Origin of the sequence: Mycobacteroides franklinii (genome assembly GCF_002013895.1) — a bacterium.
GTDB lineage: Bacteria > Actinomycetota > Actinomycetes > Mycobacteriales > Mycobacteriaceae > Mycobacterium > Mycobacterium franklinii.
In genome coordinates this window covers 54,747-112,417 of record NZ_MAFQ01000007.1, presented here as the reverse complement: position 1 = coordinate 112,417, position 57,671 = coordinate 54,747, and the positions used below count along the sequence as shown (strand labels likewise).

General features: G+C 64.7%; 52 protein-coding genes and 1 pseudogene (2 of these 53 cut by a window edge). 13 read left to right on the top strand and 40 right to left on the bottom strand.

Features of this window, described 5'->3' with window-relative positions; genetic code table 11:
* Window positions 1-209, bottom strand: partial view of a hypothetical protein gene (locus B4393_RS13275; protein ID WP_070940180.1) — the 5' portion only. It extends 13 nt beyond the left edge of the window; only the first 209 of its 222 coding nucleotides appear in the window; the start codon lies at window positions 207-209; its stop codon lies off the left edge, out of view.
* A 120-nt stretch (window positions 210-329) separates the two neighbouring features.
* Here B4393_RS13275 and B4393_RS13270 point away from each other — a divergent pair, with 120 nt between their 5' ends.
* A complete protein-coding gene (locus B4393_RS13270) occupies window positions 330-692 on the top strand; it encodes a hypothetical protein (protein ID WP_078334552.1) in 363 nt (120 codons plus the stop codon).
* Here B4393_RS13270 and B4393_RS13265 read toward each other — a convergent pair whose 3' ends face one another.
* From B4393_RS13265 to rimP, 10 genes and pseudogenes are all read right to left on the bottom strand, one after another.
* Window positions 693-2,000, bottom strand: coding sequence for an MATE family efflux transporter (locus B4393_RS13265; protein ID WP_413816147.1), 1,308 nt, complete (start codon window positions 1,998-2,000; stop codon window positions 693-695).
* Between the two features lie 19 nt (window positions 2,001-2,019).
* The gene (locus B4393_RS13260; RefSeq protein WP_078334550.1) at window positions 2,020-3,015 is read right to left on the bottom strand and encodes a DHH family phosphoesterase; all 996 of its coding nucleotides are present in this window, start codon (window positions 3,013-3,015) and stop codon (window positions 2,020-2,022) included.
* A complete protein-coding gene (gene rbfA, locus B4393_RS13255; RefSeq protein WP_078334549.1) occupies window positions 2,996-3,472 on the bottom strand; it encodes a 30S ribosome-binding factor RbfA in 477 nt (158 codons plus the stop codon). Before rbfA ends, B4393_RS13260 begins: the two co-directional genes overlap by 20 nt.
* Window positions 3,472-6,234 carry a translation initiation factor IF-2 gene (gene infB, locus B4393_RS13250; protein ID WP_078334548.1) on the bottom strand — a complete coding sequence of 921 codons (2,763 nt, stop codon included), beginning with the start codon at window positions 6,232-6,234 and terminating at the stop codon, window positions 3,472-3,474. Before infB ends, rbfA begins: the two co-directional genes overlap by 1 nt.
* Window positions 6,235-6,424: 190 nt before the next feature.
* A pseudogene (locus B4393_RS28070) lies at window positions 6,425-6,535 on the bottom strand (DUF448 domain-containing protein); the annotation flags it as partial.
* Window positions 6,536-6,713: 178 nt separating this feature from the next.
* Window positions 6,714-7,148: a hypothetical protein gene (locus B4393_RS13240; RefSeq protein WP_078334547.1), complete on the bottom strand. Its 435-nt coding sequence runs from the start codon at window positions 7,146-7,148 to the stop codon at window positions 6,714-6,716.
* A complete protein-coding gene (locus tag B4393_RS13235; protein ID WP_078334546.1) occupies window positions 7,145-8,335 on the bottom strand; it encodes a globin domain-containing protein in 1,191 nt (396 codons plus the stop codon). Before B4393_RS13235 ends, B4393_RS13240 begins: the two co-directional genes overlap by 4 nt.
* A 4-nt stretch (window positions 8,336-8,339) precedes the next feature.
* Window positions 8,340-8,753 carry an RrF2 family transcriptional regulator gene (locus B4393_RS13230; RefSeq protein ID WP_078278181.1) on the bottom strand — a complete coding sequence of 138 codons (414 nt, stop codon included), beginning with the start codon at window positions 8,751-8,753 and terminating at the stop codon, window positions 8,340-8,342.
* A gap of 69 nt (window positions 8,754-8,822) precedes the next feature.
* Window positions 8,823-9,818: a transcription termination factor NusA gene (nusA, locus tag B4393_RS13225; protein WP_070940189.1), complete on the bottom strand. Its 996-nt coding sequence runs from the start codon at window positions 9,816-9,818 to the stop codon at window positions 8,823-8,825.
* On the bottom strand, window positions 9,815-10,342 hold the full coding sequence (gene rimP / locus B4393_RS13220) for a ribosome maturation factor RimP (RefSeq protein WP_078334545.1): 528 nt from the start codon (window positions 10,340-10,342) through the stop codon (window positions 9,815-9,817). Before rimP ends, nusA begins: the two co-directional genes overlap by 4 nt.
* Before the next feature lie 141 nt (window positions 10,343-10,483).
* Here rimP and B4393_RS13215 point away from each other — a divergent pair, with 141 nt between their 5' ends.
* Entirely contained in the window at window positions 10,484-10,957 is a 474-nt protein-coding gene (locus B4393_RS13215; RefSeq protein WP_070940191.1) for a hypothetical protein, read from the top strand.
* On the top strand, window positions 10,954-11,427 hold the full coding sequence (locus tag B4393_RS13210) for a ferritin-like domain-containing protein (RefSeq protein ID WP_078334544.1): 474 nt from the start codon (window positions 10,954-10,956) through the stop codon (window positions 11,425-11,427). Before B4393_RS13215 ends, B4393_RS13210 begins: the two co-directional genes overlap by 4 nt.
* Window positions 11,428-11,509: 82 nt before the next feature.
* Here the strand turns inward: B4393_RS13210 and B4393_RS13205 are convergent, their stop codons facing one another.
* Window positions 11,510-11,998, bottom strand: coding sequence for an SRPBCC family protein (locus tag B4393_RS13205; protein WP_078278185.1), 489 nt, complete (start codon window positions 11,996-11,998; stop codon window positions 11,510-11,512).
* Complete coding sequence (locus B4393_RS13200) at window positions 11,995-13,752, bottom strand: proline--tRNA ligase (protein WP_078334543.1); 1,758 nt, start codon at window positions 13,750-13,752, stop codon at window positions 11,995-11,997. The genes B4393_RS13205 and B4393_RS13200 overlap by 4 nt, the downstream gene beginning before the upstream one ends.
* A gap of 88 nt (window positions 13,753-13,840) precedes the next feature.
* Between B4393_RS13200 and B4393_RS13195 the strand changes: the two genes are divergently transcribed.
* On the top strand, window positions 13,841-14,200 hold the full coding sequence (locus B4393_RS13195) for a hypothetical protein (protein WP_078334542.1): 360 nt from the start codon (window positions 13,841-13,843) through the stop codon (window positions 14,198-14,200).
* On the opposite strand, the gene B4393_RS13190 is transcribed toward B4393_RS13195, so the two are convergent.
* Both B4393_RS13190 and cobA read right to left on the bottom strand, forming a co-directional pair.
* On the bottom strand, window positions 14,197-15,714 hold the full coding sequence (locus B4393_RS13190) for an MFS transporter (protein WP_070940196.1): 1,518 nt from the start codon (window positions 15,712-15,714) through the stop codon (window positions 14,197-14,199). The genes B4393_RS13195 and B4393_RS13190 overlap by 4 nt on opposite strands.
* Before the next feature lie 45 nt (window positions 15,715-15,759).
* On the bottom strand, window positions 15,760-16,968 hold the full coding sequence (gene cobA, locus B4393_RS13185) for a uroporphyrinogen-III C-methyltransferase (protein ID WP_078334541.1): 1,209 nt from the start codon (window positions 16,966-16,968) through the stop codon (window positions 15,760-15,762).
* Between the two features lie 76 nt (window positions 16,969-17,044).
* Between cobA and B4393_RS13180 the strand changes: the two genes are divergently transcribed.
* Together B4393_RS13180 and B4393_RS13175 are read left to right on the top strand one after the other, a co-directional pair.
* Entirely contained in the window at window positions 17,045-19,003 is a 1,959-nt protein-coding gene (locus B4393_RS13180) for an ABC transporter ATP-binding protein (protein ID WP_078334540.1), read from the top strand.
* On the top strand, window positions 19,000-19,776 hold the full coding sequence (locus B4393_RS13175; protein ID WP_078334539.1) for an energy-coupling factor transporter transmembrane component T family protein: 777 nt from the start codon (window positions 19,000-19,002) through the stop codon (window positions 19,774-19,776). The genes B4393_RS13180 and B4393_RS13175 overlap by 4 nt, the downstream gene beginning before the upstream one ends.
* 502 nt (window positions 19,777-20,278) lie before the next feature.
* Here the strand turns inward: B4393_RS13175 and B4393_RS13170 are convergent.
* The 3 genes from B4393_RS13170 to pks2 are packed head-to-tail and all read right to left on the bottom strand — an operon-like array spanning window position 20,279 to window position 28,664.
* Window positions 20,279-20,956, bottom strand: a complete 678-nt coding sequence (locus tag B4393_RS13170; protein ID WP_078334538.1) for a GAP family protein — start codon at window positions 20,954-20,956, stop codon at window positions 20,279-20,281.
* Between the two features lie 2 nt (window positions 20,957-20,958).
* The gene (locus B4393_RS13165) at window positions 20,959-22,374 is read right to left on the bottom strand and encodes a condensation domain-containing protein (protein WP_078334537.1); all 1,416 of its coding nucleotides are present in this window, start codon (window positions 22,372-22,374) and stop codon (window positions 20,959-20,961) included.
* Window positions 22,375-22,385: 11 nt separating this feature from the next.
* Window positions 22,386-28,664: a sulfolipid-1 biosynthesis phthioceranic/hydroxyphthioceranic acid synthase gene (gene pks2, locus B4393_RS13160; RefSeq protein ID WP_078334536.1), complete on the bottom strand. Its 6,279-nt coding sequence runs from the start codon at window positions 28,662-28,664 to the stop codon at window positions 22,386-22,388.
* 831 nt (window positions 28,665-29,495) lie between these two features.
* Here pks2 and B4393_RS13155 point away from each other — a divergent pair.
* Genes B4393_RS13155 through B4393_RS13145 form a run of 3 tightly spaced genes read left to right on the top strand, consistent with a single transcriptional unit; the run spans window position 29,496 to window position 33,372 of the window.
* Window positions 29,496-29,927, top strand: a complete 432-nt coding sequence (locus B4393_RS13155) for an MmpS family transport accessory protein (RefSeq protein WP_070940203.1) — start codon at window positions 29,496-29,498, stop codon at window positions 29,925-29,927.
* Complete coding sequence (locus B4393_RS13150) at window positions 29,924-32,752, top strand: MMPL/RND family transporter (protein ID WP_109558299.1); 2,829 nt, start codon at window positions 29,924-29,926, stop codon at window positions 32,750-32,752. Before B4393_RS13155 ends, B4393_RS13150 begins: the two co-directional genes overlap by 4 nt.
* Window positions 32,749-33,372, top strand: coding sequence for a TetR/AcrR family transcriptional regulator (locus tag B4393_RS13145; RefSeq protein ID WP_078334535.1), 624 nt, complete (start codon window positions 32,749-32,751; stop codon window positions 33,370-33,372). The genes B4393_RS13150 and B4393_RS13145 overlap by 4 nt, the downstream gene beginning before the upstream one ends.
* A gap of 44 nt (window positions 33,373-33,416) precedes the next feature.
* Here B4393_RS13145 and B4393_RS13140 read toward each other — a convergent pair whose 3' ends face one another.
* The 4 genes from B4393_RS13140 to B4393_RS27800 form a co-directional block, all read right to left on the bottom strand.
* On the bottom strand, window positions 33,417-33,683 hold the full coding sequence (locus tag B4393_RS13140; protein WP_078334534.1) for a hypothetical protein: 267 nt from the start codon (window positions 33,681-33,683) through the stop codon (window positions 33,417-33,419).
* Complete coding sequence (locus B4393_RS13135; RefSeq protein WP_078334533.1) at window positions 33,680-33,985, bottom strand: hypothetical protein; 306 nt, start codon at window positions 33,983-33,985, stop codon at window positions 33,680-33,682. Before B4393_RS13135 ends, B4393_RS13140 begins: the two co-directional genes overlap by 4 nt.
* Before the next feature lie 2 nt (window positions 33,986-33,987).
* The gene (locus tag B4393_RS13130) at window positions 33,988-34,626 is read right to left on the bottom strand and encodes an MspA family porin (protein ID WP_078334696.1); all 639 of its coding nucleotides are present in this window, start codon (window positions 34,624-34,626) and stop codon (window positions 33,988-33,990) included.
* 228 nt (window positions 34,627-34,854) lie between these two features.
* Window positions 34,855-35,142, bottom strand: a complete 288-nt coding sequence (locus B4393_RS27800) for a hypothetical protein (protein ID WP_078334695.1) — start codon at window positions 35,140-35,142, stop codon at window positions 34,855-34,857.
* 222 nt (window positions 35,143-35,364) lie between these two features.
* Between B4393_RS27800 and B4393_RS13120 the strand changes: the two genes are divergently transcribed.
* Window positions 35,365-36,684, top strand: a complete 1,320-nt coding sequence (locus tag B4393_RS13120) for an HNH endonuclease signature motif containing protein (RefSeq protein WP_078334532.1) — start codon at window positions 35,365-35,367, stop codon at window positions 36,682-36,684.
* A 34-nt stretch (window positions 36,685-36,718) separates the two neighbouring features.
* On the opposite strand, the gene B4393_RS13115 is transcribed toward B4393_RS13120, so the two are convergent.
* From B4393_RS13115 to mqo, 5 genes are read right to left on the bottom strand one after another with little or no spacing between them, the layout of a single operon-like run.
* Window positions 36,719-38,050, bottom strand: a complete 1,332-nt coding sequence (locus B4393_RS13115) for a cobyrinate a,c-diamide synthase (protein WP_078334531.1) — start codon at window positions 38,048-38,050, stop codon at window positions 36,719-36,721.
* A 45-nt stretch (window positions 38,051-38,095) separates the two neighbouring features.
* A complete protein-coding gene (cobO, locus tag B4393_RS13110; RefSeq protein WP_078334530.1) occupies window positions 38,096-38,710 on the bottom strand; it encodes a cob(I)yrinic acid a,c-diamide adenosyltransferase in 615 nt (204 codons plus the stop codon).
* Window positions 38,711-38,729: 19 nt separating this feature from the next.
* Window positions 38,730-40,616: a VWA domain-containing protein gene (locus tag B4393_RS13105; protein WP_078334529.1), complete on the bottom strand. Its 1,887-nt coding sequence runs from the start codon at window positions 40,614-40,616 to the stop codon at window positions 38,730-38,732.
* Window positions 40,609-41,049 (bottom strand): GNAT family N-acetyltransferase, encoded by a 441-nt coding sequence (locus B4393_RS13100; protein WP_236743167.1) that lies wholly within the window; start codon window positions 41,047-41,049, stop codon window positions 40,609-40,611. Before B4393_RS13100 ends, B4393_RS13105 begins: the two co-directional genes overlap by 8 nt.
* 14 nt (window positions 41,050-41,063) lie before the next feature.
* On the bottom strand, window positions 41,064-42,548 hold the full coding sequence (gene mqo / locus B4393_RS13095) for a malate dehydrogenase (quinone) (RefSeq protein ID WP_078334694.1): 1,485 nt from the start codon (window positions 42,546-42,548) through the stop codon (window positions 41,064-41,066).
* A 107-nt stretch (window positions 42,549-42,655) separates the two neighbouring features.
* Between mqo and B4393_RS13090 the strand changes: the two genes are divergently transcribed.
* Complete coding sequence (locus B4393_RS13090; RefSeq protein WP_078334527.1) at window positions 42,656-43,633, top strand: alpha/beta hydrolase; 978 nt, start codon at window positions 42,656-42,658, stop codon at window positions 43,631-43,633.
* 13 nt (window positions 43,634-43,646) lie between these two features.
* Here B4393_RS13090 and B4393_RS13085 read toward each other — a convergent pair whose 3' ends face one another.
* The 5 genes from B4393_RS13085 to B4393_RS13065 all read right to left on the bottom strand — a co-directional run bounded on the left by B4393_RS13085 (window position 43,647) and on the right by B4393_RS13065 (window position 48,247).
* Window positions 43,647-44,273, bottom strand: coding sequence for an alpha/beta fold hydrolase (locus B4393_RS13085; RefSeq protein WP_078278202.1), 627 nt, complete (start codon window positions 44,271-44,273; stop codon window positions 43,647-43,649).
* Window positions 44,274-44,381: 108 nt separating this feature from the next.
* Window positions 44,382-45,005: a hypothetical protein gene (locus tag B4393_RS13080; protein ID WP_078334526.1), complete on the bottom strand. Its 624-nt coding sequence runs from the start codon at window positions 45,003-45,005 to the stop codon at window positions 44,382-44,384.
* A 54-nt stretch (window positions 45,006-45,059) separates the two neighbouring features.
* A complete protein-coding gene (locus B4393_RS13075) occupies window positions 45,060-46,574 on the bottom strand; it encodes a cobyric acid synthase (RefSeq protein ID WP_078334525.1) in 1,515 nt (504 codons plus the stop codon).
* Window positions 46,571-47,464 (bottom strand): type I methionyl aminopeptidase, encoded by an 894-nt coding sequence (gene map, locus B4393_RS13070; protein ID WP_070940212.1) that lies wholly within the window; start codon window positions 47,462-47,464, stop codon window positions 46,571-46,573. The genes B4393_RS13075 and map overlap by 4 nt, the downstream gene beginning before the upstream one ends.
* A 42-nt stretch (window positions 47,465-47,506) precedes the next feature.
* Window positions 47,507-48,247 carry a L,D-transpeptidase gene (locus tag B4393_RS13065; protein WP_078334524.1) on the bottom strand — a complete coding sequence of 247 codons (741 nt, stop codon included), beginning with the start codon at window positions 48,245-48,247 and terminating at the stop codon, window positions 47,507-47,509.
* Window positions 48,248-48,362: 115 nt separating this feature from the next.
* Between B4393_RS13065 and B4393_RS13060 the strand changes: the two genes are divergently transcribed.
* Window positions 48,363-48,728 carry a VOC family protein gene (locus B4393_RS13060; RefSeq protein ID WP_078334523.1) on the top strand — a complete coding sequence of 122 codons (366 nt, stop codon included), beginning with the start codon at window positions 48,363-48,365 and terminating at the stop codon, window positions 48,726-48,728.
* On the opposite strand, the gene B4393_RS13055 is transcribed toward B4393_RS13060, so the two are convergent.
* From B4393_RS13055 to B4393_RS13025, 7 genes are all read right to left on the bottom strand, one after another.
* Entirely contained in the window at window positions 48,725-50,542 is a 1,818-nt protein-coding gene (locus B4393_RS13055; RefSeq protein WP_078334522.1) for a penicillin-binding transpeptidase domain-containing protein, read from the bottom strand. The two genes, B4393_RS13060 and B4393_RS13055, sit on opposite strands and share 4 nt — an antisense overlap.
* Window positions 50,543-50,617: 75 nt before the next feature.
* Window positions 50,618-51,430, bottom strand: a complete 813-nt coding sequence (locus B4393_RS13050) for a GNAT family N-acetyltransferase (protein WP_078334521.1) — start codon at window positions 51,428-51,430, stop codon at window positions 50,618-50,620.
* 132 nt (window positions 51,431-51,562) lie between these two features.
* Window positions 51,563-52,738 carry a flavodoxin-dependent (E)-4-hydroxy-3-methylbut-2-enyl-diphosphate synthase gene (gene ispG, locus B4393_RS13045; protein ID WP_078334520.1) on the bottom strand — a complete coding sequence of 392 codons (1,176 nt, stop codon included), beginning with the start codon at window positions 52,736-52,738 and terminating at the stop codon, window positions 51,563-51,565.
* A gap of 20 nt (window positions 52,739-52,758) precedes the next feature.
* A complete protein-coding gene (locus B4393_RS13040) occupies window positions 52,759-53,994 on the bottom strand; it encodes a M50 family metallopeptidase (RefSeq protein WP_078334519.1) in 1,236 nt (411 codons plus the stop codon).
* A complete protein-coding gene (gene dxr / locus B4393_RS13035; protein ID WP_078334693.1) occupies window positions 53,994-55,163 on the bottom strand; it encodes a 1-deoxy-D-xylulose-5-phosphate reductoisomerase in 1,170 nt (389 codons plus the stop codon). The genes B4393_RS13040 and dxr overlap by 1 nt, the downstream gene beginning before the upstream one ends.
* A gap of 38 nt (window positions 55,164-55,201) precedes the next feature.
* Window positions 55,202-55,948, bottom strand: coding sequence for a DUF4097 family beta strand repeat-containing protein (locus B4393_RS13030; protein ID WP_109558301.1), 747 nt, complete (start codon window positions 55,946-55,948; stop codon window positions 55,202-55,204).
* 31 nt (window positions 55,949-55,979) lie between these two features.
* A complete protein-coding gene (locus tag B4393_RS13025; RefSeq protein ID WP_078334517.1) occupies window positions 55,980-56,453 on the bottom strand; it encodes a histidine kinase in 474 nt (157 codons plus the stop codon).
* Between the two features lie 156 nt (window positions 56,454-56,609).
* Here B4393_RS13025 and B4393_RS13020 point away from each other — a divergent pair, with 156 nt between their 5' ends.
* A complete protein-coding gene (locus B4393_RS13020) occupies window positions 56,610-56,870 on the top strand; it encodes a DUF2631 domain-containing protein (RefSeq protein WP_070940220.1) in 261 nt (86 codons plus the stop codon).
* A 1-nt stretch (window position 56,871) separates the two neighbouring features.
* Here B4393_RS13020 and rlmN read toward each other — a convergent pair whose 3' ends face one another.
* A protein-coding gene (gene rlmN, locus B4393_RS13015) for a dual-specificity RNA methyltransferase RlmN (RefSeq protein ID WP_078334516.1) crosses the window boundary here: on the bottom strand, window positions 56,872-57,671 show its 3' portion. It continues 331 nt past the right edge of the window; 800 of the gene's 1,131 nt are visible here — the last part of the coding sequence; its start codon lies beyond the right edge, outside the window; its stop codon occupies window positions 56,872-56,874.

Sequence of the window (57,671 nt, the reverse complement as noted above, 5' to 3'; positions counted from 1 at the left end):
GGCGTCTCCTTGTGGATCTTGTGATCGTGATGCACCGTGCCTCCCACCACCGCGAATCCGAGACCCGCGGTGATCAGCAGCGCGATGGCCGCGACCATTCCCCAGCCGTGATGTCCGGCGGCCAGCGCGGCCAGACCCAACGCGGTGATGGTGACCGACACCAACCCAAGGAAGTAGCCGGTCCACACGGCAAATCGATCAAGGTTCATTTCGAAACACCTCCTCGTTCAGCGTCCCCAGAGTACTCCGAAGGTGACCTGGATCACATAGCTGCACGTTGGGTACACGCCGATATCATCGGATGAGCTATCGGAGTAGGGGGAGAAATAGTGTCGTATCCACAGCAATATCCGGCCGCGGCGCCGAGATACTTTCAAATACGGCTGACCAAACACACCGGGATGCTCATCATGTTCAGCACCCGCAGCTACGCGATCACCGGGACGCTCGAGCAATGCGAGGCCGCCTACCGCGACGCACAGACCCACAATCTGGCGGCCGGCTGGTGGAGCTTCCTATCCATCCTCCTCATGAACTGGATCGCCATCTTCGGAAACATGGGACAGATCAAGCAGATTCGGCGTCTAGCCGCACTACCCCCGGCATACCAGGGGTACCCGCACGCGGGATACCCACCGCCGCCGGCCGGGTACCCGCAGCCCCAGTACCCCCAATATCCGCAGACCCACTGATCAGGATCCGGTGCCGGGCACGGCCCAGCGTCCCGACATCGCGCGCCAGCCAACCAGCACCAGCCGCAGGACCAGGAAAAGAGTGAGGCCGGACCAGATTCCGGCGAGCCCCCACCCGAAGGCCAGTGCCAGCCACACCAGTGGCAGGAATCCACACAGCGCGCTGATCATGGTGGCGTTGCGCATGAATCGCGCGTCGGCGGCTCCCAGCAGCACCCCGTCCAGCGCGAAGACAAGACCGGAAATCGGCAACTGGCATACCAGGAACCACCACGGCACCCGCATCTGATGCACCACAGTGGCATCGGAGGTAAAGAGCCCCGGCAACACCGGAGCACCGAGGGCCAGCAGAGCAGCCAGCATCACCGCGAACCCCAGCGAGAAGGTGGCCACCCGCCGGGCCACCGACTTGGCCTCCGACACTCGGCCGGCTCCCAGTGCGGCACCGACGAGGGTTTGAGCCGCTATGGCAAGCGAATCGAGAACCAGCGCAAGGAAACTCCACATCTGCAGAACCACCTGATGTGCCGCCAGCGCCGCGGCCCCGAATCGCGCGGCCACCGCGGCAGCACTGATGAAACAGGCCTGAAAGGCCAGGCTGCGCACCAGCAGGTCGCGCGCCAACAGCAGCTGCGCGCGCAGCACCGCAGCATCCATCCGGAGCCGACCGCGCTCGGCGTGCAGGGCACGCAGGAACAGGATCGCGGCCAGCCACTGCCCCACCAGATTGGCTACCGCCGACCCCGCCACCTCCATCCGGGGCGCACCCAGCAATCCGTAGATCAGCACCGGGCACAGCATCGCCGAAACCGCAAAGCCGGCAAGCACATACCGCAGGGGCCTGACCGTATCCTGCACTCCCCGCATCCACCCATTGCCCGCGAGTGACACCAGGATGGCCGGTGCCGCGAAAATGGCGATACGCACCCACACCAGGCCCTGAGCCGCGACATCGGGTGCCGCGGCGATGGATCGCACCACCGGCCCCGCCACCACATGGACGACGAGCACCAGGGCGACCCCGATGAGCAGTGCCAACCAGGTTGCCTGCACACCCTCGTGCACGGCGCCGCGGCGGTCACCGGATCCGAACAGTCGTGCCGTGCGGGCGGTGGTGCCGTACGACAGGAAGGTCAGCTGTGTTCCTACGAGTGCAAGGACCAGTCCCCCAACGGCCAATCCCGCCAAGGGAACCGCACCTAGTCGGCCCACCATGGCGATATCGAAAAGCAGATACAGCGGTTCGGCCGCCAACACACCCAATGCCGGCACTGCCAGCGCGATGATTCGGCGAGCCAGGCTGGATATTCCCGCCGTGTCGGGGACGTCAGTCAAGGGCGCGAACCAGCGCCGCCACCACTTCGTCGACGGGGCCGTTCGCCGAGAACCCGGCAGCCAGCCGATGTCCGCCTCCACCGAAAGTGGCCGCGACCGCAGAAAGATCCACCGCGGACCGTGCTCGCATCGACACCGACCAATGCCCCGGCTCGATCTCCTTGAACACCACCGCAACCTCAGCCTCGGTCGTGGTACGGACGATATCGACTATCGACTCGACTTCTTCGGTGCGCGCACGGGACCAGACGTCGTGGGTGACAACGGCATACACCATTCCCGCACCCCCAACCGCATCGGGAACGAGCTCTGCGGTGCCCAGTACGCGCGACAAGATCGGCAGCCAGACAAACGGGTGCGAATCCATGAACGTGCGGGTGATGTTCACACCGTCGGCACCCAGGTCCAGCAGCCGAGCCGCCAGCCGGTGCCCCCTCGGAGTGGCCCAGCGGAATGACCCGCTATCGGTGACCAGGCCCGCATACAGGCAATGCGCCATCTCGCGGGTGATCTCCACCCCCCAGGCGTCGAGCAGCTGGGCCACCATCATCGTCGTCGAATCCGCTTCGATATCAACGTAGTTCGCTGTACCGAAGAGCTCATTGGACACGTGATGGTCGATAACCAGAACCGGTACGGACCCTTCGGTCAGCTCGGCAAGTTGACCGAGCCGTCGCATGCTGGGGCTGTCCACCGTCACCACGAGGTCGGGATCTCTACGCAGTTCCTGAGGTCGGACCAATAGTTCCGCGCCCGGCAGTGTGCCCACCGACTCCGGAGCCGACGCCGGCTCGCCGAAGCTCACCTGGACGTCAACGCCCTTGGCCACTAACGCCTGTCCAAGCGCTAGTCCGCTGCCCACCGTGTCGGCATCCGGATGCACATGGCAGATGATCGCCACCCTGCTGGCCTTGGCCAGCAGGGCCACGGCGCCGTCCTCGTCTACGCGTGCCCCTGCGGCACCCGTCTCAATCGGGACGGCGCTCATCGTCCTCATCGTCTGCGGTCTCATCGACAGATGAAACCTTGTAAGGATCGGCGTCACCGGCGTGCACGGCCCCCTGCCGCACCTCGGCGAGCGCGGCATCGGCTGCCCGCGCCCGGTCCAGCAGCTCCTCCATGTGCCGGGACGTGTCGCCGATGGTGTCCAGCACGAAGGTCAGGGTCGGTGTGAAGCGCACACCGGTCCCCGCACCAACTTTCGTCCGAAGCACACCCTTCGCCTTCTCTAGCGCGGCCGCCGCACCGGCATAGTCCGGCTCTTCGGACAGAGTCTGCCCCATCACGGTGTAATACACGGTCGCATCGTGCAGATCGTTGGTCACCCGGGTGTCGGTGACCGTAACCATCGTCAGTCTCGGGTCTTTGATCTCGTACTCGATCACCGAGGCGACGATGGCTCCGATCCGCTTGGCCAGCCTACGTGCGCGGGCGGGATCAGCCATCAGACCCGTTCCTTCTCCCGAAGCTCGTACGCCTCGATGACGTCGCCTTCCTTGATGTCGTTGTACGTCAAGGTAAGACCGCACTCGTAACCGTCGCGGACCTCGGTGACGTCATCCTTCTCCCGCTTGAGCGAAGAGATGCTGACCGTCTCGGCGACCACGATGTTGTCGCGCAGCAGCCGGGCCTTGGCATTGCGCCGGATGATGCCGGAGGTGACGAGGCAACCGGCAATGTTGCCCACCTTGGAGGACCGGAACAGGGCACGGATCTCGGCGCGACCCAGCTCGACCTCTTCGTAGACCGGCTTGAGCATGCCCTTGAGCGCACTCTCGATCTCGTCGATGGCCTGGTAGATCACCGAGTAGTACCGGATGTCGACACCCTCGCGGTTGGCCAGCTCGGTCGCCTTGCCCTCGGCCCGCACGTTGAAGCCGATGATGATGGCATCCGAGGCCGAGGCCAGGTTGACGTTGGTCTCGGTCACACCACCGACACCACGGTCGATGACGCGCAACTGCACCTCGTCGTCGATCGCGATACCCAGCAGCGCCTCTTCCAGAGCCTCGACCGTACCGGCGTTGTCGCCCTTGAGGATCAGATTCAGCTGGCTGGTTTCCTTCAGCGCGGCATCCAGATCGTCCAGGCTGATGCGCTTGCGGCTACGTGCGGCCAAGGCATTGCGCTTGCGCGCGCTGCGCCGGTCGGCGATCTGCCGGGCGATGCGGTCCTCGTCCACGACGAGCAGGTTGTCACCCGCGCCAGGCACGGACGTGAATCCGATGACCTGAACCGGACGTGACGGGAATGCCTCTTCGACATCCTCGCCGTGCTCATCGACCATGCGGCGCACGCGACCGTACGCGTCACCGGCGACAATCGAGTCGCCGACGCGCAGCGTGCCGCGCTGGATGAGCACCGTGGCCACCGGACCGCGGCCGCGGTCCAGATGCGCCTCGATGGCAACACCCTGAGCTTCCATATCGGGGTTGGCCCGCAGATCCAGCGCCGCATCGGCGGTCAGCAGTACTGCCTCCTCCAGCGCTTGGATGTTGGTGCCGTTCTTCGCCGAGATGTCGACGAACATCGTCTCGCCACCGAAGTCCTCGGCCACCAGGTTGTACTCGGTGAGCTGAGCGCGAATCTTCTGCGGGTCGGCGCCTTCCTTATCGATCTTGTTGACCGCGACCACGATCGGCACATCGGCCGCCTGGGCGTGGTTGATGGCTTCCACCGTCTGGGGCATGACGCCGTCGTCGGCAGCGACCACCAGGATCGCGATATCGGTGGCCTTCGCACCACGGGCACGCATGGCGGTGAACGCCTCGTGACCGGGGGTGTCGATGAAGGTGATGAGCCGTTCGGCGCCCTCATGCTCGACGGCGACCTGGTACGCACCGATGTGCTGGGTGATGCCACCGGCCTCGCCCTCGCGGACGTTGGCCTTACGGATGGTGTCCAACAGCCTGGTCTTACCGTGGTCGACGTGACCCATGACGGTCACCACCGGCGGACGTGTCCGCAGATCCTCTTCGCCGCCCTCGTCCTCGCCGTAGGTGAGGTCGAACGACTCCAGCAGCTCGCGGTCCTCGTCCTCGGGGCTGACGACCTGAACGACGTAGTTCATCTCGCCACCCAGCAGCTCCAGGGTCTCGTCACCCACAGACTGGGTGGCCGTGACCATCTCGCCGAGGTTGAACAGCGCCTGCACCAGCGATGCGGGGTTGGCGTCGATCTTCTCCGCGAAGTCACTCAGCGACGCGCCACGTGCGAGGCGGATGACCTCGCCGTTGCCATGTGGCAACCGGACGCCGCCGACGACGGGCGCCTGCATGTTCTCGTACTCGGCGCGTTTCGCCCGCTTCGACTTGCGACCACGCTTCGGGGCGCCGCCGGGACGACCGAATGCACCGGCCGCGCCACCGCGCTGACCGGGACGGCCACCTCCTCCGCCGCCACCGCCGGGACGGCCGCGGAAGCCGCCAGCTGCACCGGCACCGGGAGGACCGCCAGCGGGGGCACCGGCACCAGTACCGCCACCACCGCGGTAGTTGCCGCCGCCGCCACCACCGGGACGACCGGCACCACCGGGACGCGGACCGCCGCCGGGGCGGGGGCCGCCGCCGGGACGCGGCGGGCGCGGACCCATGGATCCGGGCGACGGACGCGGCGGCATGTTGCTCGGGGAGGCGCCACCGGGACGGGGAGCGCCGGGACGCGGTGCCTGCGGACGAGGCGCCGGACGCTCAGTCGGCTGAGCCGAGGAGAACGGGTTGTTGCCCACACGCGGCACTCGGGGAGCTCCCGGCTTGGGGCCGGGTGTCGCGCCCGGACGGGGGGCCGGTGCGGGTGTCGGTGCGGCCGCGGGTGCCTCTGCCGCAGGCTGCGCCGCGGGGGTCGGCTTGGGGGCGGCAGCCGCTGCCGGCGTGGGAGCGGGTGCGGGCGCAGGTGCGGCCGCAGGCTCCGGCGCGGGGGGCGCCTCGACAACCGGTTCCACAACCTTCTTCGGCGCCGGCTTCGGGGCGCCCGGCTTGGGACCGGCCTTCCTGGGAGCAGCTGCCGTCTCTGCGGCCGCGCCATTGGACGCGGCGGGAGCGGACTTGTCGCCGCCAAATGATTCACGTAGACGCCGCGCGACGGGGGCTTCCACCGTCGACGACGCGGACTTAACGAATTCGCCCTGATCGCTCAGTCGGGCGAGAACTTCTTTACTGGTCACACCGAGTTCTTTAGCTAACTCGTGTACCCGGGCCTTGCCTGCCACTGCTCTCCTGTCTGCGAGGCAGCGGCTTCAGGCGCCGTGCCTCGTGTTAGCTGTGATGGACGATCATCATCGACGCTTCACGGTGTGCTCATTGTTTGTCGTTGCCAATCTCTTGGTATTGCTCAACATGTTCGAAGACCGCGGTCGTATCTGGGCTTCCGGTGATCCGGAGCGCTCGCGCAAAAGCTCGCCGCTTTACCGCCAGCTGGTAGCACTGCGCTGACCGATGCAACCAAGCACCTCGGCCGGGCAGTCTGTGTCGAACGTCGACCACTATGTGTCGATCATCCGCAGCAACCACACGAAGCAGATCCGCAGCCAGCTCTCGCCCCCGGCAGCCGACACATGTCCGTACCGGCTTACCGGTTTGGGCAGGTGCAAACGCCGAAGTCTCGCGCTGGATCACGGCTTAGTCTACCGTCCGCGGCACCTAATTTATGAATCGGCCCACAGCGTCGAATAACAAGGCTGTATTCCGGTCATTGAACCCCCGCCGCGACGAGCGTCACCACGACGATCAACGCCAGCGCCTTGACGCACTCGACCGCGACGTACACCAGGTGAATACGGCTACGCCCCGCGTATTCGGCTCCATCGCGGATCGCATTGGTCCGCCTCGCCATGGCAGGTCGCACCGCCAGCAACTGAATCGCGAGACCGGCGGACGCCGCGACACCCGCGGCGATCTCGCCGGCAGACGGACTACCGACTGACATCAGCAGCATCATGGACACCGCAAGGACACACTCCAGCGCGTTCAGCGCGCCGAACACCAGGCGACCTATCGCGAGCCCCACCTGAACCGTCACGCCCGGCGCCCGGAATTTCAGGGGAGCCTCGATGAACGAAATCGCCACCACCAGCCCCAACCAGAACGCGGCCAGCGCCGCCGTCAGGACCTCGACGCGCGTCATGCCACGGCCGACGCCAAGGGCCCGAATAGCTCGTGGTTGATCTGGTGCTGCGGAATACCGAGCGACACCAGGTCCTCGTTGATGGCCGACATGAACGGTCGGGGACCGCAGACGAATACCGTGGACGCGAGGTTGATCGGAAGACGCGTCAGGCTCATGCGCCCGATTCCATCAGCCGGAAGCTCCACATGTGCCCGTTCGTACCACGTGTGCAGACGGCCGGCGGGCAGCCTGCCCACGAGATCTGCCAACTCATGACGGTAGGCATGCGCGGCCGCCGATTGATCCGCGTGCAGGACTACGACCTCACGCGGGGACTGCGTCGCCACAAGTTCTTGCAACATCCCCATGATCGGAGTACAGCCGATACCCGCCGATACCAGAACCAGCGGGTCCTGCGAGTCATCGAGCGTGAACTCACCCGTGGGCAACGACACCCTCAGCTGCTGCCCCTCGAAGACGTTGTCGTAGATGAAGTTCGACACCTCTCCTGCCGGGGTATCGCCGCCGTTCAATCTCTTGACGGCGATGCGCCAGTCACCCTCACGGGATCCGCGCGACAGGCTGTATTGCCGAATCTGCCTGGCCCCGTCCGGCAACGTAACCTGTACCGATATGTACTGCCCTGGAAGGAAACTCGGCAATTCACCCGACACTCCGCGCAACTCAAATCCGGCCACATCCGCCGACTCCAGTTGACGGCGCACCACGGTGACCTGCTGCCACACATCACCCGGGGCCACCCCGGCGGCACCGTATAGCGCCTTCTCGCGGGTGATCAGTTCGTCGGCCATCAGCCAGTAGAACTCGGTCCAGGCCTTCGCAACCTCTTCGGTCACCGCCGCCCCTAACACCTCGGCGATCGCGGCGAACAGGTGCTCGTAGACGATCTGATATTGCTCCGCAACGATTCCCAACGAGACGTGTTTGTGGGCGATTCTGTCGAGCACTGAATCATACTGGGCACCTTTGCCTTCCAGCACCATTCCGGCGAACGATGCGATGGATGCCGCCAGCGCCTTCGGCTGCTCCCCCGCCGCCTGATTGCCACGGTTGAACAGATCGCGGAGCAGCTCCGGACGCGCCGCGAACATCTTGGAGTAGAACAACGGCGTGATCTCGTCGATCGCGCCCGCCACTGCGGGGAGCGTCTGACGGATGACTGCCAGCGACTCTGCTGATAGCACTTGACTACTTCCTTTCCATTGCTGGACGGGCTATTTCGGCCACGGTCCACTGATCGAGGTGGGTGAAGAACGCCTCCTGGGCGGAATGAAGCGCGTCACGAAGGCGGCAGCTCTGACGGAGCGGGCAGGGCGGATCCCCGTCGCAGTCGATGACCTCATCGCCGCGCTCCAATTTCCGTGCCAGCGATCCCACCCGACGATCGAGTCCGTCTCGGGTGATGCACACTCCCCCGTGTCGTCCACGCGCGGATTCGATCGCGCCGATTTCCGATAGCCGCGCAACGACTTTCGTAGCGTGCGTATAGGACACACACAGCTGGGCGGCAAGGTCACCGGTGTGCAGCTGAGCGTTCGGCCCCTCTACGGCCAGGCGCATGACGATGCGCAGACCCAGATCGGTGAATCGCGTTAGTTGCACATAACTTGTATATGAGATGCAAGTTATGTGCCGATAGGGACTTTGGTCAGTACCTGCCGCTACTCGGTGCTAGTTTTCGGGGTCTGCGTCACTCCTGATATCGATGCGCCATCCGGTGAGTCGCGCGGCAAGCCGGGCGTTCTGCCCTTCCTTGCCGATCGCCAGGGACAGTTGGAAATCCGGGACGATGACTCGGGCGGCCTTGCCTGCCTCGTCGATTACCGAAACCGAGACCACCTTGGCAGGCGAGAGCGCATTCGCGACGAATCGGGCCGGATCCGGGTCGTAATCGATGATGTCGATCTTCTCACCGGACAGCTCGCTCATCACATTGCGCACACGCTGCCCCATCGGCCCAATGCAGGCCCCCTTGGCGTTGAGGCCGGAAACCTTCGATGCCACCGCAATCTTGGACCGGTGCCCCGCCTCGCGAGCCACCGCGATGATCTCCACCGAGCCGTCGTTGATCTCCGGAACCTCCAGTGAGAACAATCTGCGCACCAGGTTCGGATGGGTGCGCGACAAGGTGATCAACGGCTCGCGCGCACCGCGGGACACGCCAACGACATAGCAGCGCAACCGGTCTCCGTGGTGGTACTCCTCGCCCGGTACCTGCTCGGCCGACGGGATGACCCCTTCGGATCCCTTGGTCTCACTGCCCATGCGAACCACGACCAGCCCACGCGCATTGGCCCGGGCGTCGCGCTGAATCACACCGCCGACGACCTCACCCTCACGGGTGGAGAACTCGCCGAACTTGTGTTCATTCTCGGCGTCGCGCACGCCCTGCTGGAACACCTGCCGCGCAGTGGTGGCCGCGATACGGCCGAATCCCTCAGGCGTGGCATCCCATTCGGTGATGAGGTTGCCGTCCTCGTCGGTCTCGCGGGCCATCACACGAACCACGCCCGTCTTGCGATCGATTTCGATACGCGCGTTGGGCTCATGTCCGTCGGTGTGCCGGTAAGCCGTCAACAATGCCGACTTGATGATGTCAATGGCCTCGTCGACCGTGATGCCTTTATCGGCAGCCATCAGGTTTACCGCTGCGGGATCGATATTCATGCGCCACCTCCAGTTTCGGCTGCCCCAGCCAGATTGAGTTCCTGCGGATTGGGCGTGGTGAACTCCACCTGCACGACCGCGCTCTCGATATCGGAGAACGCAAGATCGCGGACGGTCCAGCCGGTTCCCTTGATGGGTTTACGCAGTACCACCTGCACCCCGTCGTCGTTCGCGACGCCGATCCGGCCGAGCAGATCTTCGCCATCGGCCAGGCGAATCTGCGCCAGCCGCAGGTGTGCACGGCGGAAATGCGCCGGCGTGGTCAGCGGTCTGTCGACACCCGGTGTCGTCACCTCCAGCTCGTAAACCTCCGAGCCGGTGTCCATCTCGTCCAACAATGTCGATGCGGTGCGGCTCAGTGCGGCGACTGCGTCCAAATCCACCGGAGAATCCGAGTCGACCACCACCGTGATGCGGGCGGGAACGGTTTCTTCATTGACGGAGACACTTTCGATCTCGACGCCGGACCGGGTGAACTCGGCCGCAAGCAGCTCGATCACCTGGTCGTCTGATGGCAGCCCCATGGCGTTTTGTGGCTCCTCATCTTGAGTTGTCGGGCGGTTCAGCTTGCACACACTAGCCGGACTCTCGTCTTGACCAGCACTCCACCTTACGCCCGGCGAGGGCTGTCATGCGCCAACCGCGCGCACTGGCAGGATGGGCGAATGCCCAGAAGCCTGTCGCGCCGCGACCTGTTGATCGGCGGCGCCGTCCTCGGTGTCACCGTCGTGGCCGCCGCGTGCCAGCAGGTGCCGGACACCAAACCCGAGGTGGACGACCTGCAGGCGCAGATCGACTTGGCGGTCCGGGATGCTGCCTCCGCGACCGCGGCGGCCAGCGCCAACACTCAGCTGGCACCCACGTTGAACGCGATCGCCGGTATTCGCAGCGCTCATGTCGCGGCACTGACCAAGGAGCTGAAACGCATCCCCGGGGCCGATGCGACTGTCCGTTCCACTACCAGCACCACAACCACCGCGCCCGCGGCACCTCCACCGGTCGACCAAGTCAAAAACCAGCTCAAAGACTCCGCACACGCGGCGATGGACCTGGCAACCAAACAGAGCGGATATCGTGCCGGCTTGCTGGCCTCAATCAGCGCCGCATGCGCCTCAGCTGCAGAGGTGGACCTGCCGTGACAACGACCGAGCCGACCCCACAACAGGCCTCCTCGCCCGACGACACCGCCTTGGCGAGCGCCCTGGCGAACGAGCACGCGGCCATCTACGCGTACGGCCTGGTGTCGGCGCACTCGGTGCCCGATAACAACTGGCTGGTGACCGAATGCCTCATCGAACACCGGCAGTGCCGTGAAGAGAGCATTGCCAAGCTGCGTGGCCGGTCGGTCACGGCACCGGTGGCCGCCGCCGGCTACACAATCCCGTTCCCGGTGAGCACGCCTGCCGATGCCATCAAGCTCGCATTGCAGGTCGAGACCGATACCGCGGCATGCTGGCGCGCCGTCGCCGAACAGGCCGACAGCAGTGACGACCGTGGTTTCGCGGTGCGCATGCTGACCGAAAGCGCAATTCGCGCGGCGCGATGGCGAGCAGTCGGAGACATCACGCCCGCGAGCGTCCCCTTCCCCGGCGGGCCCGAGAAGGCCTAGCCCTCTCGCCTCGACACGCCGCGTTCTGTGCGCGCTACTCGCGAACCGGGACAGAAAACGGCGTGTCGGCGTCGGGTACGCGCTAGGCGAAGTGTTTCTGGGTGTCAGTCATCAGACCCGACAGCCCGCGACGGATCACCGGCTTGAGGTACTGCGTGAACCCGAGCGACGGATCGATGAAGAAGCTCCAGGTGAACAGCGACCCTGTGGCGGTACCCACCACCTCGTAATACTCACCGAACCGCTTGGTACCCGGGAAGGTGGCCGTCTCGACGGTGAACGCGTTGCGGTATCGCTCCGGACTCTCCTCCCAGAGGATGAACCGCTCGTACAGCGTCGTACCGGGAACTACCAGCTGAGCCGTGCGGGTGGAGCCCACGCCACGCGGCTCCGGCGACGTCCAGCTGATCTTCTTGATGGCCTTGCACCAATGCAGCGGGCTCTCTCCGTTGAGTTCGGCCCACACCGTGGCCGCGTCCTTGGCCAGCGGAGCGGAGAAGGTATACACGAAATCGCTTGTGCTGAAATCACTTTCAACCAGTGGTTCAAGCTTAAAAGACGCCATGGCTATACCTTATCGCCTGCCGAAATCGCCTGTGTGACGGACGCCACGGCGTCGGCCACCGCAATAGGCTGCGCCTCTCCGGTGAACCGGTTCCGCAGCTCAACGGTCCCGTCGGCCCAACCGCGGCCGACAACCACAATCCAGGGCACACCGAGCAGTTCAGCGTCCTTGAACTTCACCCCCGGCGAAGCGGTCCGATCGTCGAGCAGCACCTCGTGTCCCCGCCGATCCAGGTCGGCGGCAAGCTCCTCGGCACCCGCGCGTGCGGCATCGTCCTTGTTCGCGATGACCACGTGCACGTCGAACGGAGACACCGCCGACGGCCACCGCAGTCCCAGCTCGTCGTGCTGCTGTTCGGCGACAACGGCCACCAGCCGGGAGACGCCGACACCGTAGGAACCCTGGGTCAGCCGTACCGGCTTGCCGTTCTCGCCGAGCACATCGACGGTGAACGCGTCGGTGTACTTGCGGCCCAACTGGAAGATGTGGCCAATCTCGATGCCACGCGCCGACACCAACGGTCCCGCGCCATCGGGCGACGGGTCGCCATCGCGCACCTCGGCGGCCTCGATGGTTCCATCGGGGGTGAAGTCGCGACCGGCGACGAGGTTGACCACGTGCTTACCGGGTTCATCGGCGCCGGTGATCCAGCTGGTGCCCTCCACGACCCGGGGATCGACCAGGTAGCGAACGCCGTTGGCGATCAATCCCTTCGGTCCGATATAGCCGCGCACCAGGAACGGATACTTGGCGAAGTCCGCGTCACCGAGCAGCTCGTACTCGGCGGGTTCCAGCGCGGCACCGAGGCGCTTGTCGTCAACCTCGCGATCACCGGGCACCCCGACGGCGAGCAGTTCCCACTCACCACCGGGCTGGCGCACCTTCAGCAGAATGTTCTTGAGGGTGTCGGCCGCCGTCACGGACCTGCCGAGATCGGCGGAGTTCGCCCAGTCCACCAGTGTCGCGATGGTCGGAGTGTCACCCGTCTCATGCACCACGGCTTCGGCAAGTCCCTCGACGGACCGCGCCGGCGGTGCCGGTGTGACGACCGCCTCGACGTTGGCGGCATATCCAGATTCCACGCATCGCACGAAAGTGTCTTCCCCGGTGGGGCTTTCGGCGAGGAACTCCTCGGATGCGCTACCGCCCATGGCTCCGGAGGTGGCGGCCACAATCACATAGTCCAGGCCCAGTCGGCCGAAGATCCGTTGGTATGCCTCGCGGTGTGCGCGATAGGCCGTCTTGAGTCCGTCATCGGAGGTGTCGAAGGAGTACGAGTCCTTCATGACGAATTCGCGCCCACGCAGAATGCCCGCGCGCGGACGCGCCTCGTCCCGGTACTTAGTCTGAACCTGGTAGAGGATGACCGGGAAATCCTTGTAGGAGCTGTACTCCCCCTTCACGGTGAGCGCGAAGAGCTCCTCATGGGTGGGGCCGAGCATCATGTCGTTATCGCGCCGATCCTTGAGCCGGAACAGCGAATCGCCGTACTCGGTCCATCGGTTCGTGGTCTCATACGGTGCGCGCGGAAGCAGAGCGGGCAGCAGGATCTCCTGGCCGCCAATGGCATTCATCTCTTCGCGGACGATGTTCTCGATCTTGCGGAGTACCCGAAGGCCGAGCGGCAGCCAGCTGTAGATACCGGGCGCGATGGGTCGCACATACCCCGCGCGGATCAGCAGCTTGTGGCTGGGAACCTCAGCATCGGCCGGGTCGTCGCGCAGTGTGCGTACGAAAAGCTCGGAGAGCCGGGTGATCATTTTCGTTGAGCCTCTCGGGCGAAGACCGTTAGTTACGGTTGCACAGCATATCGGCGTGCCGTCGGGGCCTCCGGCTAGCATCAACCGCATGCGTGCGTGGGCGGTCATTCCGGCGGTGGCGGTAGTTGGTCTGGGATTCGCGGTACCGGCCGACGCGGCCCCGGCCACCGTCAAATACTCGCTGTCGGCCATCGGAATCGGTAATGCCGACTTCACCGTCCAGTATCAGGATGGCGGTCAGCTCCGCGAGGAATCCGGGCACACCTTCGCCGGGTACTACTGGGAGCGCACCGTGAAGCTCGACGGCGCGCGGCCCGTCCTGCGAGTCACCGCGGTCGGTCCCCCCAGCGTCTTCCGGATGTCCTGCCACATCACCGTCAACGACGGCATTCCCATCACCAACGGGCTGCTGTTTCGCGCCGGAGACGACACCCCGCAGGACTGCTAGGCCGGCTGCTCTTCGTCCAGGCCCTGGTCGTGCGCGGCCTGCGCCTTCTGTGCGTGCGCCACATCGGCCGCGCTGTAGGTGATGAACAGAGCTGCCACGCCTACCAGCACGGCCGTTCCGGCAATCCAGAGCATGCCGTAGGTGTAGCCGTGGTCGAGGGCGTGGAGCTGCGCCTGGTTCATGTTCTGCACGGGGCCCTTGGCCCCGCCCAAGTACAACGTCCGCGAGGTGATGATCGCCTGGATGATCACCAGAACGATTGGCCCGCCCAGGTTTTGCAACATGAGGGAGATGGCGGACAGCGGCCCGATGCGGTCGGCATCTACTCCGGTGATGGCCGACAAGATCACCGGCACCACGATGGTGCCGATGCCCAGTCCGCCGACGAAGATGGCCGTCGAGAAATCCGGGAAGTACGCGATGGTGCGGTCGATCGTCGAGCCGTAAAGCATCGCCCCGAACACGACCACCCCACCGCACAGGATCAGCACCCGCGGCGCCATGCGCGTGACAAGTTGGGAGGACAGCGCCAAGCCGATTCCCATGCCGACGACGAACGGAATGGCTGAGATTCCGGTCCGCAGCGGGCTGTATTTCATGAGGTCCTGCATGTACAGGCCGATGGTGATGGTGAGGGTGAACAGCACCCCGCCGGCCATGAAGATCGCCGCAAATGTCGCGACCCGATTGCGGTCCGTGAACAGACTGAATGGCAGCACCGGGTTCTCCGCGGTGCGTTCCACGTAGAGGAACGCGATCAGCAGCACGGCGGCCGCGATCAGCGACACAATCGTGTACGGGGAGTCCCAACCGCGGTCAGGACCCTGCGTGAATCCGAACACCGCCGCCGTACAGCCCAGCGTGGCAAGCACGGAACCCGCCACATCCAGCTTCATGGGTTCACGTTCCGTCTCGGTCAGCGACCGCACAGCCAGGTAGATCATCAGCGCGCCCGCCGGCACGTTGATCAGGAAGGCCAGCCGCCACGACACCTCGGCCAGCGCGCCGCCGACGATGAGTCCGGCGATGGAGCCCACCCCCGTCATGGCGCCGAACACCCCGACAGCGGCGGTACGCAGTGGCCCCTTGGGGAAGGTGGTCGCGATCAGTGCCAGCGCGGTGGGCGACGCGACGGCCGCACCCACACCCTGGATGAGACGGAAAATGGCCAGTCCGATGTCTTCCTGCGCAAGGCCCACGCCGATGGACGCGAGGGTGAACAAGGCGATGCCGCCGATGAACACTCGCTTGCGGCCGAAGGTGTCACCGAGGCGTCCACCAAGCAGCATGAGCCCGCCGAAGGACAGCATGTAGGCAGTGATCACCCAGCTTCGGGTGGCATCGTTGAGGTGCAACTCGGCTTGAATCTTGGGCAGCGTGACCACCGCGATGGTGCCGTCCATGGTGGCCAGGAACTGCATACCGGCGATTGCGATGACGGCGTACAGATAGTGCCGCGAAGGCAGGAATTCTCGCGCCTTTTGAGTGAGCTGCTCGACGCTGAGGGCAGGCATGGAGGACACCTTACCGTCCTCTTAACGTGCCCTTAGGTCACAAACTCACGCCAGAGGGACTCCGTAGGCAGCAACGGGGCCTATAACGATGATCGCGGGCGGCCTAATGCCCTGCGAACGAATACGCTCTGGCGCGGTCGTGAGGTCCGCCCGCAGCACGCGTTGCTCATCGGTAGTGCCGTGTTGCACCACCAGTACCGGGGTATCCGCAGGTCGGCCACCATCGATAAGAACCTTCGCAAACTGCTCGATGCGCTCGACCGCCATCAACAGCACGAGGGTTCCCTTCAAGGCAGCAAGTGCATCCCAATTGACTAACGATTCCGGATGCCCTGGTGCGACGTGCCCGCTGACGACGACGAATTCATGGTTGACCGCGCGATGGGTGACGGGCACCCCGGCCGCCGCCGGAACAGAGATTGCGCTGGTCACGCCGGGTACGACGGTCACCTGAACGCCAGCCTCGGCACAGGCCAGCACTTCCTCGTAGCCACGGGCGAAGACAAACGGGTCCCCGCCCTTCAGGCGCACGACGAACTTGCCCTCTTGCGCCCGTTCGACGAGCACTCGGTTGATCTCCTGCTGCGCCATCGCGCGCCCGTAGGGGATCTTCGCGGCGTCGATCACCTCGACATGAGGCCCCAGATCGGCGAGTAGCTCGGCGGGAGCGAGCCGGTCGGCGACGACCACATCCGCCTGCGCCAGAAGCCTGCGGCCGCGGACGGTAATGAGATCAGGATCACCCGGTCCCCCACCGACGAGCGCGACACCGTGCGGCTTGACGCGATCCTCACCCCTGTCGTCGATGAGCCCGCGTTGCAGTGCCTCATGGATTGCCGACCGCAGCGCCGCCGATCGCTTGTGCTGGCCGCCAGTCAGAACACCGACTGCGATGCCGTCGTGATTGAAGGAGGCCGGCGTGACGGCCGTACCGTCCCTGGCGGAATCTGCGCGCACGCAGAAGATGCGGCGCCGCTCGGCTTCGTCCACCACGGCGGCGTTGACAGCCGGATCATCGGTGCAGGCGATGGCGTACCAGGCGTTTTCGAGGTCTCCGTCCTGGTACGGCCGCAGATTGAGAGTGATCGAGGCCATGCCTTCGACGGCCGGGGTCGCGTCGGGGGCGATCACGTGGACATCAGCTCCGCTGGCGATCAACAGGCCGAGGCGCCGCTGCGCGACGGATCCGGCGCCGACGACTACAACTTTGCGTCCGGCAAGGCGGAGGCCGACGAGGTAGGCGTCATGAGTCACCGCGCGAGTTTACGTGGACGCGAATCACGGGGCCGGGTTAGCCATGCTCTAATCGGTCCCAGTGCAATCCCATCGCATGCAACCAGCGGAGTTGGCCCAGGCCGCGATGACGGCTGCCCTCATGGGCGCCATCGCCGTCGTCTCCATCGTGCTACCCGGCGCGGTGGTGTTCGCTTGGCTGGGGGCAGTGCCGATGGGAGTGCTGTGTTACCGCCACCGCATCCGGGTGGCGCTGGCCGCGTGTGTGGCCGCGGGCCTCATCAGCTTTCTGATCGCCGGATTCGGCGGCCTGGTGTCGGCGTTGACATGCGCGTACATGGGCGCGATTTCCGGTCAGGTGAGACGCCGGAATCGTGGTGCCGCAACAATGTTCGTGGTCGCAGCGCTGTGGGGTGTGCTGGTCTCGGCCTTCTGCGTCGGGGTGTTCGCGGCCCTGCGGGGTCTTCGCGAGGTTGTTCTCGGCGCGGTGGCCGCCAATGTCGGCGGATTCGCCACGCTGTTGCACGGAGTGCCGCTTCTCGGACAGGCCGCGGCCGGGCTGGACCACGCCGTTGCGGGCTGGCTTGCACACTGGCCGTGGTTCTTTGGCGTGTCGGTGTGGCTCATCGTCATCTTCGGAACATCGTTCGGGTGGCGGGTGATGACGCCGGTACTGCGCAGGCTCGCGGAAGTGACCGACCTGGCCTCGGTAGGCATGTTGCCCCCGCCACACGAAAGCACCCCACCCGGGCCGCTGCCCACTGTGCTCACCGAGGTCGGCTATCGATACGCCGGGGCAGATCGAGATGCACTGGCACCGGTGACGATGCGGGTCGACATCGGTGAACACATCGCGGTAACCGGCGCCAACGGCACCGGCAAGTCCACCCTCATGCGCATCCTCGCGGGCGTCCCTCCCACCACCGGAACCATCGAACGTCCCGCCGGGGTGGGACTGGGCCAGGTGGGCGGGACCGCGTTGGTCTTACAGCACCCGGAGAGTCAGGTGCTCGGACTGCGCGTGGGCGACGACATCGTGTGGGGACTGCCGTATGACCGCACCGTCGACATCGAGAGCCTGCTCGCCGAAGTGGGATTGAGCGGGATGAGTGATCGGGACACCGCCGGACTCTCCGGCGGTGAGCTGCAGCGGCTCGCCGTCGCCTCGGCACTGGCCCGCGAACCCGCTCTCTTGATCGCCGATGAGGTCACCACCATGGTCGACCACGACGGGCGCCAAACGCTCATCAACGTGCTCGACGGACTCACGGCCCACCACCGCCTTGGACTGGTACATATCACCCACTACCCGCAGGAGGCAGACGCTGCCGACCGCGTGGTGGCGCTCGGCGGGATCGAGGTACGGGACGGAACGGAACGCCCCTCCCCCATCGAATCCGATTCCGGCGAAACGATTCTGGATGTGCGAGGAGTCTCGTTCGACTACGCGGCCGGGACGCCATGGTCACAGCCGGTGCTGCGAAATGTCTCGTTCCAGGTTCACGCCGGCGACGGGATACTGCTGTGCGGCGGCAACGGTTCAGGCAAGTCCACCCTGGCATGGATCATGGCGGGCCTGCTGGAACCGTCAGCGGGCCAGTGTCTACTCGATGGCCGCCCCGCCGCGGAACAGGTCGGCGCGGTTGCGCTGTGCTTCCAGGCGGCACGATTGCAACTGCTGCGCGGCCACGCCGGTGCGGCGGTGGCGGCGCTCGCCGGGTATTCGGCCTCCGATACCGACAGCATCGATCGGGCGTTGGCCTCGGTCAGCCTGGACCCGAAGATCGGTGGGGTGCTCATCGATCGGCTCAGCGGCGGGCAGTTACGGCGAGTCGCATTGGCCGGCCTGCTGGCCCGCTCGCCGCGCCTGCTGATTCTCGACGAACCACTTGCCGGCTTGGATGTCGATGCCCAAGCCGACCTCATCGATCTGTTGGTACGCATCCGCAGTAGCGGGCAGGCCGTCATCGTGATCTCGCACGACACCGACAGTCTGTCGCCATTGTGTCCCCGCACCATTCGCCTGGAGCAGGGCGAGTTGGTGAGTGCCCCATGAACCGACGACGCCCGTTGATGCTGATGCGGCCGGTCCCCGGGCCCTCACCCATTCATGCGCTATGGGCCGGCACCAAACTCATCGCCGCACTCGCGATATCGGTACTGCTGACCGTCATGCCGTCGTGGATCGCGATCGGGCTTGTCGCGCTGCTCATCCTGTTTACCGCGGCACTCGCCGGGATTTCGCCCCGGTGCATCCCCTCCATTCCGCGCGGGGTCTGGCTTCTTGTGGTGGCCGGCAGTCTGTTCACCATCGTCAACGGAGGCGCCCCCGAACTCAGGCTGGGCCCAGCCACCCTCGGCGTGGGTGGATTCCTGGACTTCCTGCGCGTCACATCGCTGGGACTCGTCTTGATCGGCCTCGGAGCCGTGATCTCATGGACCACACAGGTCGCGGAAATCGCTCCCGCGGTGGCCCTTTTGTTCCGACCGCTTCGCATCCTGAGGGTGCCCATCGACGATTGGGCCGTCACCATTTCCCTGGCGTTCCGCATGTTCCCCATGCTGTCCGAAGAGTTCCGACTGTTGGCGGCCGCCCGCAGACTCCAGCCGCCGCAGCCGGAGAAGCCCTCGCGGCGTGCGGAAGTCGTCGATCTGTGTACCGCCGCCATGGTCGTCTCGTTGCGCCGCGCGACCGAGATGGGAGATGCCATCACGGCACGGGGAGGTGCGGGCCGCATCTCCGCGCACCCGATCTATCCGGGCTGGCGCGACGCCCTTGCCGCCGCGGTGCTCGCCGCCGTCGTGACACTTGCGTTCCTGCTGGGCTGAGGCCTCCCAGCCATTCATCAGAAACCGGGAAGCAATCCACAGCAATTCCGAAGAGATCCCGTGGGGAACCTTGATTTTCGCATCTTAGTCTCCTGTTGTCGAAACCCGACCAGTGACAGGAGACAGCGTGATGTCCCTTCGAACCTCGGTACGTAGCGGAATAATCGTGGCCGCTATCAGCTCTTCATTGTTTGGTGCACTTGCGATCCCGGCCGTCGCGTCGGCCGCGCCCGCCACGGAGTACACGACCGACCATGTCGACTGGCGAGGCGGTCATCGCTACTGGGATCACCCGGAATGGGGCCGCGGCTGGAATCGCGGGTATCCCGCGCCGGGCTGGGTCCCTCCCCGCGGCTGGTATCCACCCGCCGATTGGGCCCCTCCCAGTGGCTGGTATCCGCCCGCAGGCTGGGCGCCTCCGGGTGATTGGGTAGGTCCTTGCAGCGGACCGCTATTCGATCTGTTCCACCCCGTGCGCTGCTTCCGGATATAACTCACCGGGTCAGGCCCGCAGCAGGCCGATCGTGCCCAGCGCCAGCATGAGCAGGCCTAGCACAGCGACCATCACCGCGACATCGATCCTGCGGCGGGACTGCACCCAACCGTGTAATGCCGTCAGCACCGCATAGGTCTTTCCAGGCATCGCCGCATAGCTCAGCAGCGGCAGGCCCACCATAGAGAAGGCCACCACATTGAAGAAGAGCAACGCCATGGACTGAACGGGTTGTGTGGCCCCCGAGGCATGGATGAGTGCGATCACCGCGAGAAAGTCCGCCGACGGCAAGGCAATTCCCAATCCGCTCACGCCCGCGACCCACAACGAGTTGTTCTGCAGGAAGCCCCGCACCCGCGTCGCCAGCTTGCCCGCGGTACCTGTGCGCGGCGGTGCGGGAGACCGGCGGACCGACGCGGTAACGGCCAGCACCGCTGCCACGGACAAGGCGAGCACGCCGAGACCGACTTGGATATACGGCCCGGAGATGTCCGCCTTGCCCATCGGCGAAACCCGCAACACGAACAGCAATGTCAGGCCCAGGCTGAGCCCCATGGCGAAGGCCCCGCACAGAAACACGAACAGCTGCAACAACGGTCGGGGCCGGTTCAGCATCAGGACCGTCAGGCCCAATCGAGTGGGTTCAACACTCACACCGAGGGCCATCAGTAGAACGATGGTCCACATGACTACCGCGCGCGCACAACGTCATTCTGCTCGCAGACCCGCGTGAACGTGGACTTCACGAGGTCTACGTAGCGGGTGATCGATTCCCGCGCAATGGGATTGTCGGGGTACGCGATCATCAGCGTCGTCTCGGTCGGGAATCGCGAGATGAAGATCGTCAGCTGGTACACCGACTTACTCTCCGCATACAGACCGATGGGATTGCTCACCAGGAGCGGGTTGGTGAACAACTGCGAAAGCGGCGGAGCGCCACCATCGAAGAAGTTGATCATCGGGTGGTACGGCCGCGGCCAGCTCAGCTCCGGAACCAATTCCAGCACCCGGTAGAACGGAACGTTCACCAACTGCCTGCCCCGGTCGAAGGATTCCTGCGCCGCGACCGCTGCCGCACCAAAGGTCCCGTCGACGGGGGCACTTATCGGCACAAGTCCCGTGAACCATCCCGTCGTGAACATGTCCGCTTCCTCGCGGGCATCGCTCGGCGTGATCCCGTAATAGGTATCCGTGCCGGTCAATTCACGCTCGGCGAACCCGAGCGCGGCCATCACACCGCCGACGAACCGCGCACCCGCATCCACGCAGCGGGTCTCGAACTTCAGCGCCTGCTGCTCATCCAGCAATTGCTCGGTGACGATTGCTGTTCCGCACTGCACCCCGTGATCGCCCAGTGGCAGTGGGAAATCCGGGAGACTACCGCGATTGTTCTCGGCGAACTGCGTCCATTCACGCACCGGCGCCGAATCGGGAGTCAGCCCCGACAGGAACTCGTGCTGGCGAATGCAGTAGTCGCCATAGCTGCCCGCGGGCGGAAGCTCGATGGGGGCTCCGCCCTGAACCAGCGCCTTGTACCCCATGAGGATTTCCATGATCAGCAGGCGCGCGAACGTCGCATCCAGGTGCAGGTGGTCAACGCTGAAGTAAAACGTGAAATGCCCTGAGCTCTGGACGATTCCGAAACGGAAGCAGTCCCAGCGGAACGGGTCCGGAGTCTCCGACACCACCAGCTCACGCACCTCGTCGGACGTCATCTCCCCCAGCTTGACCTGGACGAATTCCACGTCGGCCGGATCGGCGATCGTGCGACGGACAATGTTCTGCTCGTCGTCGAGCGAGAACCAGCTGCGGTAGGTGTCGTGCCGCCGCAGGTGGGCGTTGATCACGTGGCCCATGGCCCGCTTGTCGCACCGGCCCGGCATGTCCAAGGTGAAGACGAGTACCCGCGAGAAATCCAGGCCCTTGGCCGCCTGCCGCAGATAGGTTCGCAGATGCTGCACCTGCATGAAGCTCGGCGGGATCTCGCTGACCGGTGCTTCAAGGGCCTTCGCGTACGACGCCGGCGAAGGCTGCCAGGTAATCACCGATCCCGCAGACGGCTCCCACTTGTCGGTCAACGACACCGTTACTGGTCCACCACGCATTTCAGATCCCCTTAAGACGACGCGACTTCGGATTCCTGGTCGGCCAACTTGTCGTACAGGTGCGACGCCAATGAACGCACTGTCGACACATCGGCCGGACCAATACGGACGCCGGTGTCCGCCTGGATACGGGTACGAATTTCGAGATTGCCCAACGAGTCCAGCCCGTAGTCCGGCAGGGACCGGTCAGGATCGATGGAGCGCCGCAGCACCAGCCCAACCTGTTCGGCAACCAGTTTCCGGAGCCGGGTCGGCCACTCCTCACGAGGCAGCGCGTTGAGCTCATCGAGGAACTTGTTTGTCTCCGTTTGAGTTTGGCCCGCATCCCGGAATGCCTGTGCAAACGGACTGCGCTCGACGAAGTCGGACAGCCACGAGATCCCCGCCATCGGCGCATAGGCGGTGTAAGCGCGGTTGTGCCGAAGTACCGTGTCGAAGGCGTAGGCACCCTCATCCGGGAGGATGGCCGCGTCCGCGTTCGCCGCCAGGTGCGTGCCCTGGCCGATCTCCGACCAGGCACCCCAGGCGATCACGGTGGCAGGCAAGCCCTGTGCCCGCCGCCAGTGTGTGAATCCGTCCAGCCAGCTGTTGGCCGCCGCATACGCGCCTTGCCCCGGTGAGCCCACCAGTGCCGCGATCGACGAGAACGAGCAGAACCAGTCCAGTGGCTGATCCGCGGTGGCCTCGTGCAGGTTCCAGGCACCATGCACCTTGGGTCGCCAGTCACCGCGATCGATCAGCTCGTCGGTGATGTTGGCCAGCGTGGCGTCGTGAACCAGCGCCGCCGCGTGCAGCACCCCGCGCACCGGTTTCCCGGTCTCCATGGCCGTCTCGACCAGTCGCTGTGCCGTCTCCGGCTCGGCGATATCGCCCAGCACCACGTCGATCTCGGTGCCCGCCTGGCGGATCTGCTCGATGACGGCCAGCGCCTCCGGCTTCGGAGCACTGCGGCCGTTGAGGATGATCCGCCCGACTCCGGCCGCTGCCAGCTTTCGTGCCAGGAACAATCCCAGCCCACCGAGGCCGCCGGTGATGACGTACGCCCCTTCCCGGCGGAAGGCCGGCGCGTGCGACGGCGGGATCACCGCGTCGACCTCTCCGGCCTTGGGCAGGTCCAGGACCAGCTTGCCGGTATGTCCGGCGGCACCCATCACCCGGATCGACTCCGCGGCCTCCTGCAACGGCGACGGCGAGATCTCCGGCAACGGCAGCACGCCGTCGGCCATCTGCCGATACAGCGCGGTCAGGGTCCGGTAGATCGCTTGCGGTCGTGTCTTCGACACCAGGACGAGGTCGACGGCATGGAACGACAGGTTGCGGCGGAACGGGAACAGGCCCAACCGGGTGTCGCCGTAGATGTCACGCTTGCCGATCTCGATGAAGCGGCCACCGAAGCTCAGCAGTTCCACACCGGCCCGCTGTGCCGCACCGGTGAGCGAATTGAGCACGATATCAACACCGTAGCCGTCGGTATCGCGACGAATCAGATCAGCGAAGTCAGTGCTGCGCGAGTCATATACATGCTTGATTCCCCAGCTGCGCAACAGATCTCGGCGCTCTTGGCTGCCCGCGGTGGCGAAGATCTCCGCCCCGGCGGCACGCGCGATGGCAATGGCCGCCTGCCCCACTCCACCGGTACCGGAGTGGATCAGCACCTTGTCGTCCGCGGAGATCCTGGCGAGTTCATGCAGCCCGTACCACGCCGTGACGTGGGCGCCCGGGACCGCTGCGGCCTCCCTATCGGGTACCTCTGCCGGGAGAGTCGCGGCAAGGTTGGCGTCGACCACCACGAAGCTTCTCCAGGCACCGGTGGGTGTCATACCGCCCACCCGATCACCGACCTGATGCTGGGTCACTCCTTCGCCCACGGCCGTCACCACGCCCGCGAAATCCACACCGAGCTCTTGTCGGCCTTCGAAACTCGAGTATCGGCCGTACACGTTCAGCACATCGGCGAAGTTGATGCTGGTGGCGGTGACCGAGACTTCGATCTGTCCCGGCCCCGGGGCCACTCGATCGAACGCGACGAATCCCAGCGACTGCAGGTCGCCCGGCGTCCGCACCTCGAACCGGACACCTTCGTTGTCGGGTGTCGCCACGGTACTGCGCCAATCGTCGGGACCGAGCGGACCCAGGTTCAGGCGCGCCCGGTACCAGTGGTCGTCACGCCATGCCGTCTCGTCCTCTTCTGAACCCGAGACCAGCTCTCCCGCCACATTCTGTGCGGCGGTGTGGGTGTCGACGTCAACATGCGTGACTCGCAGGTGCGGGTACTCGGCTCCGATGACGCGCACCAAACCCCGGAGCCCTGCCTGCTCCAGGTTGGTCACGTCGCCGTCCACGACCGTCTGTGCGTTGCGAGTCAGCACATACAGTCGCGGCGGCTCGCCGGGCAGATCCACCAATTCCCGGGTGATCCGCACCAGGTGCCGAACCTGGTCGGCACCTTGCAGGGCCACCCGATCGGCGCCGCCTTCGGCTCCCGGCGCCGTGACGACGAGTACTCCGTCGAAGGCGCCGCCCTCCAGCTGGTCATACAGAAGCTTCAGCGCCGCCACACGACCGGTATCCGGGCGCCACTGGATCAGTGCCACCTCGCTGTCGCGCAACTTGAGTGAATCGATCAGTTCCGTTGCCCACGGGTCCACGCTCTCGCCGGTGCTGACCAACAGCCACCGGCGCGGACCGCCCGATACCGCCTCCGGTAACCGCTGCTGCTGCCATTCGATGGCCAGTAGACGATTGTTGAGCAGCTGATCACGCTGCTCGTCGTCGGAGGCCCCGGTACCGAACCGGAAGCCCCGCACGGCAAGCACAATGCCGCCGTTCTCGTCCAGCAGGTCGATATCGGCTTCGACCTCGTTCCCGATCACCTTGGTCACCCTGGTGTAGCAGTACTGGGTGGAACGTGCGGACTGGTAAGCGTGCAGGCTGCGCACCCCCTTGGGAAGCGGTAGCGCATTCTTACTGGCCGCCTGAACATCCGGGAGCGCGATGACGGATTGGAAGCAGGCGTCCAGCAGCGCGGGGTGCACGATGTAGCTGCCCTGCTGCGCCCGAACCTCGCGGGGCAGCGACACCTCGGCCAGCACCGACCTGACGGACTCGTCGCCGTGGTACGCCGCGGCCAGCCCCTGGAAGGCCGGGCCGTATTGAACGCCCCTCTCGTCGAAGGACTCTCGCAGGTCATCGCCCTCCGCGCGGTGCGGGTGCTCCGCACGCAAGGCGGCCAGGTCGTATGCGACAGGAGTGTCGACCTCGACACCAAGACCCAGGACCGCCGCGGCGCGTTTGGAGGCGTCGCCGTCATCGTGGGTCTCCACCACGAACTCGAGCGCACCCGGTGACTTCACCGTCGCCGTAGCCGATATCGGTGTCGTCTCCCCCAAGGTCAGCAGCTGTTCGAACGAGATGTCCTGCACCACAGAACCTTCCCCGAACACTGCGGCCGATGCCGACAATGCCATCTCGCAATACGCGGCACCCGGGTACACGGCCACATGGCGAACCTGATGATCGGCGATCCAGGGCTGTGCCACCGTGCCGACATCCGCCTGCCAGATGTAGCGCTCCGGTTCCTCGGTCAACCGCACATGTGCGCCGAGCAGAGGGTGCACCGAGACCGTGTGACCAGCCTGGCCCTGTTGCGTCTGCGCGGAGAGATCCAACAGATACGACCGACGGGTCCAGGTGGGCAGCGGTACATCCACCAGTTCTCCCGACGGGTAGAGCACCGAGAAGTCCACCGCGCCGCCGGCCTTGTACAGATCTCCGATGAAGTCGCGCAGGCCGTGCGGCAGCTCCTGCTCGCGACGCATACCGGCCAGGGCCACCATCGGAATGTCCAGGCTCCGTGCGGTCTGTTCTGCCGGATACACCAACAGCGGGTGCGGTGCCAGCTCACCGAATACGCGATACCCATCGTCCAGCGCGGCTTGCACCGCCGCCGCGAAGCGCACCGTGTGCCGCAGGTTGTCCACCCAGTAGTCGGCGTCCATGACGGGCTTTTCGCGCGGGTCAAACGACACCGAAGAGTACAGCGGGACAACGGGTGTCCGTGGCATCAGATCTTCGAGAGCGTCGGCGAGGTCATCGAGAATCGGGTCGACCTGTGGCGAATGCGACGCGACGTCCACCGCCACCTCGCGGGCCATCAGCCCGCGATCCGACCATTCGGCGATCAGCTGACGCACGGTCTCCGTCGCGCCGCCGACGACGGTGGACTGCGGTGAGGCGACCACCGCCAGGACCACATCGTGAATCTCGCGGTCGGCAAGCTCGGACACCACCTGTTGAGCCGGCAGGTCGACGGAAGCCATCGCGCCGGCACCCGAGATACGCAACATCAATTGGGAACGACGGCAGATCACCTTGACACCGTCTTCCAAGGACAACGCCTCGGAGACAACGGCGGCCGCGACCTCGCCCATCGAGTGTCCGATGACCGCACCGGGCCTCACCCCGTACGAGGCCGCGGTAGCCGCCAACGAGACCTGCATCGCGAACAGCGTTGGCTGGACCCGATCGATACCCGTGACCGTCTCCGGCGCCGAGATCGCCTCGGTGACCGAGAACCCGGACTCCGCCTCGATCAGTGGCTCAAGGCGCGCGATGGTCGCGGCGAATACTGGTTCCTTGCTGAGTAGTTCGGCGCCCATACCCGCCCATTGCGAGCCCTGACCGGAGAAGAGCCAGACCGGGCCGCGGTCATCCTCCGCAACTGCCGCCTGGTAGGGAACCTCATCGTCGGCCACCTCGCGCAGCCCGGCAACCAGTTCGTCGGCGTTGGTGGCCACCACGGTGGTGCGCACCGGTCGGTGCGCCCGTCGACGCGCCAGGGTGTACCCCACGTCACCGATCGACACGTCGTCGCGCTCGGACAGCCAGTCGGCCAATCTGCCCGCAGTTCGGCGCAACTCGTCGGCGGACGTCGACGACACCGGGAAGACGAGCTGCGACCCCAGGGGCGATTCCACGAGAGTTCCCGAAGATACGGCCGGCGGAGCTTGTTCCACCACCGCGTGAACGTTGGAACCCGACATTCCGTAGGCCGATACCCCGGCCCGCCGCGGCCCCTCGATCTTCCCGGGCCATGGGATAACCGATTGCGGCACAAAAAGGTTCGTTGTGACGCCGGCGAGCTTGTCGGGTATCCCGGTGAAATGCAGATTCGGCGGAACGACCCCATGCTCCACCGCGAGAATGATCTTCATCAGCCCCAGCGCACCGGCCGCCGACATGGTGTGTCCAAAATTGGTCTTCACCGACCCCACCGCACAGGGCCCGTCGACTCCGTAAACCTGCGCCAGGCCGGTGTACTCGATGGGATCACCCACGGGCGTGCCGGTGCCGTGCGCCTCGATCAGCCCGACGGTGTTGGCGTCCACACCCGCGGCCGCCAGCGCGGTGCGGCACGCCGCCGCCTGCGCGTCCGAGGACGGAGTCGACTGGTTCACCGTGCGCCCATCCTGATTCGACGCCGTGCCCCGCACGACCGCCAAAATCCGGTCCCCGTCTCGCACCGCATCGTCCAACCGCTTCAACAGAATCATGACGCAGCCCTCAGACATCACGAAACCGTCGGCCTCGCCGGTGAATGTGTGGCAGCGTCCGGTCGGAGAGAGCATGCGCTGCTGCGAGGCACCGACATACCTGCGCGGTTCCAACACCAGGTTGACGCCGCCGGCCAGCACGAGATCACTTTCGCCCGCCGCCAGACTCTGGCACCCCATATGCACAGTCGCCAACCCCGCGGCGCACCCGGCATCGACCGTCAGCGATGGTCCATGCACACCCAGGGCGTACGAGATACGCCCCGATGCCATGCAGAAGTTCGTGCCCGCGAATCCGTAGGGACCGCCGAGATCCGCCGCGTCCGCGGCCACCAACTGGTAGTCGTTGTGCGTCACCCCGACAAACACCCCGGTCTGGGAACCCGCAAGGGCCCGCGGGTTGATACCCGCGTGTTCGACTGCCTGCCAGGATGTTTCGAGCAGCACGCGGTGTTGGGGGTCGATCGAGACGGCCTCGCGCTCATTGATGCTGAAGAAATCCGCGTCGAATCCACCGACGTCATCCAGGAAGGCACCCCACTTGGAGGGAGACTTGCCCGGCACACCCGACTCAGGGTCGTAGTACTCCCCCAGATCCCAGCGCGCGGGAGGCACCTCGGTGATGAAGTCCTCACCCTGTAGCAAAGCCTGCCAGAACTGCTCGGGTGACTCGATCCCACCCGGTAGCCGGCACCCCAGTCCGATAACTGCAACAGGGGTTACAGACGCGTTTTTCATCTTGCTACGTCCTCCTCGCACACCAAATACGCCTGGTAGTAGAACTGAAGGTAACTAGCAGTAGAGCCCGACAGACCTAAACATAGGGTGCGCGAAAGGAATTCGCGACTCGGGAGATCAGGATCACAGTGCCTCACCGTCGACCGTCTTGCGACATCGCGAAATGGCCGTTTCCATACGCCGAAACCGCCCCGCATTAACAGCCCATTGATAACCAGGAAACACGGAATTCATAAATTATCCAGAGCAACTATACGTTAGCCGTCATACGGTTTACCGCGCCCAATGTCTCACAGTAACCCGTCCCAACACCCCTGTTCAAGCCCTATCTACAAGCGCATTTCGTCGACTCGAAGAAAATCTCACAGTTCACTCACAGCTATTCATATGGTTTGCGGTATGCGCATATGTCCAAAACATCGAACCCGTAATTGCCTATGAAATATTTATGCGATTTACTCACCGTGATTGGAAACTCACGAGGCCACAGATGTGGGCCTAGATCCGGCACGACTTGAGATTTCCTTTTCGGCAAGATCCACCATTGAGACCGTGTCGACAGCCCGCTGCGACGCCGCCGCGGTGCGGCCCCCGCCTGCCCGCGGCCTGCCCTGGCGCCCGACCGCGGCACTCCGCCCACTGATGATGCTCTTAGACATCCAATAGTTAGCTCGCCCGTGTCGCGTGCGGAACGGAAATGAAGTACCGTCCCCAGCATCAGACGGAACTCAAGTTCCGTTGGGCAACGGCGCCCCACTCGACCAGCCGTGACAGTTCCCGCGCGTGACCCGCGCGCATATGCCAACACCATTGAACACAAAGGGGTTTGGGATGTTTCGTACTATCCGAAGGATCTGGATGCCGCTCCTGATCGCAGCGGTGGTGGCGATCGGCGGATTCGCGGTCTTCCGGGTTCGTGGGATTTTCGGATCGGAGTCCTTCGGCTCCTCGGCAGATAACAACGCCAAGGACGCTGTCCCCTACAACCCAAAGACTCTCGTATACGAGATATTTGGCCAGCCCGGCGCAATGGCGGATGTGAACTACTTCAACGAGGATGCGCAGCCGACCCGGGTGGACAGCGTGCAACTGCCCTGGGCGTTCAAGATAGTCTCCACGCTGCCGTCATTGAGCGGAAACATTGTCGCGCAGGGCAATGGCGACCAGATCGGATGCCGGATCACCGTCAACGGTGAGGTCAAGATGGAACGAGTTTCCAACGAACACAACGCGTACATCTACTGCCTGGTGAAGTCCGCATGAGGCACGGCAACGGGGACCACGCCGCGCGCCCCCCACGGCTCGCACGGATGATCCGGACCTTGTCGATTCCGATCATCCTCTTCTGGCTGGGCATCGCAATCGTCCTGAACATCGTCACTCCCTCTCTTGACGAGGTAGGCAAGGCGCATTCAGTGTCGATGTCTCCCAAGGATGCCCCGTCGATGATCGCAATGATGCACGCGGGGAAGGTATTCGGCGAGTTCGACTCGGACAGTTCGGTCATGATCGTGCTGGAGGGGCAGCAGGAACTGGCCGACGAAGCGCACCGCTTCTACGACGAGATCATCAAGAAGCTCAAGGCCGATCCAACCCACATTCAGCACATCTCCGACTACTGGGGCGACCCGCTGACCGCCTCCGGCGCGCAGAGCGCGGATGGGAAATCCGCCTACGTACAGGTGAATCTCGCCGGCGACCAGGGCACCACCTTGGCGAATGAGTCCGTCGATGCCGTCCGCAAGATCATTGCCGAAACCCCCGGCCCCGCAGGCGTACAGGCCTATGTGACCGGCGGGACCGCCGCAAGCGCCGATACCGGCACGGCGGGCAACAAGAGCATGCAGAAGACGACACTGATCGCGGTCGGTGTTGTCCTGCTCATGCTGCTGCTCGTCTATCGATCGGTGATCACTACCGTCGTGGCGCTGGTGATCGTGGGGCTGGAGCTCACGGCGGGTCAGGGGGTGGTCGCGACACTGGGCAATCTCAATGTGATCGGGTTGTCCACCTACGCCGTCAGCATGGTCACCATGCTGGGCATCGCCGCCGGCACCGACTACGTGATCTTCCTCCTTGGGCGCTATCACGAGGCACGGCATCGAGGGGAAGACCGCGAAAAAGCTTTCTACACGGCATATTCGGGTGTTTCACACGTCATCCTGGGATCCGGGCTCACGATCGTCGGCGCGACGCTATGCCTCAGCTTGACCCGCCTGCCGCTTTTCCGGTCGATGGGCGTGCCATGCGCTCTGGTCATTCTGGTGATTGTCGCGGCCGCCCTGACACTGGCCCCCGCGGTGCTGGCATTGGGCAGCCGTTTCGGGTTGTTCGAGCCCAAACGTAAATACGACGAAGGAGGCTGGCGGCGCATTGGCGCGGCCGTGGTGCGCTGGCCCGGGCCAATTCTCGTCGTCACCTGCGGAATCGCCTTGGTGGGTCTACTCACCTTGCCGGGGTACACCCCGGGCTACGACGATCGGCAGTACATGCCCGACGACGTCCCCTCGAAGGTCGGATATGCGGCGGCGGAACGGCATTTCTCACCGGCCCGGATGAATCCCGAGATGCTCATGATCGAAGCCGATCATGATCTGCGTAACCCGTCAGACATGCTGGTCATCGACAGGATCGCCAAGACCGCATTCCATGCCCGTGGGGTGGGCCGGGTGCAGGCGATCACCCGTCCGCTGGGAACACCCATCGAGCACAGCTCGATACCGTTCCAGATAGGTCTGCAGGGGGCCGGTCAGATTCAGAACATGAAGTACATGAAGGACCGCATGGCCGACATGCTGACCATGGCGGACCAAATGGGAACCTTGATCGGCACCATGGAGCGTGTGTACGACATGATGCGCGAACTCACCGACATCATGCACGACATGACCGGCCAGATGAAGGTCATGCAAGGCAAGATGCACGACATGCGCGACCTGATGGCCACTTTCGACGACTTCTTCAGGCCGATTCGCAACTACTTCTACTGGGAGAAGCACTGCGCCGATATCCCGATCTGTTGGGCGTCCCGAACCGTCTTCGATGCCCTCGACGGTGTCGACGCGATGGTCGAGGACATGGACGGCATGCTGGTGAACATGGACAAAGTCGATGTCCTGATGCCCCGCATGCTCGCCGAATTTCCACCCATGATCGCGATCATGAAGTCCATGCACGGCACGCTGCTAACCATGCACAGCACCATGTCCGGGATCATGAACCAGATGGATGAGAGCACCAAGAACTCCACCCTGATAGGCAAGTACTTCGACCAGGCCAAGAACGACGACTCGTTCTATCTGCCACCGGAGGTGTTCGACAACCCCGACTTCAAGCGTGGCCTGAAGATGTTCCTCTCCCCCGACGGGAAGGCAGTCCGGATGACCGTCTCGCACCAGGGCAACCCCGCCTCGGTGGAGGGAATCGCGACTGTCGGCAATATCAAAGAGGCAGTGGCGGATTCGATCAAAGGCACACCGCTGGAGAACGCGAAGATATTTCTGGGCGGCACCGCCGCGACAAACAGAGATCTACAGCAAGGGGCCAAGTACGACCTCATCCTCGCGGGCATCGCGTCCCTCTGCCTGATCTTCATCATCATGCTGCTGGTCACCGGCAGCGTCGTCGCGGCGCTTGTCATCGTCGGCACCGTCGCGGTGTCGCTCGGCGCGTCCGTCGGTGTCTCGGTATTGATTTGGCAGGACCTGTTAGGCATGGACCTGCATTGGTTCGTGGTCCCGCTATCGGTGATCATCCTGTTGGCCGTGGGCTCGGACTACAACCTGCTGCTCATCGCCCGCTTCAAAGAGGAACTCCACGGTGGACTCAAGACCGGTTTCATCCGGGCCATGGGCGGCAGCGGCAAGGTGGTCACCAACGCCGGCCTGGTGTTCGCATTCACCATGTGCGCCATGGTCGTCAGTGATCTGCGCATCGTCGGGCAGCTCGGCACCACGATCGGGCTGGGTCTGCTCTTCGACACCCTGATCGTGCGGTCGTTCATGATGCCGTCCATCGCGGCCCTACTGGGCCGTTGGTTCTGGTGGCCGTTGCAAATCCGCGCGCACGGATCGGCGCGGGTTCGATGACGAAAAATTCGGCGATTCAACGACAACGGACATCTGGGCGTCTCAACAGATCATTGGACGTCGCAATCCTGGAGGCCGCGTTTGTCATGCTCGCCGAGCAGGGCTATGACGCGATGAACATGGATGAAATCGCCACGCGCGCCGGCGTGGGTAAGGCCGCGATCTATCGCCGCTGGTCTTCCAAGGCGGCGCTCACCGCAGACGCTATCTTGCATGGGCGGCCCTCTCTGGGCAAGCTCGACGAGGTGCCCGACACCGGGAGCCTGCGCGGTGACTTGCATTCTCTGTACGAGGCAAGGGATTTCAACGACGACCACATCCTCACGGGCAACCTACTTGCCGGGATCATCGCCGAAGCCGTCAACGAACCGACCCTGGCCGCCGCCCTCGACGACCTGTTGGTTTCCCAATCCCAGAAACGGATGGAGCTTGTGTTCGCGCGTGCGGTCGAACGCGGTGAGATAGCGCAGGGTCGCGACTTGTCGCTCGTCTACGACATTCCGTTGGGCCTGAGCCTGACGGCGGCTCTCAAAAAGACCGTCATCGACGAGACATACATGCGCCGGATGGTCGACGAGGTGGTCCTTCCTCTGGTGCAGGCCCCCATCACCCCTGCGTAACACTCCCGTCGTGTCACGGGACAGCGGCTGCGTCGGCCGGCTTACTAGTCGCCAAATCCACCGCTTGCCTTGACACCACCGGATGCACCGGCGCCGCCCTCCATTCCCCCGGACATCCGCGGTCCACGCGCACCGGACATCGACGACGGCAGCCGGGTGCCGCGCGACACATTCAATGCGGGCAACTGCCCCGGCGCGACAACCGGGCCGTAGGGAGCCGGACCGGGCGGTGGCAACTCTGCCGACGCGGGTGCGGCGAACCCGGCGGCAAGCCCCGTCAAAACCACCGCCACAGATAGCACCCGAATCATCGAGCGACTCCCTCACCCGTTCCATGCGGGTCCTCCAACTGCCCACCGGTCATTCCCCCGCTGATGCGATTGGTATACCCCGCCTCGAGCCCGGCCGTAACCTGCGTGCCCCGGCCGGGGCGAGGCAACAGTCCAAAGGCCGGTTGCGACGGCGTGGCCGCATGGTTGTTCGGCGCCCCGCCCGGAACCGCTACCGGAACCGCGGGCATTGGGTTTATCGGCACCGGTTCAGCCGCTGCGACCGCCGCAGGTGCCTGCCACGTCCCGAGAACCAAAAGAATTGCTACACAGGATGTTCGCATTGTCAGATCCTGATCGGATCGCCATAGATCGCGAACTCGGTGTGACCGGTCTCGGTAGATACACGCAAGGAGGCAAAGGACCGGATGGTGACGTCGCCTCCGCACGCGTCGGCCTTCAGATGAACGTTGTCCAGATCCAAGGCTCCGGTATTGCCCCGCGACAAAACCATATTGCCCAACGGCAAGTTGACGATGACGCCCGGTTGCAACACGGTTTGCACAAAGCCGCTCACTCCGGCACTACCCCCGACGCCCACCGTTTGCAGGGGAAGCACACCAAGGTTCACCGACGGCGCGACACCGGCGGATCCGCCGATCTGCAATCCTGAGGACACATCGGACTGGCAGCCAAGTTGGTAGCCGATGAGAAAGAGGCTATCGGTGATGGGGTTGGTGCCACCGGTCGCGGTTGCCGTACCCGAGAGCGTGACGAAGGCCTCCCGGGAGTTGGTGGCCGCCGCCAGATTCGGCACCGAATTCACACGTTCGTTGTCCAACCGGATCTCCAGACGCCATCCGTCCCGCGTGGTCCTCGAATACAACTGCGGCGCCATGTCTACGGGCTCCGCGATGGCGGTGACTGCTTCCGTCAGGCCAAGTACTGCCACCAGAAGACCTGTGGTGATGAGGCGGGCAATCATGAGATCCACCCCTGCGCCCGCGAACCGGACGCCGCTAGGGATGGGAGAGACAGCGCATCGCGGCGCACGTTCATCAACAACGAAGATCTATAGATGCAGACAGAGATCACCACAAGAAACGGTCCAATCAACGGATGCGGAGCCGGCCGGGCGCACGGAAAAGACGCCCTGCACGGCTAGTGAGGGTTTGAGATGCACACGACGGCAGCGATGACCGTCCGGCAACCCTCAGCGCCGATTGATTCGTAAGTGCAGAAGCCTTTGTCGCCCAAAATTTTCCGGGCCTCGCGAAATCACCGCGCCACGTCGCGACATCAACACAATCAGCAGCGCAGCGCCGCCAAGAGAAACGATCGATACGGCATGAGGCAGCCAGACCGGCCCCCCAACCATCCCGAGGCGAAGACGAGTGGCGGCCACGCCGTGCTGCACCAGTTCCCAGTGATGGGCCTCGACAGTGTCATATAAGGACACCGGGGCGGTAGCGTCCGCCAAATGCGAACTCTCGCCCGGCAATAGGCACGCGCCCCCGACCAACAAACACAAAATCGCCAGCACGGCTGCGGAATACAACTGGTACTTAGGTACCCCGCGACCAGACATACCGACGATGGTACCAGGAAGATTTTCGGAACTACGGGGCTAGATACATTTCGTTCTCGAAATACCTTCTGTCACAGCGGTTTCTAGCGTCACAATATCGGCGGTTTTGTCGGTGACTGTCCTTACGATGCACGTATGAGTTCGATCGAGGTGCTGGAGCCGGCGGTTGATGCCTTCTGCGCTGACACTTTGGATGGACTCTCGAACGCTGAGCTGCTGGCGGTGTTGGCGCGGGTGGAGGTGGCCCAACGGCGGCTCACCTCTGCCTCACACGCCGGGATTGCGCAGTTGGTGCGGCAGGCGTCCCCAGTGGAGTTGGGTGGGACGTCGCATGCTGATGTGTTGTCCCGGCGCCTACATATCAGTAAGGGTGCGGCGCGGCGCCGGATCGCCGATGCGCAGCAGTTGGCGCCGCGGCGGGCGTTGACCGGTGAGGTGTTGGCGCCGCAGCTGCCGAATGTGGCCGCGGCCCTTGAGCGCGGCGATATCGGTGAGGAACATGTGCGGATCATTCGGCAGTTCTTCGACCGGTTGCCGGTAGTGGTCGATGCCCCGACCCGCCAAGCGGCCGAGGCGCAGCTGGCGGTAATAGCGGCGCAATTCAGGCCCGAACAACTACGCACCGGCGCCGACCGCATGATGGCCCTGCTGAATCCGGACAGGGAATTCTGCGATGTGGATCGGGCGCGACGCCGCGGGGTGAGCATCGGACAACAAGGCTTTGACGGCATGTCACCCATCTCGGGACTACTCGATCCAGAGACCCGGGCCTACCTGGATGCGGTGTTTACGAAACTCGCAGCCCCCGGCATGTGCAACCCGGCCGATCAAACACCGCTCGTGGATGGGGAGCCGTCACCGGAAGCCGCCGAACACGACACCCGAACCCCGGCGCAACGCAACCACGACGCCCTGCGCGCGTGCCTGCGCTCAACACTGGCCTCCGGGAACCTGGGTTCACACCACGGCCTACCGGTCACCGTCATCGTCACCACCACACTCAAAGAGTTGGAATCAGCAGCCGGTATCGCCGTCACCGGTGCCGGCACCCGCCTGCCGATGCCGGATCTGATCCGCGCCGCCGCGCATGCTCACCACTATCTGAGCATCTTCGATGACGACGGCAGACCCCTGTATCTCGGACGCACCAAACGGATCGCCTCGCCCGATCAGCGGATCGTGTTGCACGCCAAGGATCGCGGCTGCACCCACCCCGGCTGCAGCGTGCCCGGATATCTCTGCGAGGTCCACCACCTCACCGAATGGGCCCACGGCGGGGCCACCGACATCGACAACCTCACCTTCGCCTGCGGACCCCACCACCGCCTCCTGGACCACGGCTGGACCACCCGAAAACGCACCGACGGCACCACCGAATGGACACCCCCACCACAACGCGATATTGACGACCTACGCACCATGAATCTGGAACTCCCCACACCTCAACCGGATTGAGGCGTTGCGTCAGCTCAGAGCCGCGCTCTATTCCCTACCTAGCCGCCTGAGCCACGAAACGTGCCACCGCACCGGGGTGCGCCGCGGGATGGGTATGCAGGTAGGACGCGTGTATCCGCCCGTTCCGCGCCACAATGCCCTCGCGACGGATGCCGTCGACGGCGCTCCAGGCCCAGGCGGGCCGCCGCACTCCATCACGGTAGTCGACCGTGGTGCGGTGAAATTCGTGACCGCTCAGTCGCTCCCCCTCCGCGAACAGCACTGAGCCGGTTATCGCAACCGCATCGCGGTACCCGAGCGTGAGCGAGTCGGTGAAGCGCGCCTGCGCGTCCAATACCCCGCACATCGGTGCACCATCGAGGTCTGCGCACAGGTAGGTGAGCCCGGCACACTCCGCATGTATCGGTCCCAACATGTCACGAACCTGTTGACGCAGTGGCTCATTGGATGACAAGTCAGCGGCGAATTGTTCTGGGAATCCGCCGGGTAGCACCAGGGCCGCCGTATCGGCCGGCAGCGAATCCGAACGTGGATCGAATTCGGCAACCACCGCTCCCGCGGCGGCCAAGAGTTCGCGATGCTCGGCGTATCCGAAGGTGAACGCTTCACCCGCGGCCAATGCCACCACCGGCTCCCCCGCCGCCGGAGTGCCCATGACATCCGCCGGGTTCCATACGGGTGCCGTCACATCACTGCCGGCAGCGGCGACAATCGCGGATACATCCACATGTGCGGCGACAAGCTGTGTCATGGCGGCTATCGCATCGAGTGCGGCCTGACCGTGCTCGACGGCCGTCACCAGTCCCAGATGCCTTGAAGGAACAGATAATTCTTCGGTACGAGGCAGCGCTCCGAACACGCAGAGCCCGGCGCGATCCGCCGCCGCGGTGAGAATCTCGCGGTGTCGTTCCGACCCGACCCGATTCAGGATCACACCGGCGATCCTGATCCCCGCCTCGGCGGCGTGCACCACAAAGCCGTGTAACAGCGCGGACAAGCTCTGGCTGTACCCCTTCGCGTCCACCACCAACACGACCGGTGCCCCGAGCAGGGCCGCAACCTCGGCGGTGGACCCCTTCGCGTCGCTGACCCGCCCGTCGAAAAGCCCCATAACCCCTTCGATGACAGCGATATCGGTGCCGCGGCTACCGTGGCCGAATAGCGGCCCGATCAGGTCGCTGCCCACCAGTACGCTGTCGAGATTGCGACCAGGTCTGCCGGTCGCCAGGGTGTGGTATCCGGGATCGATATAGTCCGGGCCCACCTTGAACGGCGCCACCCGATGGCCGGCACGCCGCAGTGCGCCCATCAAGCCCGTTGCCACCGTGGTCTTTCCGCTCCCGGATGCGGGTGCGGCAATGACCACAGCGGGAACGCTAGCGGACACCACGCTCAACGGACTACCACGCCATCACCATTCGATACCGCGCTGGCCCTTGCGGCCCTGGTCCATCGGATGTTTGACCTTCGTCATCTCGGTCACCAGATCGGCGGCTTCCAGAAGCTGCTGCGGTGCGTCACGCCCGGTGATGACCACATGTTGCATGCCTGGCCGCGAGCGCAGCACCTCGACCACTTCGTCCACGTCCACCCATCCCCACTTGAGCGGATAGGTGAACTCATCCAGCACGTAGAAGCCGTGTTCTTGCGCCGCCAGTCGCCGCGCGATTTCAGCCCATCCGGCTGCCGCGTCCGCGGCATGGTCCGTCTCGGTTCCCGCCTTGCGCGACCAGGACCACCCCGATCCCATCTTGTGCCACTGCACCGAGCCGCCGATCCCGTGCTCGTCGTGCAACTTGGCGAGCTCACCGAAGACCGACTCCTCGCCCACTCGCCACTTGGCGCTCTTCACGAACTGGAACACCGCGACATCGGCACCGTGATGCCAGGCCCGCAGTGCCATGCCAAAAGCGGCGGTGGACTTGCCCTTTCCCGCCCCGGTGTGCACTGCGAGAACCGGCGCGTTGCGTCGCGCCTTCGTGGTGAGTCCGTCCTCCGGTACCACCGATGGTTGCCCCTGTGGCATGCGAACCTCCTCCGCTATCTCATGCGGCGGTCGCGCCGCGCACCACGCCGGCGAGCCGGTCGGCGTTCAGATGGTCCAGCTGCATCACCGGCGCATCGAGCTGCTGGGCCAGCGTGACCGCCAGATCCATCCTCACGAACGATGTCTCACAGTCGATCACCACACAGGCAACCTGTTCTGCACGCAGCATTCCCGCGGCACGACGAGTGCGCCCCAAGGGATCCGGCCCTCCGGTAGCGCGGCCATCGGTGAGTACCACAACCAGCGCACGACGGTGCGGGTCACGACCACGCTCGCGTGCCACCAAGTCACGCGCGGCCAGAAGTCCTTGCGCCAGCGGCGTCTTGCCGCCGGTATCGAACCGCTGGAGCTTGCGCCCGGCGATATGCGTCGAACTGGTCGGCGCCAACAGCATCGCGGCTTCTTGACCCCGGAAGGTGATGACCGCGACCTTGTCACGGCGCTGATAGGCATCGCGCAGGAGAGACAACGTCGCTCCGCTGACGGCGGACATCTTCTGGCGTGCCGCCATCGAGCCCGACGCGTCAACCACGAAGATCACCAGGTTGCCTTCGCGCCCTTCACGGATCGCCCACTGCACATCGGAGAACACCGGCCTGGGCAGCTTCCCGGGCGCGGTCACCCGGCTCGCCGCCGACATCAGCGTGCCGATCACGTGTACCCCGAAACCTTCATCAGAGCTCGGGGTGATGATCTTGCCCGTGCGGTTACGTGCCGCCGAACGCCGCCCTGGTGCCCCCATGCCAACGCCGGGCACGCGGAAAGTCTTGGCACGAAAGGTCGCCGAAGGCGCGGGGCTGGGCCGGGAAGGTGGCGCCGCAGAGGGCGAGTCCCGCTGCGGGCCATCCGCTTGAGCCGGATTCGGAGCAGACTCGGGCGCACCGCCACCGGGGCCATCCGGATCTGGGTCCGGGTCGTCTGGGCCGTCCGTATCGGGACCCTGATCCTGCGGTGGCGCACTATCGCGCATCGCCTGGTCAAGCTGTTCCGGATCCAAACCCGGTTCATCGAACGGGTCCCGTCGGCGCCGGTGCGGTAACGCCAGTTCCGCGGCCACCCGGATATCGGGCTCGCCGACCACCTCGGCGCCACGCCACGCGGCATGGGCGACGGCGGCACGCGCCACCACCAGATCGGCGCGCATCCCGTCCACATCAAAGGCCGCACACAAGGCGGCAATACGCTGCAATTCGTTGTCGGGCAAGACAACCCGAGGAAGCAGTTGCCGGGCATCGGCAATCCGCGCCGCCAGGTCGGCCTCCTCGGATGCGTACCGTGAGACGAACCCGGCCGGGTCTGCCTCATAGGCAAGCCGTCGTCGGATCACTTCGGCCCGCACCGGGACATCGCGGGAGGCGTGTACGTCCACCGCGAATCCGAAGCGGTCCAGCAGCTGCGGACGCAACTCCCCCTCTTCGGGATTCATGGTGCCGATCAGAACGAATCGCGCATCGTACGAATGAGATACGCCGTCACGTTCCACATGTACCCGGCCCATCGCCGCCGCATCGAGGATCACGTCGACCAGGTGATCGTGCAGCAGGTTGACCTCGTCCACGTACAGGACGCCGCCGTCGGCCCGCGCCAGAAGCCCTGGAGAAAAGGCGTGTTCGCCGTCGCGCAACACCTTCTGCAGGTCAAGCGATCCCACGACCCGGTCTTCGGTAGCGCCGATCGGGAGCTCCACCAGGCGTGCGCCATCAACCGAGCTCAGCACCGACGTCAAGGCGCGCACCGCGGTCGACTTGGCCGTGCCCTTCTCGCCGCGGATCAGCACGCCGCCGATGTCGGGTCGTACCGCGGAGAGCACGAGGGCCAACCGCAACTGATCGTGCCCGACGATCGCGCTGAGCGGATATCCGGGAATGACTGTGGCGCTAGCCATTTCCGGCCACCCACGTCATCGGCACGTGCGGTATCTCGTCTTCGAGGAATGCATCACCGGAAACCACGAATCCCAGCTTGCCATACATGTCCTTCAGGTGGGCCTGCGCATTCAGTCGGCAGCGTGAGCCACCGATCTCGGCGAGCACAGCGCGGATCAGGCGCGCGGCATGCCCCTGGCCGCGTTCGGCCTGGGCGGTGCAAACCCGTCCGATCCAGAAACCCTCGCCAGCCGGATCTTCCAGCAGTCGCAACCCGCTGACCACGTTGCCGTCTGCATCCGCTATCCAAAAATGCCGAGTCCCTGGCTCCAGATCGCGTCCGTCAAGATCCTGGTAGGCGCAGTTCTGTCCGACGATGAACGCTTCCGCCCGTAATCTCAACAGACCGTACAGCGTTTTGGCATCCAGATCCGCGGACCAGGAGGCGGCCACCGGAGCCTGCGGCGTCACTGCTCCAGGCCGAGAACCTGTGTCCCCCAGTCCCATACCTCACCGAACAACGACGGCTCATCCGAAAGGCTGATGCCCAACGACGGAATCATTTCCTTGAGCTTGGGCATCCAGTTCGAGTACCGGTCGGGGAAGCAACGCTGCATGACATCGAGCATCGCGGGCACCGCAGTCGAGGCCCCCGGCGATGCACCGAGCAGGCCGGCGATGCTGCCGTCGGCTGAATTGAGCACCATGGTGCCGAATTCGAGCGCGCCGCCCTTGCCCTTGGCCGGCCGGATGACCTGCACGCGCTGGCCGGCGGTGATCAGCTCCCAATCGGAACGCTGCGCCCTGGGTGCAAATTCACGCAACATGTCGATCCGGTCATCGGGGGTCAGACGCAGCTGGCTCAGCAGGAAGGTCGCGAGTTTGAATTCGGTGAGGCCAACCCCGACCATCGAGGCGAGGTTGTTGGGCTTCACCGACGCGGGCAGGTCGGTGACCTTGCCCATCTTGAGGAACTTGGGCGACCACCCGGCGAATGGACCGAACAGCAGCCATTCCTTGCCGTTGATCACGCGGGTGTCCAAGTGCGGCGCGGACATCGGAGGCGCGCCAAGGGGCGGGAAGCCGTACACCTTGGCCTTGTGGCCGTCGGTCAGATCGGTGCTGTTGGTACGCAGGAACGCACCACTCACCGGGAATCCGCCGAAGCCCTTGGCTTCCGGAATTCCGGCCTTCTGCAGCAGCCCAAGAGCGCCACCGCCGGCACCGACGAACACGAACTTGGCCTTGAGCTTGCGCTTCTCGCCGGTACGCCCGTTGACTAGTTTGAGAATCCATCCGCCGTCGCTCTCGCGACTGATATTGCGAACCTCGGTGCCGAAGATCGCGTTGGTTCCGCTGCGAACTCCGAAGCCCACCAACTGCTTTGACAGTTCACCGAAATCGACGTCGGTGCCGTCCTGGCTCCAGTTCAAACCCACCGGATCGGAGAAATCGCGTCCGGCGGCCATCAGCGGCAGCCGACGTGCGAACTCGTCGTCGTCGTTGATGAACTCCATCTTCGCGAAGAGCGGGTTGCTCACCAGGGCGTCGTGGCGCTTACGCAGAAACTCGACCTTGTCGGCGCCGTGCACGTAGCTCACGTGCGGGATGGGGTTGAGGAAGCCACGAACATCCGGCAGCACACCGTTCTCCACGGCGTACGCCCAGAACTGGCGGGACACCTGGAATTGCTCGTTCACCGTGATGGCCTTGCTGATATCGATCGAGCCATCCGCCTTCTGCGGGGTGTAGTTCAGCTCGCACAGCGCCGAGTGACCGGTACCGGCGTTGTTCCACGGGTCACTGCTTTCACTGGCAGCCGCGTCGAGACGCTCGATCAAGGTGATCGACAGATCCGGTTCGACCAACCGCAGCAGAGCGCTGAGCGTCGCGCTCATGATCCCTGACCCAATCAGGGCAACGTCTGTCTGCTCCACCTGCGCTTTTGACACCGGTTCACTGTCCTTTTCGAATCTGATGTAGTGGCGACCCTTCGCCACTACCCGCGAGTACACACAGGTTATCGCGCGCGGATATCCCCGATTCCTTCAACTAGGCTATGGCAGTGACATGGGAATCCGATGTCCTTGATGGCTACCTCCGACGGACCATTGACCTGGGCGTTGATCCTGACGGCGAAGGTGTAATTACCGCCACACTGGTGCGGCCGGAAATTCAGCCGGATACCGGACGCGCAGTGCTCATGGTCCACGGATATACCGACTACTTCTTCCACACCGAACTTGCCGAGCATTTCCTGGCTCGCGGCTATCGATTCTTCGCACTGGACTTGCGCAAATGCGGTCGGTCTCGCCGCGAACACCAAACCCCGCACTACATCAGCGATCTGTCGCTGTACGACGCCGAACTCGATGCGGCGGTCACCATCATCAACGGGGAGACCGTCGAGGCGCCCCTTCTCGTGTACGGGCACTCGGCCGGCGGTCTCATCGTCTCGCTCTGGCTCAACCGCCTACGGGTGACAGACAGCCAGGGGCATATCGCGGGCCTTGTCCTCAACAGCCCGTGGCTGGATCTGCAAGGTCGCCCCCTTCTCCGCAGTGGCGGCACCACCGCCGCGGTCAAGGCGATTTCGAGATTCCGTGCCAAACAAGCGATCCCGCTACCTCACGAAGGTGCGTACGGCGCGAGCCTGCACAAGGACTTTCACGGCGAATTCGATTACAACCTGGAGTGGAAGCCCGTCGGCGGGTTCCCGGTACGGTTCGGGTGGATCAGCGCGATCCGCCGTGGACATGCCGAGCTGCACCGCGGCCTGGACGTCGGTGTACCCAACCTGATCTTGCGTTCGGATCACAGTCTTCCCGGGGACGTCGACCCCGCCGCGGCGCTACGTGGCGATGCGGTCCTGGACGTGCGGCAGATCGCACGCTGGGCGGGATGCATCGGCAACGATCAGCGGGTGGTTCCGATTCCGGACGCCAAGCACGATGTGTTTCTGTCCGTCGCGGCGCCCCGCGCACGGGCGTACCAGGAGCTGAATTCCTGGCTGAAGTGGTACGAAGCCAACAGGTAACTCGCTCAGACGTTCACCAAGAGCTGCTGCGCAGCACTACCTCGGCGGCAAGCTCCGGAGTGAGGTCGCGAGTGGCCGAACGGCGTCCCATCAGTTCGACGATCCGGTAATCGCCGTATACGAAGCGCTGGCTGGCGCGGGCGATCGCCCGCGTCGCGTCCGACGTGACCAACACCGTGGTGTTGATCTCGACCGGCGGGCAGTGCTTGTCGCGGATCAGTCCGGCCCGGTCAGCAACGCGCGGGTGACCGCGGTCAATTGCCACCAATCCAATGAATCTGTCGAGCTTGCTGGCGGCCAGATCCCACGCCAGCTCTCCTCCCGCACGGTCTCCCACCAACAACGCCACCTTGACGCCGATATCGTCGAGTACTCCGGTGATCGCCTTGGCATGCAGATGCGGATCATGACCGATTACCGCGGTGCGCAGCCCGGCGGTGTGCAATCGCTCGCATACCGCCCGATAACTGAGCGCGAAATGTCCGGCCGCGGCCAACATCACGACGGTGGTTCCCTTATCCGGCCCCGACACATTGACCTGCACCGTTCGGCCGTCAATCGTGACGACCTGGTGCAACTCACCGTCGCGGACGGGCGGGGCCCCCGGGCGCGGGTGACGAACCTCGGGCGCCGGGCTCATAGATGAGCCCCCTGCGCGAAGACCTTGGGCATGGGCGCACGGTACCTGAGTACGACCGATCCGGTTGGGCTTTTACCAGCCCTATCAGGAAACTTTCACCCGGCTCAATCAGGTCCGTTCGATCTTGTCGACCTGTTTTGCCACGATGTCCAGGAAAGTCTGGGGCATGATGGCGACAGCCTTGACCGATGGGTCACGCAGATCGAAGGACGTTGCCACCATCGCCACCCCGTGGACATTCGCAAACGCCATGTACCGAGAGGTCGTGCCCCTGGGCATGATCATCGTCTGTTTATAGGTGAGAACACCGACCGGTCCACCCTGCACCGGTTCGGTGGTCATCGGTGTTCCCGGCGAACTCTTGTCGAAGAACACCTCGTACTTGGCGCAACGGGTTGCCACGTCCTTGACGTTGGTCAGGTCGATGGTTTCGCGCAACAGGCTCACGATGATGTTCGCACCGTTGAACCGCGCGATGTACCGCGCGGTGTTCTCGGGGCCGGCTCTACCGGCATTCGCCAATCGAGGCGACAAGCCGTCCGCGCACCCCTGCGGGTTCGAAGGCATCCCGCCCACGACGACCTGCTGGTTGTTGACCGTCACCGGCCCCAGGTCGGCGACCACCCTGTCGTACTTGGTGCCCGGAGGCAGCTCGTCGGCAGTAAGCAGCGATTGCGCGATGCGCGCCCCCGGCCAGGTGGCCGTACCTGTCACCGTCTGGGTGCAGCCCACAAGCGCCAATGCTGATACTCCGACAGCTACGAGTCCCCGATGCACCCGCACAGGCTATTCGACCCGTGCCGCAATTACCGGATATGACGGGGCCGCCGACCCCGGCGATCCAGATTTCTCCCACAGGGCAGCGATGGCGTCGACATCGACGTGGATGTCCATGAGATCGGCCAATCTGTCCAACTGAGCAGCGCGACAATCGCCGACGTTGGTGTCGACCGCGACGACGAATCCGGAACGTCCGGCGGCCGCCGCAGCCTGGGTGAGCCATTGGCGGCGGAAATCGTCGTTGTCGAGCACCCCGTGCCAATGGGTTCCCCAGACCGAGCCGTCGACAGCACCCTCGTCATGGTCGATCAGCCACGGCGCAACCGCCGACCGCGTGACGGTGCCGTGGTGGATCTCGTAGCCGGCCAGACCCGGGGGGTGCCAGCGACGCAGCGTCTTGTCGGGTTCGAAGACGATGTCGATATCGAGCAAGCCCAGCCCTTCGACGGTTCCCGCACCGGACTCGACGCGATCGTCGATTGTGGTCGCAAGCATCTGGAATCCGCCGCAGATGCCCAGCACCGGACCGCCCCAACGGGCGTGCGCAACAACGGCATCAGCGATTCCAGAGTCACGCATCCAGGCAAGATCGGCGATGGTGGCCTTGGTACCCGGGATGACCACCACATCGGCGTCCGCGATATCGGCCGGACTCGCCGCCCACCGGACGATCACTCCCGGCTCGCAGGCGATGGCCTCGATATCGGTGGAATTGGAGATTCGCGGCAGCCGCACCGCGGCCACCCTCAACCATTCCTGTCCGATCGGGGCGGCGGGCCGCCCCACCTGAGCCGACGCCACCACGGACACCGAATCCTCTGCGTCGAGCCACAACTGGTCGTCGTACGGCAGCACACCGAATGTCGTTCGGCCGGTCAGGGCGGCGAGCTGCTCCAGTCCGGGCTCCAGCAGCGTGGGGTCACCACGGAACTTGTTGACGATGAAGCCGGCGACGAGTCGTTGGTCAGCCGGCTCCAGCACCGCCACCGTGCCGAACAGATGCGCCAGCACACCGCCACGATCTATATCGCCGACCAGCACCACGGGCAGTCCCGCGGCCTGCGCCAGCCCCATGTTGGCGATATCGGTCGACCGCAGATTGATCTCGGCGACAGAACCCGCGCCCTCACAGATCACCACGTCGTATTCCGCACGCAGCGAATGCAATTCCTCGGCGACCACCTGCCGCAGCTCCTCCCGATGTTCGACATAGGAGCGGGCGCTGACATTCCCCGTCGCCTGTCCGCGCACCACCAGCTGCGAGGTGCGATCGCTGCCCGGCTTGAGGAGCACGGGATTGAACCGCACCGAGGGTTCCAGACCGCAGGCTCGCGCCTGCAGTGCCTGCGCCCGGCCGATCTCTCCCCCGTCGACAGTCACCACGGAGTTGTTCGACATGTTCTGAGCCTTGAACGGCGCGACGCGAATCCCCTTGCGCGCCAGTAACCGGCACAGACCTGTCACGACCAGACTCTTACCGGCATCGGAGCTGACACCCCCGACCAGCAACGCGCCCGTCATGGCAGGGTCAGGATCTCTACCCCGTCCTCGGTGACCACCATGGTGTGCTCGAACTGCGCGGTCCACAGCTTGTCGGTGGTCGCCACGGTCCAGGTGTCATCCCAGATCTCGTAGTCCAGTGATCCCAGGTTGATCATCGGCTCAATGGTGAACGTCATTCCCGGCTCGATGACGATGTCCAGATTGGGGTCGTCGTAGTGCGGCACAATGAGCCCGTTGTGGAATGTCGGGCCCACGCCGTGCCCGGTGAAGGCACGAACCACGTTGTACCCGAACCGCTTTGCATAGGCTTCGATCACCCGGCCGACGACGCTCAGCGCCCGGCCCGGCTTGACGGCGTTGATGGCCCGCATGGTCGCCTCCCGCGTGCGCTCCACCAGCAAGCGGTGCTCCTCGGAGACGTTTCCGGCCAGGAAGGTGGCATTGGTGTCACCGTGCACACCGTCGATGTAGGCGGTGACGTCGATGTTGACGATGTCACCGTCCTCGATCACCGTCGAGTCCGGTATCCCGTGGCAGATGATCTCGTTGAGCGATGTGCAGCACGACTTCGGAAATCCCTTGTATCCCAGCGTCGACGGGTACGCGCCCTGGGAAACCATGTAGTCGTGCGCGATTCGGTCCAGTTCGTCGGTGGTGACCCCGGGGGCCACCGCCTCACCCGCCAGCTCCAGCGCTTGCGCCGCGATCCTCCCGGCGACTCGCATCTTCTCGATCACCTCGGGCGTCTGAACGTACGGCTCCCCGATCGCCTCGGCGACCTTGGACTTGCCCACGTACTCGGGCCGATCGATCGACACGGGAACCTGACGCTCGGAGGACAACTCCCCCGGGCGCAGTGCGGCACGTGGCGATGAGCCGCTCGCGCGAAGAGAATCCGACACAGTCATGAAGGCAGCGTAGCCGGGTCCATTGAGACCGCTACCGGCTCGTTACGCGTTGATGACGATGGGGTCGCCGACGCTGACGGTGTTGTAGTACCAGGAGGCGTTGTCAGGGCTCAGGTTGATGCAGCCATGACTGACGTTGGAATTGCCCTGTGCGCCCGTCGACCACGGGGCACTGTGCACATAGACGCCGCCCCAGGTGACACGAACCGCGTAGTAGACGGTCAGCTTGTACCCCTCGGGGTCATTCAGCGGAATGCCGATGGTCCGAGAGTCCATGACCACAGGGCTCTGCTTCTCCAAGGCGGTGAAGGAGCCGACCGGTGTGGGGTGCTTGGGCTTTCCCATCGATGCGGGCATGGTTCGCATCACCGTGCCGTCGATCTTCACCGTGAAGGTGTGGCCGCTGATGCTGCCGATGCCCAGTACCTCCGAGCCGGTCTGGAACTTGTACTTCATTCCGCTCACACCATTGACCGACACGGTGATCGACGAATGCGCGGGCCAGTATTCACTCGGGGTGAATCGAACCGTCGCGTCGTCGACCCAGCTGAACTTTCCAGCCGGGACCCTCGACGCGGAGAATCCGACGGACCGCTCGGCCGCCGGTCTATCAGCGACCGGGGCCGCGAAATGAATCGTGACGGGCATGGCCACCCCGACCGTTTGGCCCGGTGTAGGTGACACGGAGGCCACTCCACTGGGACTCGCGGCCAATGCGTGGCCAAGGGTTGCGGGTGCGGTGATCGCCACATTCATCAGGAGGCTGACGAGCCCGGTCACCACAAGCACACTCCGAAATGCTCTGCGCAAGCTCTCGATCCTCCCTGGATGCTGTTTTCTACATCGTAGTTCGTAATTGCTTGGCGGAACGTTAGCGACAGCGCGCACAATCGAATTCATGGGCCTGCCCGTCGGACTCACACTTGAGGCGATTGTGATCGACTGCCAGGATGCGTCCACACTCGGTCGCTGGTGGTCTGAGGTGCTGAAATGGCCCCACGAGATCGATGACGACGGGTTCGTCAGCGTCTTCCAGCCGGACCGGCACCCGCCCTTGCTGTTCTTCATGAACGGCCCCGATCCCAAGACCGTGAAGAATCGTCTGCACCTCGACTTCCGCGACGACGACCAGAGCGCCCTGGTGGACAGATTCCTGGCGCACGGCGCCACCCGAATGGACATCGGCCAGGGCGATTCGCCATGGGTGGTGCTGGCCGACCCCGAGGGCAACGAGTTCTGCGTCCTGACCTCGCGCGCGGACTAGGCCAGGTAGTCCGGCGGCAGCGACTGGAACATGACCTTGGTGGCGCGCACCGCGGCCTCCGAACCGCCGCCCCCGACGATCAGGGTGGCGAATGCCATGTCACCGCGATAACCGGCAAACCAGGCATGCGATCCGCCCGGGAACTCGGCCTCACCGGTCTTCCCGTAGACCGCACCCTCACCCTTGAGGTCCATCGCGGTACCGCTGAGCACCGTCTCGCGCATCATCCCGCGCAGACCGTCGACCATCGTCGGGGTCACCGGCGTCCGCTCACCGGTGATTCCGGTGATCTGACCCGAAATCAGCTGCGGCACCGGCGTTTTTCCATTCGCGACGGTGGCCGCGGCCAGCGCCATACCGAATGGCGTGACCAGCACCTTGCCCTGACCGAACCCGTCCTCGGTGCGTTCGGTCACGTTGACGGTGGGCGGCACGTTGCCCGAGATAGTGGTAATGCCCGCGACGTCGTAGTCGGGTCCGATACCGAACTGCGAAGCGGCGACAGTCAAACTGTCCAAAGGCATCTCACTGGCCAGCTTCGCGAAGGTGGTGTTGCACGAATTCGCGAAGGCACGCCACATGGGCACCGTGCCGAGATCGAACTCGTTGTAGTTGGGGACGCTGCGATCGCCGATGGTGACCCGCTTCGGGCATCCGAGCATCGTGTCCGGGGTGGCCATACCGCGCTCGAGCGCGGCCCCGGCGGTGATGATCTTGAACGTCGACCCGGGCGGAAACAGGCCTGTGGTGGCCAGTGGTCCGTCCGCATTGGCCGCGGCGTTCTGCGCGATCGCCAGAATCTCGCCCGTCGACGGCTTGATGACCACCATCATGGCCTTCTGGCCCCGGGTGTTGACGGCGTTCTGCGCGGCGTTCTGCACGGCGCGGTCCAGGCTGATCGTCTTCGACGGCGCCGGAGTGGGTTTCACCTCATTGAGCACGGCGGTGTCGACACCGTTCTGGTTGACGCTCACGACGCGCCAGCCCGCCTCGCCATCCAGTTCGTCGAGCACTGCCTTCTTGACCTGCGCGACGATATCGGGCGCGAAGGCGTCATCGGTGGGCAGCAGGTCCGCGATCGGCGTCATCACCACGCCCGGCCGCAGCGCTCCTGGCCGCGTCTCCAGCGCGATGGAGACCTTGTCCCAGTCGTCCTTGCGCAGCGTGATGAGGTTCATCGGCGAGGTTTGCGCGCTTGCCTGCTCGGCGAGCGATGCGGCGTTCATCTGGTCGTCATAGGGCCGTATGGCATCGGCCAGTGCGGTGGCGGTGCTCATCAGCGCCTTGCCTGCCTTCGACGCATCGAAGGCGATTCTGTACAGATTGGCAGGTGCCAGCACCGTCGTACCGCCTGCCTCATTGACCGTCGCGCGCTTTGCGGGATCGGTACGCAGCGAGAGCATTTGGCGTTCACCGAGTTTGGGGTGCAGATCACTCGGCGCCCAGCGCACCTGCCAGCTGCCGGCCGTGCGCAGCATCTCCAGGCGCCCGTTATAGGTCCAGGCGCGCTTCCTCGGCAGCTGCCAGGTGTAGGTGGCGTCGGCGCTGCCGGTGTCCTGCGTGTATTGCGACCCGTTCACGGCGGCCTTGAACGATGTCGCCTGCAGCCCCGAGAAGGCTTGGTCCAGGCCCACTTTCGCACCATTGGGGTCGTCGGTCAGCTTCGCGGCGGTGGCGGTGTCACCCTTGGCCAGTGCCTCGAAGAACTTCTCGGCCACCGGGCCGGGCCCATCAGGGCGCGGCGTGCACGCAACAGCACTTGCCACCAGCAGTGCCGTGCCGAGCAACGGCAGGACCCACACACCTCTGTTCATCGGGGTCGATGCTAAGACCGCGAGACCCTGAAACCTCGCAGGCGCACGGGACCAACGGGCACTAGCTGACGAGAATTAGCTAACGAGAACCGTCGCGAACGTGCCGAGCCGCGTGAATCCTGCCTTGGCGTAGGACGCGCGCGCCACCTCATTGAAGCTATTGACGTAGAGGCTGGGAATCCGCCCGCTGCGGTGTACCGCTGCCGCAATCGCGGCCACGCCCGCAGTGCCGAGCCCACGCCCGCGAAATTCGGGATCTACCCACACACCCTGAATCTGGCTGACGCTCAGCGATTGTGATCCGATCTCGGCCTTGAAGATGACCCGGCCGTCCTCGAAACGTGCCCATGCCCTGCCCGCGTCGATGAGACCAGCCACCCGTCGCCGGTAGCCGCGTCCCCCGTCGCCGTTTCGCGGGTCGACGCCCATCTCCCCGATGAACATCTGAACCGAGGCATCCAGGTACTCGTCCAACTCCTCGGCACGGACCTGCCGGACCGCAGGATCGACAACACAAATCGGCGCATCGAGCATCGCCAACAGGGGCTGGCAGGCGCGCACCTCACGCGCCGGGCCCCAGACCGGATCGAGGTGGCACCACATGTCGAGCACCACATCCGCCGGACCAACGAGCGACGGGCAGATCCGGTGCTGCTCGATGGCACGTTCGGCGAACAACCGGGTTGCCTCGGGCCCACCCGCCAGCGGAATGATCGTCGTCCCGACGAAGCACAGTGCGTCGGCCAACACGCCCGTCGACCAGATCTCGCCGCCGATGGCCGTGGGGTCGGCACCGCGAGCCTCCACCCGGGCGGAGAGCATGCAGGAGGCCACCGGGTCGAGGTCCAGAACGGCGCGCACCGCCTCGGTATCCGAAGACCCGAGCACGCGAACGGCATCAGACGACGACGCTCCGGGCGCTCCAGGCGCCGGCAGTGTTGTCGTCATCGGCAATCGCTCCCGTGCTTAAGCCTCTTCGCGCGAGCGCTCATCGGTTCGTCCACTTGCGCCGAGCTATCTTCAGCTTACGGTGACGACCGGCTGGCCTGTAGGAGTTCCGTCGGTTCCGATCTCCGTGCCGTTCTCCAGGCCCATCTCTTCGGCCAGACGCATGGCCTCGTCGATGAGGGTTTCGACAATCAGCGCCTCCGGCACGGTCTTGATGACCTCGCCCTTCACGAAGATCTGCCCCTTGCCATTGCCGGATGCCACGCCCAGATCCGCCTCGCGAGCCTCACCCGGTCCGTTGACGACGCAGCCCATGACCGCGACGCGCAATGGCACATCCAGCCCTTCCAGTCCGGCGCTCACCGCGTTGGCCAGGGTGTAGACGTCTACCTGCGCGCGCCCGCAGGACGGGCAGGACACGATTTCCAGCCCACGCGGCCGCAGATTGAGGGACTCCAGAATCTGGTTGCCGACCTTGACCTCCTCGGCGGGGGGCGCCGAAAGAGATACGCGGATGGTGTCGCCGATGCCCTTGGACAACAGCGCACCGAACGCCACAGCCGACTTGATGGTGCCCTGGAATGCCGGGCCGGCCTCGGTAACACCCAGATGCAGCGGGTAATCACACTGCGAGGCCAGCAGTTCGTATGCGGCGACCATGATCACCGGGTCGTTGTGCTTGACGCTGATCTTGATATCGCCGAAGCCATGCTCCTCGAACAGGCCGGCCTCCCACAGCGCCGACTCGACAAGCGCCTCCGGCGTGGCCTTGCCGTACTTGCCGAGGATGCGCGGGTCCAGCGAGCCCGCGTTCACACCGATGCGGATGGGGATCCCGGCGTCACCGGCGGCCTTGGCGACTTCCTTGACGCGGCCGTCGAACTCCTTGATGTTCCCCGGATTCACGCGCACGGCGGCGCAGCCGGCGTCGATCGCCGCGAAGATGTACTTGGGCTGAAAGTGGATATCGGCGATCACCGGGATCTGGCTCTTGCGCGCGATCTCGGCGAGGGCGTCGGCATCCTCCTGCCGCGGGCAGGCAACACGCACGATGTCACAGCCGGAGGCGGTCAGCTCGGCGATCTGCTGCAGGGTCGAGTTCACGTCATGGGTCTTGGTGGTGCACATCGACTGCACCGAGACCAGCGAGTCGCTGCCCACCCCGACGTTTCCGACCATGAGCTGACGCGTCTTACGCCGCGGCGACAGTATCGGCGGCGGTGCACTCGGAATACCCAGGCTGGTCATGTGATCCTCCAATTGGATCGCTATTGAAAAAGTCTAATCGGGTTGACGATGTCGGCGGTGATCGTCAGCAGCATGTAACCGACAACCACCACCAGAACGAGATAGGTCGCCGGCATCAACTTCATGTAGTTGACGGGCGCGCCTGCCGTGAGGCCCCGCGCCGACCGGATCATGTTGCGGATCTTCTCGTACGTGGCCACCGCGATGTGCCCACCATCAAACGGCAACAACGGCAACAAGTTGATGGCACCGAGCGCAAAGTTGAGCTGCGCCAACAGGATCCAGAACATGATCCACATGTCGTGCTCTACCGTCTCGCCACCCATGCGGCTCGCGCCGACAATGCTCATCGGCGTGTCCATCGCCCGCTCGCTGCCGGTGATCGAGTCCCAAAGGGCGCCGACCTTCGTCGGGATCTTCCCGATGGCCTTCACTGTTTCGACGGCAACGGTCCCGATGAGGTTCCCGGTGGCCGGAACCGCGGTCAACGGGTTGTAGTGCTTCTGTGGCACATAGGTACTCAGTGAGGCACCGACGGCACCCACCGAGATGAGCTTGCCCGCCTTCTCGTCCCAGCGCTGCGTCTCGGCGACGGTCACCAGGAGAGATTGCTGTTTGCCGTCGCGGGAGATCTCGAACACCTGCGGACCGCGCAGCTCTCGAATGGCGGTAACCATGTCGCTGGATGTGCTGACCGGCTTGCCCGCGATGGCGAGCACTTGATCACCCTCACGCAGGCCCCCGAGCGCCGCCGGCCCCTCCCCGGTGCAGGTCGCCATGTCCGTGGGATTGGCACTCTTTTGCGGTGCCACACAGCTGGTTTGCTTGACCTCGGGATGTGTAGGCGCGTTGTTGTCGGGCAGGCCCCAGAACAGGACGACGCCGTAGAAGACCACGATGCCGATGAGGAAGTTCATGGCGGGTCCGGCGAACAGCACCGCGACCCGCTTCCAGACCTTCTGTTTGTACATCGCGCGGTCGGATTCCTCGGGAGTGAGTTCCTCCACCGAGGTCATGCCGGCGATATCGCAGAAGCCGCCCAGCGGGACGGCCTTGAGGCCGTATTCGATGATGTCGTTGGCGCCGTGGTTGCTCTTGCGCTTCGTCGACCACAGCGTCGGACCGAATCCCACGAAGTAGCGGCGCACCTTCATGCCGGTGGCCTGCGCCACCCACATGTGCCCGCACTCATGCAGCGCCACCGACACCAAGATCGCCAGCGCGAAGAGTGCGATTCCGATCACGTACGCAGCCATCAGGTTCGATTTTCCTCCGTGGAGATGAGATGCGCAGCCTGCCGGTCAGCCCAGTTCTGCGCATCAAGTACATCGTCAACGGTAGCGGGTTCCGCAGAGGTTCCTTCCCATTGGCTTGCCGCATCGAGCACATCGGCAATTGTTCGCACGATGGACCTGAATCCGATGCGTCCGTCCAGGAAGGCGGCGGCCGCGGTTTCGTTGGCGGCGTTGTAGACGGCGGTCATACATCCCCCGGCTTCACCGGCGCTCCGGGCCAGCTCGACGGCGGGAAACACCTGTGTATCCAGCGGCTCGAACTCCCACGTGGAGGCGGTGTTGAAGTCGCAGGCCAGGGCCGCGCCCGGTACTCGATCCGGCCATCCCAGCGCCAAGGCGATCGGTAGTTTCATATCGGGCGGGCTGGCCTGGGCCAGTGTCGACCCGTCGGCGAACGTCACCATCGAGTGCACGATCGACTGTGGGTGCACAACCACACCGATCTGCCGATACGGGACGCCGAACAGCAGATGTGTCTCGATGAGCTCGAGCCCCTTATTGACCAGTGAGGCCGAGTTGAGCGTATTCATCGGCCCCATCGACCACGTGGGGTGTGCGCCCGCCTGTTCCGGGGTGACATCCGTGAGCTGCTCGGCGGTCCATCCCCGAAACGGACCGCCCGAAGCGGTCAGGATGAGCTGTGCGATCTCGCCGCGGGTTCCACCACGCAGACATTGCGCCAGCGCGGAATGTTCGGAGTCGACGGGCACGATCTGTCCGGGGGCGGCGGCCTTGGTTACCAGCGGCCCCCCGGCCACCAGGGACTCCTTGTTGGCCAATGCCAGACGGGCCCCGGTCTTCAGTGCAGCCAGGGTGGGGCGCAGCCCGAGAGCCCCGACAAGCGCGTTGAGCACCACATCGGCCTCGGTGGTCTCCACCAACTCGGTGACGGCACCGGATCCACTCAGCACCGGAATGTCCAGGCGGGCGGCGGCGCTCTCGTCCGCCACCGCGACGTTGGTGACCCCGGTCTCCGCGATCTGCCGGCGCAGCAGATCCACGTTGCCGCCGCCCGCGGCCAGGCCGACCACTTCAAACCGGTCAGGGTTGGCGGCGATGACCTCGAGCGCCTGGGTGCCAATGGACCCGGTGCTACCGAGGAGAAGGACGCGGCAGACCTCTGAACTCACTGTCACCCGCTCATTCTGCCCCGGCAGCGCGGCCGCCCCTACCCCGCAAGGGCCACCGGGCGGTGCAGGTCGACGTCCCCCTTGGCCGAGCGGATGTTCACCTCGAAAATCTCGTCCGACGCCTCGGGCCCGTCTGCCAGTTCCAGCGAGTTGGAGAACGCACCTGAATGCGTGTCGATTGCCAGCCTCGCGGCTGTGCCCCGGGCGATCCCAATCGAGGTGTTGCCGCTTGCCGTCTCGAAGACCAGGCCACCCGCGACGGCCATTCCGATGTCCACCGATCCCGATGCCGATGCGACTCTGGCGTGACCGCGCAACACCTTGACGGCAGAGTCGCCGCTGGCGGTGTTCCGCTTGATATCACCGGTCAGCTCACGGATCGACACGCCTCCCGAGGCGGTATCGACCTTTGCGACACCGCTGATCGCGTCGATGATCAGATCTCCGCTGGCGGATTGGAAACGGACATCGCCATAGTCGCCGTCGGCGCGCACTTCCGCCGAGGCCACCGAAATGTCCAGGCGGGACTGGCTCGGAAGTTCGACCACAATGTCGATGGTCCCGGTGCGAAATGTCAGACCCTGCGAAGACAACACCGACAGCACGCCCTGGGAGTACGAAACACGGGTGCGTTCGGCGGTCCTGAGATCGACAGTCTTCGCCTCGTCGCCCGGACGAACCACCACCACGGTGTCCGCGCGGTCACTCGCGATGACCTGAAGGGTGCCCCGGGCCAATTCCACCTTGGCCGTGATGGGGTTTGGGGTATCGAATGTAGCTGGCATAGATGACACGGTCATGATTTCCCTTCCTTGGTTAGCGAACCCAGCCGCTGATGGTGTTTCCATAGCGGGATGTTCTTGTCCCCGTGCGCTTTTCAACTGCGGCTACCGCGGCGCGCACCAGCCATGCGTTGAGTGAGATGCCCTCGTCTCCGGCGGCGGCCTCCACGGTGGGCCGCAGGTTCTCCGGCAGCCGCAGGGTCACGCGCCAGGTGCCGCCGCTGCCGTCATCGGCGGGGACCGCAGTCTCCGGCGGTGCGGGTGGGGTCGGCTGGGTCACCGTGAACTCCGGTTCCCGGCCACGCAGGCGCACATCGACCACGGTGGGCGCGAGTTCACGGGTGACTTCCTCGGCGGCCGCCGAAAGGGCGTCGAGCAGTGCCAGCCGAATGGCCGACTCCAACGGCGCGGTCAGCCGCTCCGCCAGGTCCCCGGCCTCCGCACCACCGGCTTTTGCGGCGATGACGAGGTCCTCACGTACGGAGTCGACATACGGTTGCAAATTCATGGTGTCATGGTGACACCATTTTGGTGTCATTGCAAGCGTCATGTGCGCACGGCAGTGCTCGATTCGGCGTAACGCGGGGTGCCGCCCGCACCCTGAAGCAGGCGGGCGTGGCACACTATGGGCTGTAGTAGACGTCTGAGATCTGGAGGGCTGGCGGTGGCCACGACCGAGGTTGTCAAGTACGACGGAGTCGATGTCGCGGACGTGCCGTCCGTAGCGTTCGGGCGCGGGCTGTCCGGCCAGAATCCGCGCGTCTTCCACATCCTGGGCGTCGTCATGGCAGCAGTTCTGCTGTGCATGCTCGTCGGCAATCACGTCGGCAAGGTCGAGGACGTCTTCCTGGTCGGTTTCGCCCTCATCGTGTTGGCATTCACCGCCAACGACTACTTCGGCCGCCGGTCCGGCCGCATCCGCTAACTCAGCGTTCGGAAGCGGCCAGCTGGCCGCACGCGGCGGCAATCTCGCGGCCACGGGTATCACGCACCGTGCAGGAGACCCCCTGCTCGCGGACACGTCGTACAAATTCGCGCTCAACGGGTTTGGGGCTGGCATCCCATTTGCTGCCTGGCGTTGGGTTCAGCGGAATCAGATTCACATGAACGAACTGCCCCAAGGCTTTTCGCAACTTCTTGCCGAGCATGTCGGCACGCCACGGCTGATCGTTCACATCACGAATGAGGGCATACTCGATCGACACCCGCCGCCCCGTGGCATCGGCGTAGTAGCGCGCAGCCTCAAGCACCTCGCTGATGGCCCACCGGGTATTGACCGGCACCAGGGTGTTGCGCAGCTCATCGTCCGGGCAGTGCAGCGAAACCGCGAGTGTGACACCGAGCCCCTCGTCGGCCAGCTTCCGGATGGCCGGCGCCAGCCCCACCGTGGACACCGTGACACCACGCTGCGATATGCCGAAACCCTCCGGGGGCGGCGCGGTGATCTTACGCAACACCGTGAGTACCCGGTTGTAGTTGGCCAGGGGCTCCCCCATGCCCATGAAGACGATGTTCGATAACCGGCCCGGTCCGCCCGGCAACTCGCCGTCCCGCAAGGATGCCGCGGCATCACGGACCTGCTCCAGGATCTCGGCGGCCGACAGGTTGCGGGTCAATCCGCCTTGGCCGGTGGCACAGAATGGGCACGCCATACCGCAGCCGGCCTGAGACGAGATGCACAATGTGTTGCGATCCGGATAGCGCATCAGCACCGATTCCACGGTGC

What these genes read in the sequence shown, in the direction of transcription:
- B4393_RS13260 (WP_078334550.1), bottom strand. Translation starts at nt 3,015, where the DNA reads ATGAGCGCCGTCCCGATTGAGACGGGTGCCGCAGGGGCACGCGTAGAC.
- rbfA (WP_078334549.1), bottom strand. Translation starts at nt 3,472, where the DNA reads ATGGCTGATCCCGCCCGCGCACGTAGGCTGGCCAAGCGGATCGGAGCC.
- B4393_RS13240 (WP_078334547.1), bottom strand. Translation starts at nt 7,148, where the DNA reads ATGACGCGCGTCGAGGTCCTGACGGCGGCGCTGGCCGCGTTCTGGTTG.
- nusA (WP_070940189.1), bottom strand. Translation starts at nt 9,818, where the DNA reads ATGAATATCGATCCCGCAGCGGTAAACCTGATGGCTGCCGATAAAGGC.
- rimP (WP_078334545.1), bottom strand. Translation starts at nt 10,342, where the DNA reads ATGGGGCTGCCATCAGACGACCAGGTGATCGAGCTGCTTGCGGCCGAG.
- B4393_RS13215 (WP_070940191.1), top strand. Translation starts at nt 10,484, where the DNA reads ATGCCCAGAAGCCTGTCGCGCCGCGACCTGTTGATCGGCGGCGCCGTC.
- B4393_RS13200 (WP_078334543.1), bottom strand. Translation starts at nt 13,752, where the DNA reads ATGATCACCCGGCTCTCCGAGCTTTTCGTACGCACACTGCGCGACGAC.
- B4393_RS13195 (WP_078334542.1), top strand. Translation starts at nt 13,841, where the DNA reads ATGCGTGCGTGGGCGGTCATTCCGGCGGTGGCGGTAGTTGGTCTGGGA.
- B4393_RS13190 (WP_070940196.1), bottom strand. Translation starts at nt 15,714, where the DNA reads ATGCCTGCCCTCAGCGTCGAGCAGCTCACTCAAAAGGCGCGAGAATTC.
- B4393_RS13180 (WP_078334540.1), top strand. Translation starts at nt 17,045, where the DNA reads ATGCAACCAGCGGAGTTGGCCCAGGCCGCGATGACGGCTGCCCTCATG.
- B4393_RS13175 (WP_078334539.1), top strand. Translation starts at nt 19,000, where the DNA reads ATGAACCGACGACGCCCGTTGATGCTGATGCGGCCGGTCCCCGGGCCC.
- B4393_RS13170 (WP_078334538.1), bottom strand. Translation starts at nt 20,956, where the DNA reads ATGTGGACCATCGTTCTACTGATGGCCCTCGGTGTGAGTGTTGAACCC.
- B4393_RS13165 (WP_078334537.1), bottom strand. Translation starts at nt 22,374, where the DNA reads ATGCGTGGTGGACCAGTAACGGTGTCGTTGACCGACAAGTGGGAGCCG.
- pks2 (WP_078334536.1), bottom strand. Translation starts at nt 28,664, where the DNA reads ATGAAAAACGCGTCTGTAACCCCTGTTGCAGTTATCGGACTGGGGTGC.
- B4393_RS13155 (WP_070940203.1), top strand. Translation starts at nt 29,496, where the DNA reads ATGTTTCGTACTATCCGAAGGATCTGGATGCCGCTCCTGATCGCAGCG.
- B4393_RS13150 (WP_109558299.1), top strand. Translation starts at nt 29,924, where the DNA reads ATGAGGCACGGCAACGGGGACCACGCCGCGCGCCCCCCACGGCTCGCA.
- B4393_RS13145 (WP_078334535.1), top strand. Translation starts at nt 32,749, where the DNA reads ATGACGAAAAATTCGGCGATTCAACGACAACGGACATCTGGGCGTCTC.
- B4393_RS13140 (WP_078334534.1), bottom strand. Translation starts at nt 33,683, where the DNA reads ATGATTCGGGTGCTATCTGTGGCGGTGGTTTTGACGGGGCTTGCCGCC.
- B4393_RS13135 (WP_078334533.1), bottom strand. Translation starts at nt 33,985, where the DNA reads ATGCGAACATCCTGTGTAGCAATTCTTTTGGTTCTCGGGACGTGGCAG.
- B4393_RS13130 (WP_078334696.1), bottom strand. Translation starts at nt 34,626, where the DNA reads ATGATTGCCCGCCTCATCACCACAGGTCTTCTGGTGGCAGTACTTGGC.
- B4393_RS13120 (WP_078334532.1), top strand. Translation starts at nt 35,365, where the DNA reads ATGAGTTCGATCGAGGTGCTGGAGCCGGCGGTTGATGCCTTCTGCGCT.
- cobO (WP_078334530.1), bottom strand. Translation starts at nt 38,710, where the DNA reads ATGCCACAGGGGCAACCATCGGTGGTACCGGAGGACGGACTCACCACG.
- B4393_RS13105 (WP_078334529.1), bottom strand. Translation starts at nt 40,616, where the DNA reads ATGGCTAGCGCCACAGTCATTCCCGGATATCCGCTCAGCGCGATCGTC.
- B4393_RS13090 (WP_078334527.1), top strand. Translation starts at nt 42,656, where the DNA reads ATGGCAGTGACATGGGAATCCGATGTCCTTGATGGCTACCTCCGACGG.
- B4393_RS13085 (WP_078278202.1), bottom strand. Translation starts at nt 44,273, where the DNA reads ATGAGCCCGGCGCCCGAGGTTCGTCACCCGCGCCCGGGGGCCCCGCCC.
- B4393_RS13075 (WP_078334525.1), bottom strand. Translation starts at nt 46,574, where the DNA reads ATGACGGGCGCGTTGCTGGTCGGGGGTGTCAGCTCCGATGCCGGTAAG.
- map (WP_070940212.1), bottom strand. Translation starts at nt 47,464, where the DNA reads ATGACTGTGTCGGATTCTCTTCGCGCGAGCGGCTCATCGCCACGTGCC.
- B4393_RS13060 (WP_078334523.1), top strand. Translation starts at nt 48,363, where the DNA reads ATGGGCCTGCCCGTCGGACTCACACTTGAGGCGATTGTGATCGACTGC.
- B4393_RS13055 (WP_078334522.1), bottom strand. Translation starts at nt 50,542, where the DNA reads ATGAACAGAGGTGTGTGGGTCCTGCCGTTGCTCGGCACGGCACTGCTG.
- ispG (WP_078334520.1), bottom strand. Translation starts at nt 52,738, where the DNA reads ATGACCAGCCTGGGTATTCCGAGTGCACCGCCGCCGATACTGTCGCCG.
- B4393_RS13040 (WP_078334519.1), bottom strand. Translation starts at nt 53,994, where the DNA reads ATGGCTGCGTACGTGATCGGAATCGCACTCTTCGCGCTGGCGATCTTG.
- B4393_RS13030 (WP_109558301.1), bottom strand. Translation starts at nt 55,948, where the DNA reads ATGCCAGCTACATTCGATACCCCAAACCCCATCACGGCCAAGGTGGAA.
- B4393_RS13025 (WP_078334517.1), bottom strand. Translation starts at nt 56,453, where the DNA reads ATGAATTTGCAACCGTATGTCGACTCCGTACGTGAGGACCTCGTCATC.